Below are 55,988 nucleotides of genomic sequence, written 5' to 3'. Positions count from 1 at the left end.
GAGGTGCTGCCGTCGTGGAACGACGGGCCCTCCAGGCAGGCCATCGTGAAGTTCGTCGAGGCGGTGAGCACCGAGGGCGGCAAGGACTACGTGAAGCCCGCCGAACGCATCGCCGTGTTCGACAACGACGGCACCCTGTGGAGCGAGCAGCCGCTGTACTTCCAGGTGCTGTTCGCCCTGGCCGAGGTGAAGCGCATGGCGCCGCAGCACCCGGAGTGGAAGGAGCAGATGCCGTTCAAGGCGGTGCTGGAGAACGACCAGAAGGCCCTGGAGGCGGCCGGCATGCGCGGCCTGCTGGAGATCGTCATGGCCACCCACACCAACATGAGCACCGAGGCCTTCACCGACAACGCCCGGCGCTGGCTGGCCAGCGCCACGCACCCGCGCAGCCACAAGCCCTACACCGAGATGGTCTACCAGCCGATGCTGGAACTGCTGGGCTACCTGCGCGAGCACGGCTTCAAGACCTACATCGTCTCCGGCGGCGAAGTGGCCTTCATGCGCGCCTTCGCCGAGGAGGTCTACGGCATCCCGCCGGAGCAGGTGATCGGCACCACCTTCGCCACCCGCTTCCAGGACGACGAGGGCGCGCTGTCGATCCAGCGCCTGCCCAAGCTCACCCACAACGACGACGGCGCCGGCAAGCCCGAGAGCATCGACGCCATCATCGGCCGCCGGCCGATCCTCGCCTTCGGCAACTCCGACGGCGACCTGCAGATGCTGCAATGGACCACCGCGGGCGAAGGCCTGCGCTTCGCCGGCCTGGTGCACCACACCGACGGCGAGCGCGAATGGGCCTACGACCGCCAGAGCAAGGTCGGGCGCCTGGACAAGGCGCTCGACGAGGCCACGGAGAAGGGCTGGACGGTAGTGGACATGGCGAAGGAGTGGAAGCGGATCTATCCGTTCGAACAGCAAGCGGGAAACAACTGAACCGCAGGATCGCAGCGGGGCGCCAGCCGGCCGGTCGGCGCCCCCGGTGAACGTAGTCGTGGCTCACGACAAGCAAACTGGAAAGGAGTAACACCCACATGAAACGCACGGGAAGATGGTTGTCGCGCTTCGCCCTGGCGGCGACGGCGATAGTCGGATGCTCGGTCGCCAGCGCCGCTGACAAGCCGAACATCCTGGTGATCTTCGGCGACGACGTCGGCCAGACCAACATCAGTGCCTACGCCTTCGGCGTGGTCGGCTACAAGACGCCGAACATCGACCGCATCGCCCACGAAGGCATGATGTTCACCGACTACTACGCGGAGAACAGCTGCACCGCCGGCCGTTCCACCTTCATCACCGGCCAGTCGGCGTTGCGCACCGGCCTGTCCAAGGTCGGCATGCCTGGCGTGCCGGTGGGCCTGCAGGCGCGCGACATCACCATCGCCCAGGCGCTCAAGGCCCAGGGCTACGCCACCGGGCAGTTCGGCAAGAACCACCTGGGCGACCGCGACGAGTACCTGCCGACCAATCACGGCTTCGACGAGTTCTTCGGCAACCTGTACCACCTCAACGCCGAGGAAGAGCCCGAACGCCCGTACTGGCCGAAGGACGACGAGGCCTTCACCAAGGCCGCCACGCCGCGCGGGGTGATCCACTCCACCGCCGACGGCAAGATCGAGGACACCGGCCCGCTGAACAGCAAGCGCATGGAGACCATCGACGACGACACTACCCAGGCCGCCATCAACTTCATGGACAAGCAGGTGAAGGCCGACAAGCCGTTCTTCGTGTGGATGAACACCACGCGCATGCACGCCTTCACCCACGTGCGCGACTCGATGAAAGGGCAGAGCGGCATGCTGGGCAACGAATACGCCGACGGCATGATCGAGCACGACGGCGACGTCGGCAAACTGCTCAAGGCGGTGGATGACCTGAAGATCGCCGACAACACCATCGTCATCTACACCACCGACAACGGCCCGAACCAGTGGTCCTGGCCGGATGCGGCGACCACCCCGTTCCGCAACGAGAAGAACTCCAACTGGGAAGGCGCCTACCGGGTGCCGGCGATGATCCGCTGGCCGGGCCACATCAAGGCCGGCGAAGTCTCCACCCAGATGGTCTCCGGGCTGGACTGGTTCCCGACGCTGCTCGCCGCGGTGGGCGACACCGACATCAAGGACCGCCTGCTCAAGGGCGCCAACGTCGGCGGCAAGAACTTCAAGGTGCACCTGGACGGCTTCAACCAGCTGGACTACCTGACCGGCAAGGCCGACAAGAGTGCGCGCAACGAGTTCTACTACTTCAACGACGACGGCGAGCTGGTGGGCATGCGCTTCGGCGACTGGAAGATCGTCTGGTGCGAACAGCGCGCGCCCGGCGGCCTGCAGGTGTGGAGCGAGCCCTTCACCTGCCTGCGGGTGCCCAAGCTGTTCAACCTGCGCATGGACCCGTACGAGCGGGCGGACGTGGTCTCCGACCAGTACTACGACTGGCTGACCAAGAACGACTACCTGCTGTTCCAGGGGACGCAGAAGGCCGCGAAGTTCCTGCAGACCTTCGTCGAGTACCCGCCGAGCCAGCGCCCGGCCAGCTTCAGCATCGACCAGATCCGCGAGAACGTGGACAAGCAGATCGAAGCGAAGATGAAGCAGCAGGGCACTGCGAAGTAAGCTGTGCCGCATAGGAAGCCCGCGAGCCGGGCTTCCGGACCGATGCCTGCGACGGCTTTGCCGTCGCAGGCTTTTCCATTTTCCGACAAGGCCGTCCGATGCCCTCAGCTGCCAGCCCGTCCCCCATGCGATCCCGTCGTGCCGTTGGCGCGGAAGTCCCTTCCCGGGCCCACCTGCAGATGCTGCTCCCGGCCCTGCTGATGTTTGCCTCCGGGGGCGCGGCGCTGGTGTTCCAGGTGCTGTGGGTGAAACAGCTTTCCCTGGTGGTGGGGGTGGAGGTGTATGCCGTCACCACCGCCATCAGCGCCTTCTTCGCCGGCCTGGCCCTGGGCGGCCTGGCCTTCGGCCGCTGGGCCGACCGCCTGCGCCGGCCGGTGCGCCTGTACGCCGGCCTGGAGCTGCTGGTGGCGGCGCTCGGTGTCGCCGCCACCGTCGCCCTGGCCCACGCCGCCGGGCCCTTCGCCCGCCTGGAGGCCGGCACTGGCCTGGCGGCCTGGCTATTGCCCTTCGCCCTGGTCGGCCTGCCGGCCTTCTTCATGGGCGGCACGCTGCCGGTGCTGGTGCGGGCGCTGAAACCGGCGAACGACCAACTGGGCCGCGCCGGCGGTGGGCTGTATGCGGCCAATACCGCCGGCGCCATCGCCGGTACGCTGCTGGCGGCCTTCGTGCTGCTGCCGGCCCTGGGCGTGCTCGGCAGCGCCTGCGCCGCCGCCGGCCTCAACCTGCTGGCCGCCGCCGGCGCGCTGCTGGCCCGCCGCGAGGCCGTGGAGCCCGCCGCGTCCGCCGGGCAGCCGGTGGCGCCGCGCAGCCCCGCGGCGCGCCTGGCCATCGCCCTGTACTGCGTGGCCGGCGGCGTGGCCCTGGGCTACGAAGTGGTGTGGACGCAGTCCATCGTGCAGTTCATGAGCACCCGCGCCTTCGCCTTCGCCATGGTGCTGGCCACCTACCTCTGCGGCCTGGTGCTGGGCAGCGCGCTGTACGCCCGGCGCGCCGACCGCATCCGCGATCCCTGGGGCCTGTTCGGCCTGCTGATCGCCGCCGCCGGGCTGCTGGCCATCCTCCAGGTCGCCGGCCTCGGCCACTGGCTGGTGGGCGCGCAGACCCGCGCCGAAGCACTGGTGCTGGGGCTGGGCGGCAGCGAGCTGGCCGGCATGTGCGCGCGCTTCGCCGTGGCCGCGCTGTGCGTGGTGTTCCTGCCCACCACGCTGCTGGGCGCCGCCTTTCCCCTGGCCCTGCGCCTGGTGGTGGACAGCGCCCACGTGGGCCGCGACGTCGGCCTGGTGGTGGCGCTCAACACCCTCGGCGGCATCCTCGGGGTGATGCTCACCGGCTTCCTGCTGGTGCCCGGCCTGGGCCTGGTGCGCAGCCTGGCGCTGCTCGCGGCGCTGGCCGCGGCCGTCGGGCTGCTGGCGGTATGCCGCGGCCAGCAGGTGGGCAAGCGCATGCGCCTGGGCGTGGCGCTGGTCGCCGTCGCCACCCTGGCGGCCGGCGCGCTTACCTCGCCGCGGCACCTGGCCGAACTGCTGCCGGCCGCGCGCAACGGGCAGATCACCTTCTACGAAGAGGGCCGCGGCGGCACCGTGGCGGTGGTGGAGCAGGGCAGGGGGCAGAACCGCTTCAGCCGCCTGTACATCCAGGGCGTGTCCAACACCGGCGACGCCATGCCCTCGTTGCGCTACATGCGTCTGCAGGCGCTGCTGCCGCTGCTGGTGCACGACGGCGAACCGCGCTCGGCGCTGGTGATCGGCTTCGGCACCGGCATCACCGCTGGCGCCATGCTGCGCTACCCGGCCCTGCAGCACCCGGTGGTGGCCGAGCTGCTGCCCGAGGTGCTGGCCGCGGCGCCGCACTTCAAGGGCAACTTCGACGCCCGCCACGACCCGCGCCTGGACATCCGCCTGCGCGACGGCCGCCGCGAGCTGCTGCGCAGCGCCGAGCGCTACGACATGATCACCCTGGAACCGCCGCCGCCTTCGGCCGCCGGCGTGGTCAACCTGTACTCGCGGGACTTCTACCAGCTGGCCGCCAGCCGCCTGGAGCAGGGCGGCATCGTCGCCCAGTGGCTGCCGCTGCCGACGCAGAACGAGGAGGACAGCCGCGCGCTGGTGCGCAGCTTCATCGACGTCTTCCCCCATGCCTGGCTGTGGACCACCGAGTTCCACGAGATGCTCCTGGTGGGCTCGCTGCAGCCGCTGCGCCTGGACGTGCCGCGCATCCGCGAGCGTTTCGCGCAGCCGGCGGTGGCCGCGGCCCTGGGCGAGGTGGGCGTGGACTCGCCCGAGGCGCTGCTGGCCACCTGGGTGACCGACCGCGCGGGGCTGGAAAGCTTCGCCGGCGACGCGCAGCCGGTCACCGACGACCAGCCGCGCATCGAGTACGCGCCCTGGGTGCGCGCCAGGGAGATCACCCGCGTGCTGCCGGCGCTGCTGGCGCTGCGCCGTGCACCGCCGCTGGAGGGCGCCGAGCCGTCCTTCCGCGCCGCGGTGGACGAGCACTGGGCGCGCCTGCGGCGCTTCTACGACCTGAGCCTGCACGCCTACCGCGGCGACCGCCAGGCCTGGGCCCGCGACGCCCGCCAGGTGGTCCGCGACGACGGCGACAACCCCTACTACCGCTGGTTCCTGGGCGGCGAATAACGCCTCCGAGGTCGACCTTGGCGTGGGTTGTGGCACGGGTGTATCGGCGTATAACCGTGAACGGTTATACGCCCTACGCCACGGCCGAACCCGTAGGGCGTATAACGCCTCCGGCGTTATCCGCCGTTTGGCCTGGGCCCCAGGCGGCTTCGAGGCCGACCTTGGCGTGGGTTGTGACATGGGTGTATCGGCGTATAACCGCGAACGGTTATACGCCCTACGCCACGGCCGAACCCGTAGGGCGAATAACGCCTCCGGCGTTATCCGCCGTTTGGCCTGGGCCCCAGGTGCCTCCGAGGCCGACCTTGGCGTGGGACGTGGCCGGGGTGTATCTACGCGCGCGGCGCCAGCAACTGGCGGCGGCGCGCGCCGGGGGTGAGGTCGAACCAGCGCCGGCAGGCGCGGTTGAACACCGCCTGTTCGCTGTAGCCGAGCATGTTGGCGATCTGCGCCAGGGGGATGTCCCGCGCCGCCAGGTAGGTTTCCGCGCGCTCGCGGCGGACGCTGTCGACCACCTCGTCGAAGGTCAGCCCCAGTTCACCCAGGCGGCGCTGCAGGGTGCGCTCGTGCAGGCCCATCTGCTCGGCCACCAGCGGCAGGCGGCAGCGCTGGGTGGGCAGCATGCGCGTGACCCAGCGCCGCACCAGCTCGCCCAGGTCGGCGCCTTCCTGTTCGAACTGGCTGAGGTACTGCACCAGGGTGCGGTGCAGCGCCGGGTCCTGCTGCTCGATGCGCTGGTCGAGCTGGGCGCGGGTCAGCAGCATGGCGTAGCCGGCCTGGCCGCTGCGCACCTCGGTATGGAAATAGCGCCGGTAGCGCAGCAGCGGCACCGGGCTTGCGCCGTGCAGCTCCACTGCCTGGGCCTTGAAGCCGGGGCCGCAGAGCAGCTTCATGGTGTTGTGTGCCACGCCCATGGCCAGCTCGGCCATCTGCCGCTGCTGCGTCACCCCGGGGATGCGCAGGGCGATGCACAGGCGCGGGGCCTGGCCGGGCGCTTGGTCGAGTTCCAGCTGGATGCCCGGGCTGTGGTAGCCGATGAACCGCACCACGTCGCCCAGGGCGTGGGCCACGGTCACCGAGTGGCGGGCGATGGCGGCGATGGGGCCGAGCACGTGCAGGTTCTGGTGCTCGGCCATGCGCAGGCCGAAGTCCGGGCAGCCCAGTTCGGCGGCGGCGTATTCCAGCAGCCCCACCAGCGAGCGGAAGGGCACCCGGGCGTCCTCGTCGTCGAGCAACTGCGGCTTGATGCGGAAGCGCCGCAGGTACGCGGCCGGGTCCTGGCCGTGCTGGGCGACCAGCTCGCGGAAGCCGGTGAAGGAGGTGGTGCGGATGAAGGGTTCCATGTCGTGAAGAATCAATTATCTGTCATCAAAGATCAATCAATCGGACGACGGCCAGCGAAGAATCCGAGGCGTTCCCTTCCCACTCACCGGAGCACCTCATGGAATTCGACTACATCATCGTTGGCGCCGGCTCGTCCGGTTGCGTCCTGGCCAACCGCCTGAGCGCCGACCCCGGCGTTTCCGTGTGCCTGCTCGAGGCGGGGCCGGAGGACCGTTCGCCGCTGGTGCACGCGCCGGCCGGCATCGCCGCCATCCTGCCCACGCACCACGTCAACTGGGCCTTCGATACCGTGCCCCAGGCCGGCCTGGGCGGGCGCGTCGGCTACCAGCCGCGGGGCAAGGTGCTCGGCGGCAGCAGCTCGATCAACGGCATGATCTACATCCGCGGCCACCACAGCGACTTCGACGACTGGGCAGCCCTGGGCAACCCCGGCTGGTCCTTCGCCGAGGTGCTGCCGTACTTCCGCAAGAGCGAGCGCCACCACGGCGGCGGCTGCGAGTACCACGGCGGCCAGGGCGAGCTGTACGTCGGCCAGGTGAACGCCCATGTGGCCTCCCATGCCTTCATCGAGGCCGGGCTGCACGCCGGCCATCGCTACAACGAGGATTTCAACGGCGCCGAGCAGGAAGGCGTGGGCCACTACGAGGTGACCATCCGCGACGGCCGCCGCTGGAGCGCCGCCACCGCCTTCCTCAAGCCGATCCGCCAGGCGCGCGGCAACCTCACGGTGCTGACCGGCGCCCGCGCCGAGCGCATCCTGCTGCAGGGCAAGCAGGCCTGCGGCGTGCGGGTGACGCACAAGGGCCAGCACCTGGAGCTGAAGGCGCGCCGCGAGGTGTTGCTCAGCGCCGGGGTGTTCGGCAGCCCGCAGTTGCTGCTGCTCTCGGGCATCGGCCCGGAGGCCGAGTTGAAGCCCCATGGCATCCGCGTGCAGCACGAGCTGCCGGGGGTGGGGCAGAACCTGCGCGACCACCCGGACGTGGTGCTCTGCTACCGCAGCCACGACACCTCGCTGCCCGGCTACTCGGTGCGCGGCGGTGCGCGCATGAGCGCGGCCCTGGCGCAGTACCTGGCCAGCCACAGCGGCCCGCTGGCGAGCAACTTCGCCGAGGCCGGCGCCTTCCTGCGCACCGGCCCCGAGCAGAGCCGCCCGGACGTGCAGCTGCATTCGGTGGTGAGCCTGCTGGACAACCACAACCGCACCCTGCACTGGGGCCACGGCTTCAGTTGCCACGTCTGCGTGCTGCGGCCCAAGAGCGCCGGCAGCCTGGGCCTGCAGTCCGCCGACCCGGCCGCGGCGCCGCGCATCGACCCGAACATCCTCGGCCACGACGACGACGTGCAGACGCTGCTCAAGGGCTACCGCATGGCGCGGGAAATCTGCGAGCAGCGGCCCATGGCGCGCTTCGGCCTGAAGGACCTGTACAGCGCCGGCCTGCACAGCGACGAGCAACTGGTGGAGGTGCTGCGCCGCCGCACCGACACCATCTACCACCCGGTGGGCACCTGCCGCATGGGCCCCGACGAGGACGCTGTGGTGGACAGCCGCCTGAAGGTCCGTGGCATCGAGGGCCTGCGCGTGGTCGACGCGTCGATCATGCCGACCCTGGTGGGCGGCAACACCAACGCCGCGGCGATCATGATCGCCGAGCGCGCGGCGGGGTGGATCGGCGGGGCCTGAGGCGGGCCGGCTGTCGCGCAAAGAGCAGGGTGCGGCGGCCGCGCCGCCATCTTCGGCTAGGCTTGCCAGGCATGGTCGGGCGCGCCGTCATTCGCGCGGCGCCCCGGCCCCGCTTCCCACTGCCCAGAGCCCCGCATGCCCCAGGCCCGCGACCTGATCATCTGCGAATACTGCGACGCCGTGTATGAGCGCGCGCCGCTGCAACGCCACCAGCGCGCATTGTGCGTGCGTTGTGGCGGCGTGCTGCAGCGGCACACCGCGCTGACGGTGCAGCAGCGCCTGGCGCTGAGCCTGACCGGCGCCGTGCTGCTGGCCTTCGCCAACGCCTACCCGGTGATGACCATCAGCATGAAGGGCCTGAGCAACTCGGCGACGCTCTGGGACTCGGTGCTGGTCCTCAGCAGCGGCAGCATCACCTTCATCGCCCTGGTGGTGGCCCTGGCCATCATCATCGCCCCGGTGCTGCAGGTGACGCTGCTCACCTGGGTGCTGGGCTTCGCGCTGGGCCGCCGCCGCGCGCCGGCCTTCGCCCTGTGCATGCGCGCCCTGGAGGGGCTGCGGCCGTGGAGCATGCTGGAGGTGTGCCTGCTCGGCGCCATGGTGGCGGTGATCAAGCTGGCCGGGCTGCTGGAGGTGATCCCCGGCATCGGCCTGGTGGCCCTGGCGGCGCTGAGCGTGCTGCTGATCGCCATCGCCGGGCGCGACATCCGCGACCTCTGGGAGCAGGTATGAGCACGCCGCCGCTGGCCCCGCAGCTGAACCTGTGCCTGTGCCACGGTTGCGGCCATACCTGCGACCTGGGCCGCAACGCCCATGAGTGCGAACGCTGCGGCGCGCCGCTGCACGCGCGCAAGGCCGACGCCATCAACCGCGGCTGGGCCTTCCTGGTGGCGGCGCTGGTGTTCTACGTGCCGGCCAACCTGTTGCCGGTGATGCGCACCGAAATGCTCGGCCAGGGCGTGGACAGCACCATCGGCGGCGGCGTGCTGGAGTTCTGGGAGGCGGGCGCCTGGGACATCGCGCTGATCATCTTCATCGCCAGCATCGGCGTGCCGGCGATCAAGTTCGGTTCCCTCGGCCTGCTGCTGTTCACCGCCCAGCGCCGCAGCGCCTGGGCGCGCCGGCAGCGCTCGCAGCTGTACCGCTTCGTCGAGCTGATCGGCTACTGGTCGATGCTCGACGTGATGGTGGTGGCGCTGGTGGCGGCGCTGGTGCAGATGCGCGGGCTGGGCACCATCGAGCCGCGCCCGGGCATCCTCTTCTTCGGCCTGGTGGTGGTACTCACCATGCTTTCGGCGATGAGTTTCGACCCTCGCCTGATCTGGGACGACGATCCGCACAAGGGAGACCGAATCGATGGCGCAGGACACACATGACCCGGCGCCGCCGGGGCGGGCCGAGGTGCGCACGCGGCGCTGGAACCTGTCGCTGGTCTGGATAGTGCCGATCATCGCGCTGCTGGTCGGCGCCTCGCTGGTGGTGCGCAACTGGATGCAGCAGGGGCCGGTGATTTCCATTTCCTTCGCCACCGGCGAGGGGCTGGAGGCGCACAAGACCCAGGTGAAGTACCGCAGCGTGGTGATAGGCGAAGTGACCTCGGTGGAACTGGCCAGGGACCGCAAGGGCGTCGTCACCAAGGTGCAGTTGTCCAAGGACGCCGAGCCCTTCGCCAGCCGCGGCGCCAAGTTCTGGGTGGTGCGGCCGCGCATCGGCGCCGGCGGCGTGTCCGGGGTGGACACCCTGCTGTCGGGGGCCTTCATCGGTGCCGACGCCGGCGAGGCCAGCGCCCCGGAGAAGAACTTCACCGGCCTGGAGTCGCCGCCGCCGATCACCTATGGCGAGAAGGGCAAGCGCTTCATGCTCGGCGCCGACGACCTGGGCTCGCTGGATATCGGCTCGTCGATCTACTACCGGCGCATCCCGGTGGGGCAGGTGGTGTCCTATGCCTTGCGCCAGGACGGCAAGGGCGTGGACATCGGCGTGTTCGTCAATGCGCCCTACGACGCCTTCGTCACCCAGGACACGCGCTTCTGGAACGCCAGCGGGGTGGACCTGTCGGTGGACGCCAACGGCTTGAAGGTCAACACCGAGTCGCTGTCCTCGCTGCTGGTCGGCGGCCTGGCCTTCGGCACCCCGGACTTCGCCGCAGACGCCAAGCCGGCGGCGGACGAGCAACGCTTCCAGCTGTTCGCCGACCGCGACACGGCGCTGGCCCCGCCCACCGGCAAGCCGCTGTACCTGAGCCTGCGCTTCGACCAGTCGATGCGCGGCCTGTCGGTGGGCGCGCCGGTGGAGTTCATGGGCGTGCCCTTCGGCAAGGTCACCTCGGTGAAGCTGGACTACGACGAGGTGAAGCAGAGCTTCCCGGTGATGGTCGACGCGGTGGTCTACCCGCAGCGCCTGGGACCGGTGCACCAGAAGATGCTGCAGGCCTTCCACCATTCGCCGGAGGACGAGGCGGGCACCCGCCAGCTGCTCGCCAGCTTCGTCGAGCACGGCCTGCGCGCCCAGGCCCGCAGCGGCAACCTGATCACCGGGCAGATGTACATCTCCCTGGACTTCTACCCCGACGCGAAGAAGGTGGCCTTCGACACCAGCGCCCAGCCGTTCGCCATCCCCACCGTGCCCGGCAGCCTGGACAAGCTGCAGGAGCAGTTGCAGGAAATGGTGGAGCGCATCCGCAAGCTGCCGCTGGAGCGCATCGCCAACAACCTGGACGGCAACCTGCGCGAGCTGCAGAACAGCCTGAAGCAGTTCAACGGCCAGACCCTGCCCGGTGTGAAGGGCACCCTCGACGAGGTGCGCAAGACGCTGCAGACGGCCAACGCCGCGCTGGCGGAGGACTCGCCGCAGCGCCAGAAGCTGGGCGACACACTGGAGGAACTGGACCGCATGTCGCGCTCGCTGCGCGACCTCTCGGACTACCTCGGCCGGCACCCCGAATCGCTGATCCGCGGGCGCCCGAAGGCCGCGGGCGTCAACGACCTGCAGCCCTGACAGGGCAATGCCAAAGGAGTGAACGAGATGCCCAAGCTGCCGAAGCTGCTCATGGCCGGGCTGCTGCCGTTGTTCTGGGGCTGCAGCAGCGCGCCCATCCACTACCACACGCTGGTGCCCGCGCAGCCGGGGCAGGGCGCGGCGAGCGGGGTGCGCGTGGAACGCGTGAGCCTGCCGCCGCAGGTGGACCGCTCGCAGATCGTGGTGCGCCAGGGCGGCAGCGGCCTGGCCATCCTGGAAACCGAATGGTGGGGCGCCAACCTGGTGGACGAGTTCCAGAATGCCCTGCAGGACCAGCTCGGCGGCCCGCCCGGCGCCGCGCCCAGGGCGGTGCTGCGGGTGGAGGTGCAGCGCTTCGACTCGGTGCCGGGGCGCTACGCGCTGCTGGACGCCACCTGGCGCCTGAAGCGCGCGGGCGGCCAGGGCGAGCTGAGCTGCCACACCACGGTGCAGACGCCGGCGCAGAACAGCGTGGAAAGCCTGGTCAGCGCGCACCAGGCCAACCTGCGCCAGCTGGCCACAGCCATCGCCCAGGCCTCGGCCGGCCAGGGGCGTTGCCCGGTGCCGTAGGGTTCATCCGCGATAGCGGTGCCCGGGATCGGCAGATCGCGGACGGAGTCCGCTCCTACGGGGGAATGCGATGCCTCACGGGTATCCGCCATTGCCCGAGCACCGGCGTTCCGGCCGGCGGCGGATAACCGCGAACGGTTATACGCCCTACGCGTCCGCGCCTCCCAGCCCGTAGGGCGCATAACGCCTACGGCGTTATCCGCCATTGCCCGGGCACCGGCGTTCCGGCCGGCGGCGGATAACCGCGAACGGTTATGCGCCCTACGCATCCGCGCCTCCCAGCCCGTAGGGCGCATAACGCCTACGGCGTTATCCGCCATTGCCCGGGGCACCGGTGTGTCGGCCGGCGGCGGATAACCGCGAACGGTTATACGCCCTACGCGTCCGTGCCACCCGGCAACCTGTAGGAGCGGACTCTGTCCGCGATTTCGCGCGCAGGGCGCGCTCCTGCATGGGGGCGTCAGTGGAAGGGATAGATGTAGTTCAACCAGGACGCCATGCGCAGCAGGATCTTGCGCATCACCGCCAACTCGTGGGCGTGCTCGCTGTACACCGCGGCCTGGCCGAAGGCGCCGCCGGGCAGGGTGGCGCGGTATTGCTCGAAGGCCGGGTCGGTGATGTCGAGGAGCACCGGCACGCGGCCCGGCGGCGGCGAGCCGCTGAAGCTGATCAGGTTGCCGCCGGGCTGGATCTGGCCTTCGCCGATCACCGGCAGCACGCGCCGCACCTTGGCCTGGAACACCTGGCCGGGCAGGCCGTCGAAGGCGATCTCGGCGGCGTCGCCGGCGTTCAGGCGCAGCTGGCTGTTCTGCCGCATCCAGGCCACGTAGAAGTAGTCCTCGTTGGGGATGAAGACCATCGACGGCCGGGTGGCAAAGCGCGTGGCGCGCACGCCGGGGCGCAGGATCAGCTGGGACACGATGCCGTCGGCCGGGGCGTGCACCGTGGTGCTTTCCAGGTCGTAGCGGGCGCCGATCAGCTGCGCCTCGATGGCGTTGACCTGGGCGGTGGCCTGGTCGAGGTCGCGGCGGTTGCCGACATTGCGCTGCACCAGGGTGGAAGCGCGATAGAGGTCGGCCTTGGCCGACACCAACTGGGCCTCCAGCGCCTTCACCTTGCTCTCGAAGGGCGTCGGGTCCAGGCGGAACAGCACGTCGCCTTTCTTCACCGCGCGGTCGCGCTCCACCGGCACCTCGATCACCTGGCCGCTGACGTTGGGCGAGATGGGCGTGCTGATGAAGTAGCTGCGGGCCACCTCGGAGTAGGGGTGGTTGTAGTTCATGAAGAACACCAGGCAGCCCACCAGGACCACGCCGCCGAGGGCGGCGGTGGGCACGGTCCACTTGTTCCTGGGAATGCGGAACAGCTTGAAGACGGCGACGCAGAGGGCGGCGTAGGTCAGCAGGAGCAACGTTTCCATCTCAGTGGCTCCCTTCGTCGTGCGGCGCGTGGGGCGCGGCGAGGGTGCGCTTGAGTTCCACCAGCTCGGCCTTCAGCTCGGCCAGCTCGCGCTCGGTGGCCGGCGCGTTCGGGTTGCCCATGCCCCAGCCGCGGTCCTCGCGGTAGAGCGTCGCCCAGATCCACAGCAGCGGCCAGATGACGTGCAGGGTGAACAGGCTCACCCAGCCGGCCACGTGGATGGAGTCCTGGTGCGGGTGGTTGCGTTCCTTGGCGATCTCGTAGGGGATGTCGTGGAGGGCGATGATGCCGTAGAAGAGAATCAGGGCGACGGCGATGAGGATTCCTAGGGCCACGTAGTTCAGCATGGGCGTTCTGTTCCTTGAGCGGGGCCGGCGGGGGCGCTGCCTTTGAATCTAGTTTCGATTCGCGCTGGCGCAAAGCCGGGCCGGCGATGGGCGGGCGGGAGCGGGATGCTCATTTGGCGACAGCGGCCATGGGCGAAGGGCTGCCCGGCGGGCGGGGAGGGCCCGCGCCATGCGCCTTGCCCGCCGCGGCGACACTGTAGCAACGCCGTGCCTCGAATTATTACGAGATGCCGATGAGCTACCCTTGCAGGCGAACGCAGGTTCAGGGCGCCGCCGGCGCCTTCGCTTCACAAGGAGAAACCGTCCCCGATGTCCGACCCTTCCAAACCAAGGAGCACGCTCAACCCCCCGGTCTTCTACAGCAGCGCACTGCTCATCGTGCTGCTGGTGTTCTACGCGGTGGCCTTCCAGGACCAGGCGCAGGCCCGGTTCGACCGCATCCAGCAATGGATCGTCGGCAACGCCAGCTGGTTCTACATCCTGGCGGTGGCGCTGGTGCTCATCAGCGTGGTGTTCCTGGCCATCAGCCGCTACGGTGACATCAAGCTGGGGCCCGACCACAGCGAGCCCGAGTACCGCAACAGCAGCTGGTTCGCCATGCTGTTCTCCGCCGGCATGGGCATCGGCCTGATGTTCTTCGGCGTCGCCGAGCCGGTCATGCACTTCACCACGCCGCCGGTGGGCGAGGCGGGCACCGTGGCCGCCGCGCGCGAGGCGATGAAGATCACCTTCTTCCACTGGGGCCTGCACGCCTGGGCGATCTACGCCATCGTCGGGCTGATCCTTGCCTACTTCAGCTTCCGCAAGGGCCTGCCGCTGACGCTGCGCTCGGCGCTCTACCCGCTGATCGGCGAACGCATCCACGGCCCCATCGGCCATGCCGTGGACGTGTTCGCCATCCTCGGCACCGTGTTCGGCGTGGCCACTTCCCTGGGCTACGGCGTGCTGCAGATCAACAGCGGCTTCCACCACGTGTTCGGCCTGCCGGTGAACGCCACCGTGCAGGTCATCCTGATCGCCGCCACCTGCGCCCTGGCGACCCTCTCGGTGGCCAGCGGCCTGGACCGCGGCATCCGCATCCTCTCCGAGCTGAACCTGGGCCTGGCGGTGCTGCTGATGCTCTTCGTGCTGCTGCTGGGGCCCACGGTCTTCCTGCTGCAGGCCTACGTGCAGAACACCGGCGCCTACCTCTCGGAGATCGTCAACAAGACCTTCAACCTCTACGCCTACCAGCCCACCGACTGGATCGGCGGCTGGACCTTGCTGTACTGGGGCTGGTGGTTGTCCTGGTCGCCCTTCGTCGGCCTGTTCATCGCGCGCATCTCCCGCGGGCGGACCATCCGCCAGTTCGTCTGCGGCGTGCTCTTCGTGCCGGCCGGCTTCACCCTGCTGTGGATGACGGTGTTCGGCGACTCGGCGCTGCACATGATCCTCAACGAAGGGGTGACCGACCTGGCGACGGTGGTCGGCCAGGACAGCTCCCTGGCGCTGTTCGCCTTCCTCGAGCACTTCCCGTTGTCCCGGGTGGTGTCGCTGGTGGCGGTGCTGATGGTGGTGGTGTTCTTCGTCACCTCCGCCGACTCCGGCGCGCTGGTGGTGGACATGCTGGCCTCGTCCGGGCACGACCACTCGCCGCTGTGGCAGCGCATCTTCTGGTCGGTGAGCATCGGCGTGGTGGCGGTGGCGCTGCTGCTGGCCAACGGCCTGAAGGCACTGCAGACGGCGACCATCGCCAGTGCGCTGCCGTTCGCCATCATCCTCCTGGCGTCGATCTGGGGCCTGTTCAAGGCGCTGCACCTGGACGCCACCCGCCGCGGCCTGCGCCACCAGGCGCTGCCCTCGCCACGCCATGCGCCCCACGCGCAGGGCGGCTGGCAGCGGCGCCTGCGCAACATCGCCATGCGCCCGCGGCGGGCCCACGTGGCGCGCTTCATCGCCGAGGTGGTGCGCCCGGCCTGCGAGCAGGTGGCCGGCGAGCTGCGCAAGCAAGGCTACGAGGTGGCGGTTGAGGAGCGCGACGACGGCCGCGTGAGCCTGGCGCTGGACCACGCCGGCGAAGGCCGCTTCCTCTACGAGGTGCGCCCACGGGCCTTCGCCCAGCCCAGCTTCGTGGTGCAGGACAGCGACGAGGGCAACGACGCCCGCAAGTACTTCCGCGCCGAGGTGCACCTGCGCGAGGGCGGCCAGGACTACGACATCATGGGCTGGAGCCGCGAGGATGTGATCGGCGACATCCTCGACCAGTACGAACGCCACCTGCACTACCTGCACCTGGTGCGCTGAAGCCCCCGCTGCGAGCGGCCCCCAGGCCGCTCGCGAGGCGCTCAGCGCAGGTCGAGGCGGCGCGCCAGCTTGCGCAGGTTGCTCGGGTCCATCTTCAGCGCACGGGCGGCGGCGGCCCACTTGCCGTCGTGGCGTTGCAGGGCGCGCTGCAGCAGGTGGCGCTGGAAGTCGTCGACCGCCTCTTGCAACGAATGAGCGTCCTCGGCCGCGGGGGCGCTGGCCGCTCTGGCGTCATCGGCCGCCGGCAGGTCCAGGCCGAGCCCCGCCGCGTCTATGCTCAGCAGCTCGCGGCGGGAGCCGGCCAGGCTCAGTGTCTTGAGCGCCGCGCGGCTGATGAGGTGTTCCAGTTCGCGCACGTTCCCCGGCCAGGCGTAGTCCAGCAGGGCCTGCTCGGCGTCCGGCGCCAGGCGCAGGCAGCGCAGGCCCAGGCGGGTGCGGTTGAGTTCGAGGAAATGCCCGGCCAGCACCAGCACGTCCTGGCCGCGCTCGCGCAGCGGCGGGATGTGCACCGGGTACACCGACAGCCGGTGGTAGAGGTCGGCGCGGAAGCGCCCGCCGCGCACTTCGTCGGCCAGGTGGCGGTTGGTGGCGGCGATGATGCGCACGTCGACGTGCCGGGGCCGGTCCGCCCCCAGGCGCTGGATCTCGCCGCCCTGCAGGGCGCGCAGCAGCTTGGCCTGGATCGACAGCGGCAGCTCGCCGATCTCGTCGAGGAACAGCGTGCCGCCATTGGCCGCCTCGAAGCGGCCCTGGCGGTCCCGGGCGGCGCCGGAGAAGGCGCCGCGCACGTGGCCGAACAGCTCGCTTTCGGCGAGGGTTTCCGGCAGCGCCGCGCAGTTCACGTACACCAGCGGCTTGCGCGAGCGTGGCGAGCTGGCGTGCAGGGCGCGGGCGAACAGTTCCTTGCCGACGCCGGTCTCGCCCTGCAGCAGCACCGGCAGCTCGGAGTCGGCGACTATCTTCAGCTCGTCCAGCAGCCGGTGCAGCACCGGGCTTTCGCCGAGGATGCCGGCGCCGGGCTCCAGGGCGGGCTCGGCCAGGGCGCTGCGGGTCAGGCGCAGGCGGCGCACTTCGCTTTCCAGGCGGCCGACGCGCACGGCGGCCTCGATCAGCGGCGCGCAGTGCTCCAGGCGCCGGACCAGGACCGGCGAGAAGCTGCCGGGGCGGAGGGCGTCCAGGGTCAGCACGCCCCAGGGGCGGCCCTCCAGGTAGAGGCTCATGCCCATGCAGTCGTGCACCGGCAGGGGCTTGTCGGGGCTGTCCTGGAGCAGGCCGTCGTAAGGGTCGGGCAGCTCGCTGTCGGCGCTGAACTGCAGCGGCTCGCGCCGTTCGAGGATGCGCGCCAGGCGTGGGTGGCTGGCCACGGCGAAGCGCCGGCCGAGCACTTCGCGGTCCAGGCCCACGGCGGCCTGGGGCTGCAGGCTGTCGCCGTCCAGCTGCAGCAGCACCACGGCGCTGCAGGCGAACTCGTCGCGCAGCGCCGCCACCAGCCGTTGCAGGCGCACGGCGATGGGCAGGTCGTCGGCCAGGTCCGCCAGGAGGGTATCCAGTAGTGGGGTATTTTTTACCTTTTCGAGGTCATTAAAACCCTTTCCGGGCGAAGTCATTTTGACTCGTGAATTTCGCAAGTTATTGATCCTGAGCGGTTTATGAGATGGCACAGCGCTTGCGATAGCGCAAGCAGTGCCTGACCAAGGAGCCATCCCATGCACGTCCCGCTCAGCAACATCCCAGGCCATCGCGCCTACGTCAAATCCTCCGGCGCCCAGCGCTGCCCGGTCCGTCCCGCCACCTGCCCGGTCGCCGGCGAGGAGAGCCACCATGGGTGAATACCGCAAGCTCTGGTGGGCGCTGATCGCCGTACTCGGCGTCACCTTCTGCATCCTCGGCTGGTTCGGCCGCGAGGTCTACCGCCAGGCCCCGCCGATTCCCGAGCAGGTGCGCAGCGAGACCGGCGAGACGCTGTTCGGCGGCAACGACATCCTCGACGGCCAGACCGCCTGGCAGAGCGTGGGCGGCATGCAGCTCGGCTCCATCTGGGGCCATGGCGCCTACCAGGCTCCGGACTGGACCGCGGACTGGCTGCACCGCGAGCTGAGCGCCTGGCTCGACATCGGCGCCCACCAGCAGTACGGCAAGGCCTTCGCCGAACTGGACGGCGACCAGCAGGCCGTGCTGCTCGCGCAGCTGAAGCGCGAGTACCGCGGCAACCGCGCCGAGAATGGCGTGCTGACCCTGAGCGCCCGCCGCGTCGAGGCCATCCGCCACACCGCCGACTACTACATCGCGCTGTTCGGCGACGACCCGGCGCTGCAGCACAGCCGCAAGAGCTTCGCCATGAAGGAGGGCACCCTGCCGGACCTCGAACGGCGCCAGGAGCTGACGCACTTCTTCTTCTGGACCGCCTGGGCCGCCGCCACCGAGCGCCCCGGCTCGGCGGCCACCTACACCAACAACTGGCCCCACGAGCCGCTGATCGGCAACCAGCCGACCGCCGAGAACGTCATGTGGTCCATCGTCAGCGTGGTGCTGCTGATCGCCGGCGTCGGCTTCCTGGTCTGGGCCTGGGCCTTCCTGCGCGGGCATGACGAGGAAGAGCCCGAGCCGCCGCTGCAGGACCCGCTCAGCCTGGTGGCGCTCACCCCGTCGCAGCGGGCGCTGGGCAAGTACCTGCTGCTGGTGGTCGGGTTGTTCGGCTTCCAGGTGCTGTTGGGCGGCGCCACCGCGCACTACACGGTGGAAGGGCAGGACTTCTACGGCATCCCGCTGTCGCAGTGGTTCCCCTATTCGCTGCTGCGCACCTGGCACATCCAGAGCGCGCTGTTCTGGATCGCCACGGGCTTCCTCGCCGCGGGGCTGTTCCTGGCGCCAATCATCAACGGCGGCAAGGACCCGAAATACCAGAAGCTCGGCGTCGACGTGCTGTTCTGGGCGCTGGTCGTGGTGGTGGCCGGCTCGTTCATCGGCAACTACCTGGCCATCGCCCAGCTGATGCCGCCGGAGTGGAACTTCTGGCTGGGCCACCAGGGCTACGAGTACGTCGACCTGGGGCGCCTGTGGCAGATCGGCAAATTCCTCGGCATCGCCTTCTGGCTGCTGCTGATGCTGCGCGGCATCCTGCCGGCCTTCGGCAAGCCGGGTGACAAGAACCTGCTGGCGCTGCTGTCGGCCTCGGTGATCGCCATCGGCCTGTTCTACGGCGCGGGCCTGGCCTACGGCGAGCGCACCAACCTGTCGGTGATGGAGTACTGGCGCTGGTGGGTGGTGCACCTGTGGGTGGAGGGCTTCTTCGAGGTCTTCGCCACCACCGCGCTGGCCTTCATCTTCTCCAACATGGGCCTGGTGTCCGGCCGCGCCGCCACCACCGCCAGCCTGGCCTCGGCCTCGCTGTTCATGCTCGGCGGCGTGCCCGGCACCTTCCACCACCTGTACTTCGCCGGCACCACCACGCCGGTGATGGCGGTGGGCGCCACCTTCAGCGCCCTGGAAGTGGTGCCGCTGGTGGTGCTGGGCTACGAGGCCTGGGAGAACTGGCGCCTGAAGAACCGCGCGGCCTGGATGCAGCGGGTGAAATGGCCGCTGGCCTGCTTCGTCGCCGTGGCCTTCTGGAACATGCTCGGCGCCGGCGTCTTCGGCTTCATGATCAACCCGCCGGTGGCGCTGTACTACATCCAGGGCCTGAACACCACGCCGACCCACGCCCACGCCGCGCTGTTCGGTGTCTACGGCTTCCTCGCCCTGGGCTTCACCCTGCTGGTGCTGCGCTACATCCGCCCGCAGCTGCACTTCAACGAGCGGCTGATGAAGACCGCCTTCTGGTGCCTCAACGGCGGCCTGGTGCTGATGCTCGCCACCAGCCTGCTGCCCATCGGCATCATCCAGTTCCACGCCAGTGCCAGCGTCGGCCTGTGGTACGCGCGCAGCGAGGAGTTCATGCAGCAACCGCTGCTGCAGACCCTGCGCTGGGTGCGCACCTTCGGCGACCTGGTGTTCATCGTCGGGGCGCTGTCGATGGCCTGGCAGGTGGTGACCGGCGTGCTTTCACCCCGTGGCAGGACCGTGGATATCTACGCGGAAGGAGGTGTGCAGGAACAGGTCTGACGATTCGATAGGAACAAGCGTTGGTAACGCACGCGGCCTGCCAGGGAGGTGGGGCGCGTGCGTTTTTGCATGTGTCCGTCGGCCCTGCAAAGGCTGGCCTCAGAAGCCCTCGGCTGCGCGCCCCGCCCTGAAGGGAGAGGGGGCTAGTCCGTGCCGAGAGAGGATTTAATATCAGCCGGCAATTCTGGAGCTGCCGGCTGACTCTGGAAAACCCAATCGCTCCGAACGGTCCCCTCTCCCTTCAGGGAGAGGGTTAGGGAGAGGGGCTCTTGTTCGCTAGCAAGCTCGCGCAGGATCGTAGGGCGGATAACCGTTCGCGGTTATCCGCCGTCTGACCTTGCCCGAATCCCCCTCGGAGATGAACTGGAAAACGCCAACGCATCATGCGCCATGAAAAAAAGGGCCCACCTCACGGAACAACGAGGTGGGCCCCGGAAAGTGCCAGACAGGCACAAGGGAGGGATCCGTCCCTGGATCGGGGTAAATCAGGCCCGCAGGCGGCACTCGCGGCGCGGGTCGAACAGCCGTTCGCAGTGCTGGCCGGTGGCGGCGCTCATTCGTGCGGCGGCCTCGGGGTCGTCGGCGAAGGGCAGCAGCGCCGCCTGTTGCAGGTCGTGGCGGCTGGCGCGGCGCAGGTGCAGGTAGAGGGCGATGGCCAGGGCCAGCAGCGTGGCCAGGGCGAGCAGCAGTTGCATGGCGGGGCTCCTCAGGCGGCGCTGGCGATGGGCATGCGGTCGATGCGCTGGCCGGCGCGCACGGTCAGCCAGGTGTTGCCGGCCATGAGGAACATGCCGCTGGCGAACAGGGCGCCGCCGAACAGGCGCACCATGTAGCCGGGGTGGCTGGCCTGCAGGGCCTCGACGAAGGAGTAGGTGAGGGTGCCGTCGGCGTTCACCGCGCGCCACATCAGGCCCTGGGTGATGCCGTTGACCCACATCGAGGCGATGTAGAGCACGGTGCCGATGGTGGCCAGCCAGAAGTGCGCATTGATCAGCCCCACGCTGTACATCCGCTCGCGGCCGTAGAGCTTGGGGATCATGTGGTACAGCGCGCCGATGGAGATCATCGCCACCCAGCCCAGGGCGCCGGCGTGCACGTGGCCGATGGTCCAGTCGGTGTAGTGGGACAGCGAGTTCACCGTCTTGATGGCCATCATCGGGCCTTCGAAGGTGGACATGCCGTAGAAGGCCAGGGACACCACCAGGAAGCGCAGGATGGGGTCGGTGCGCAGCTTATGCCAGGCGCCGGAGAGGGTCATCATGCCGTTGATCATGCCGCCCCAGGACGGCGCCAGCAGCACCAGCGACATGACCATGCCCAGGGACTGGGCCCAGTCGGGCAGGGCGGTGTAGTGCAGGTGGTGCGGGCCGGCCCAGATGTACAGGGTGATGATCGCCCAGAAGTGCACGATGGACAGGCGGTAGGAGTAGATCGGCCGCTCGGCCTGGCGCGGCACGTAGTAGTACATCATGCCGAGGAAGCCCACCGAGAGGATGAAGCCGACCACGCTGTGGCCGTACCACCACTGGATCATCGCGTCGGTGGCGCCGGAATACAGCGGGTAGGACTTCAGCAGGCTGACCGGGCGCGCCAGGTGGTTGACCACGTGGACCATGCCGGTGACCACGATGAAGGCGCCGTAGAACCAGTTGCCCACGTAGATGTGCTGCACCGTGCGGCGGGCGATGGTGCCGAAGAACAGGTAGGCGTAGGCGATCCATACCACCGTGACCCAGAGCGCGATGGGCCACTCCATCTCGGCGTATTCCTTCGAGGTGGTGATGCCCAGCGGGTAGCTCACCAGCATCGCCAGGATGCTCGCCTGCCAGCCCCAGAACACGAAGTTGGCCAAGCTGTCGGAGACCAGGCGCACCCGGCAGGTGCGCTGCACCACGTAGAAGGAGGTGGCGAACAGCGCGCTGCCGCCGAAGGCGAAGATCACCAGGTTGGTGTGGATCGGGCGGATGCGCCCGAAGCTGGTCCAGGGCAGGCCGAGGTTGAGTTCCGGCCACACCAGCTGGGCGGCGATCACCACGCCCATGCTCATGCCCAGCACGCCCCAGAACAGGGTGGTGAGGGTGAAGCGGCGGACGATCTCGTAGTTGTAGGTGTCGTTCTTGTCGAGGGCTTGCACGCTGGCCATCTTGGATTCCGTCGAAATGCGCGGTGACTGGCAGCTCCCTCCCGCTGCACGGGGAACGTGGCAGCGGGTGAGGGGCCCTGACCGGAGTGGGGGGCCAGGACCCTTGCAGGGAGCCGATACAGTCTGCGGAACGCCAGGGCATGCAACAAATTCATAATAATGAAGGCTGAATAAACTTATTTTGATATGAAGGCCAGCGGCGTAGGCCGCGCGACCCTTTGCCGCAGGCTGGCCTGGGCAAGGGGAGCGTGGCTTGCGGGGGGCGGGTCCGTTCAGCGGGGCGCCGTCCATGTATTCATTCCAGTGCACTAATCGGCCATTAAAATTCATTTAAATTCAGTTAAGACCAGGGCCTACCATTGACCTGTCGCCGCTCTGCCTTGCGGCTTCAGGAGTACCGCCATGCTTCATCCCGCGCTGAATACCCCTCTGGTCGAACTGCTGGGTTGCCGGGTACCCATCATCTGCGCCGGCATGGGCGGCGTGGCGCGCCACGAGCTGGCCGCGGCGGTGAGTAATGCCGGCGGTTTCGGCTGCCTGGGCATGGTGCGCGAGCCGGTGGCGCTGATCCGCCGCGAGGTGGCGGCCTATCGCGAGCTCAGCCACGAACCCTTCGCCGTCAACCTGATCCCCGCGGCCACCCCCGCCGAGCTGCTGGCGGCGCAGGTGGCCGCCTGCCTGGACCTGCGGGTGCCGGCGGTGGCGCTGTTCTGGGACGTGCAGGCCGAGGTCGTCCGCCGCTTCAAGGACGCCGGCGTGCTGGTGTTGCACCAGGTGGGCCACCGCGCCGATGCCGAGGCCGCGCTGCGCGCCGGCGTGGACGTGCTGATCGCCCAGGGCGTGGAGGCCGGCGGGCACGTCCGCGGCCAGGTCTCGAGCCTGGCGCTGGTGCCGGAACTGGTGGCCCTGGGCGAGGTGCCGGTGGTGGCCTGCGGCGGCATCGCCAGCGGCGCCGCGCTGGTCGCCGCCCTGGCCCTGGGCGCCCAGGGCGTCGCCTGCGGTTCGGCCTTCCTCGCCACCGATGAGTCTTACGCCCACGATTACCACAAGCGCTGCCTGGTGGAGGCCGAGGCGGAGCAGACGCTGCTCACCGAGGCCTTCTTCCGCAACTGGCCGATGCCGGCGCCGGTGCGCGTGCTGCCCAACGCCGTGACCCGCGGCGACTACGCGAACCTGCACGCCCGCCGCGAGACGCCGGTGATCGGCGAGCAGGACGGCGGCCCCATCTACCTGTTCTCCACCGACTCGCCGTTGCGCGGCGCCTATGGCCGCCTGGAGGACATGCCCATCTACGCCGGCCAGTCCTGCGCCCAGCTGCGTGACATCCGCCCGGCGGCCGAACGCCTGCTGCAACTGGTGACCGAGGCCGAGGCCTGCCTGGCCCGGCTGCAGGGCGGCGACGACGAAGCCGACCTGGTCGACTGGCTGCAGGAACTGCTGCGCGCCGAGCGCGCCGGCGCCCGGGTGATGCTCGACAGCGCCCGGCAGACCGAAGACGAGCCACTGCTGCAGCGCCTGCACGCGCTGCACCTGGGCGAGGCGGAAAGCTGCCGCCGCCTGCGCCGCAGCCTGCAGCGCCTGGGCGCCGAGCCCGACCGCGCGCTGGGCGCCTTCCATGCCAAGGCCATGGCCATCGACGATCTGGCCGAGCGCCTGCGCTTCATCGCCCGCGGCCAGCGCTGGGTGGCACGGCGCCTCGCCGAGCGCCTGCCGCGCATCCGCCAGGCCTGGCTGCGCGAGGAACTGCGCGCGGTCCTGCGCCTGCACCGCGACGACGCCTGAGCGCCGACGGATATCTAGAAAACACAAGGGAAACACCATGCCTTCCGAGCTTTCCACCACCCGCCCGACCCCGGCGGCGGCCGACGGCCGCGCCCATCGTTTCGCCCGCTCGCTGCTCCAGCAGGCCGGCCTCGGCCTCGACGGCCGCCAGCCCTGGGACATGCGCCTGAACCACCCCGGCGTGCCGCAACGCGCCCTAGCCCAGGGCAACCTCGGCCTCGGCGAGGCCTACATGGACGGCGACTGGGACTGCGACCAGCTCGACGAGTTCTTCGCCCGCCTGCTGCGCAGCGGGGTGGTCGACCAGGTCAGCCCGGCCACGCTGATCCTCCACGCCCTGCAGGCGCGCCTGTGCAACCTGCAGACGGCGCAGCGCGCCTGGGCGGTGGGCGAGCGCCACTACGACCTGGGCAACGACTTCTACGCCGCCATGCTCGACCCACGCATGACCTACACCTGCGGCTACTGGAAGGACGCCGACGACCTGGCCCAGGCCCAGGAGGCCAAGCTCGACCTGGTGTGCCGCAAGCTCGACCTGCGCCCGGGCATGCGCGTGCTGGACATCGGCTGCGGCTGGGGCAGCTTCATGGCCTTCGCCGCCGAGCGCTACGGCGTGGAGTGCGTGGGCGTGACCATCTCCCGCGAGCAGTGCGAATGGGCGCGCAAGCGCTACGCCGGGCTGCCGCTGGAGTTCCGCCTGCAGGACTACCGCGACCTCGGCGAGCGCTTCGAACGCATCGTCAGCATCGGCATGTTCGAGCACGTCGGGCGCAAGAACCACCGCACCTTCATGGAGGTGGCGGCGCGCTGCCTGGACGACGACGGCCTGTTCCTGCTGCACACCATCGGCAAGAACCAGCGCCGCAGCGTGCCGGACCGCTGGATCGACAAATACATCTTCCCCAACGGCGACCTGCCCTCCATCGGCCAGATCGGCGACGCCGCCGACGGCCTGCTGGTGGTGGAGGACCTGCACAACTTCGGCGCCGACTACGACCGCACCCTGATGGCCTGGGCACGCAACTTCGAGGCGAGCTGGCCGCGCTTCGCCGAGGAGCTGGGCGAGCGCTTCTACCGCATGTGGCGGTACTACCTGCTGTCCTGCGCAGGGGCCTTCCGCGCGCGGGACATCCAGCTGTGGCAGTGGGTGATGTCGCGCCGCGGGGTGGTGGGTGGGTACCGGCGGGTGAGCTGACAGCCTGTAGGAGCGAGCTTGCTCGCGAACGGGGTTTGCCGGTGGCTGCGGTGTTGGGGTTGAGAGCGCCCTCTCCCTAACCCTCTCCCTGAAGGGAGAGGGGACCGTTGGGCAGAGTCGGATGCTCTGGAGTTAGCCGGCAACACCGAAAGTTTCCGGCTGAAACCATTCCTCCTCTCGGCACGGACAAGCCCCCTCTCCCTTCAGGGAGAGGGCGGGGGGAGAGGGTTGCGGACTACCGCCCACCACCACACCTCCCCGGAAAAACACCCCTCCACCGTCATTCCCCCAGCAGTCTCCCCAACCCTGGTTTAGAATCCCGCCTCCCGCCCCTCCGCCAGCCAAGCAGCATGGACATCGACCTGACCCGCACCTTCCTGGAGATCGCCCGCCACGGCAGCTTCGTCGCCGCCGCCGAGCGCATGCATGTCACCCAGACGGCGATCACCGCGCGCATCCAGAAGCTGGAAAGCCACCTCAACTGCAAGCTGTTCGTGCGCAACCGCGCCGGCGCGCGGCTGACCGCCGACGGCGAGGCGTTCATCATCTACGCCAACCAGATGCTGCAGACCTGGGAGGCGGCGCAGCGCGACCTGCCGCTGCCCGAGGGCGTGGACAACGTGCTGCACATCGGCGGCGAGGTGAGCCTGTGCAACCCGCTGATGCTGCGCTGGGTCGCCCGCATCCGGCAGGCCATCGACAGCTATGCGGTGCGCGCCGAGATCGGCAGCGGCGACGCCCTGCTGCGCCAGCTGGAGCTGGGCGTGCTGGACGCCGCCCTGGTGTACCAGCCGCACTACTGGCCGGGGATGCAGGTGGAGCAGTTGCTGGAGGAGAAGCTCATCCTGGTGCGCGCCAGGGACCCCGAGCCCTACGTGTACATCGACTGGGGCGAGGGCTTCCGCCAGCAGCACGACAGCGCGCTGCCGGACAAGGCCCGCGCGCCGGTGGCCTTCAACCTCGGCCCGCTGGCACTGCAGTACATCCTGGAGAACGGCGGTTCGGGCTACTTCCGCACGCGGGTGGTGCAGAGCTACCTCGACAAGGGCGTGCTGCGCCGCGTGCCGCGGGCCCCGGAGTTCAGCTACCCGACCTACCTGGTGTACTCCCGCGAGCGCGACTCGGTGCCGTTGCAGCAGGCCTTCGCGCTGCTGCGCGAGCTGGTGCGCGAGGACCCGGACTGGTCGCAGCGCTGGGACCCGACGCTCTGAAGGCGCCTGTGCAGGCCTTCCGCCGCCGGCTAACCGGGAGGCCTTCCCTGGCCCGCCGGGTGGCCTAGCTTTTGCCGCCGTGGCTGCGCTGGCCGCCCTTGCGGCCGGCCTCGGCAGCCCGTTCACGATCGTTGGCGAAGTTGCCGCCGCTGCGCGAGCCGCCTTTCCTGCCGGCTTCCGAAGCCTTCTGGCGGTCGTTGGCGAAGTTGCCGGGGTTGCTGTTGTTCGAAGCCATGCTGAAACCTCCGTGGGTGGATCCGCTTTCGCGGGCCGCGTATCGGCCCGCTCCTCTACTCGGAAGGCCGCAGGGCGCAATGGTTCGAAGAAGTTGCGCCAGCGGCGCCGTTCAGCGTCCGGGGGAGGCCAGCGGCGCCTGCTAGAGGTCGCCGGCCTGGTGGATGGTGGCGGCCACCCGGGCCTTGAGCCACTGGCTGAAGGCGCGCACCACCGGGCGCCCGGCCTTGAGCGCGTCGGTGACCAGGTAGTCCCGATGATCGAGGTGGCCGCAAGACCATCGCCTGCACCCTGCTCGACCTGTTCGCCCAACCGGAGCTGCTGGCCGCCGCCCGTCGCGCGACTGCAACCCGAAGGCGGCGGCGCCACTCAACCGCAGGAAGCCGCAGAGAGAGGGAGGAGCAGCCATGCCGAGCTGGATGATCAGTTACCACAAAGACGACAACACGAGCACGCTGTCGATGCCCTGCGAGCACGCGCCGGGCCTGGAGGAGGCCGAGCGCTACCTGCTGGAATGGGCCCGGCACAACCTGGAGGCCGGCGACTACGGCGCGGCCCACGAGGCCACCGACGGCAAGCCGGGCGCGCTGCTGCTGCAGCTGTACGGCATCACCATCAGCGGCATCACCCGCGAGTGAGGGGCCGCGCGGCAGGGCCGGGCACCTGTGCGGGCACCCGGCCATGCCGCGGTGCCTGCAGGGCGTTTCGAGGCAATGGTTCCCTTGGGCTGGCTGGAAATGGCTCTTTGTAGAAGGCCAATCGCCGCGCATCATGGTGGCTTTTCCCGCACCCGGAGAACGGCATGTACCTGCCCGAGCATTTCCGCGAGAGCCGCGTCGACGAGCTGCACCGCCTGATCCAGGCCCACCCGCTGGGCATGCTGGTGCACGCCAGCGGCGGTGCGCTGGACGCCGACCACATTCCCTTCGAACTGCTGCCCGAAGAGGGTTGCCTGCGCGCCCACGTGGCCCGGGCCAACCCCTTGTGGCAGCACGCCGACGGCAGCGAGGTGCTGGTGGTGTTCCGCGGCGCGGAGCACTACATCTCGCCCAACTGGTACCCCAGCAAGCACGTCGCCCATGAGCAGGTGCCCACCTGGAACTACCAGGTGGTGCACGTGCGCGGCACCCTGCGGGTGGTCGACGACGAGCGCTTCGTCCGCGGCCTGGTGGGCCGCCTCACGCGCACCCACGAAGCCGGTGAGGCGCGGCCCTGGCGCATGGCCGATTCCACCCCCGAGTTCATCGCCGGGATGCTGGCCAGGGTGGTCGGCATCGAGGTGGAGGTCCAGGCGCTGGTCGGCAAGTCCAAGCTCAGCCAGAACAAGGTGGCCGACGACGTCCGCGGCGCGGCCGCGCGCCTGGACGAGGAGGGCGCCGCCGAGCTGGCCGGGGCCATGCGCGCGCACGTGCCGTCCTGACGCGGCGCTGGCCAGCCCGCCCGCGAGCGGCTATCGTCCCGGGCGGCCTTCAATACAGTTCCAAGGACACCTCGCCATGACCGTCGCCCTGCTCATCATCGATGTCCAGCACGTCCTCTGCGGCGGCGCCGAGACCTGCTTCGACCACCAGGGCGTGGTCGAGCGCATCAACGGCCTGAGCCGCCGCGCCCGCGACCTCGGCCTGCCGGTGGTCTTCGTCCAGCACGAAGAGGCCGGGGGCGACTTCCGCCATGGCGGCCCGGGCTGGCAACTGGCCCCGGCGCTGCAGGTGGGCGAGGACGAGCCGCGGGTGCGCAAGACCACCCCGGATGCGTTCAACGGCACCGAGCTGGATGCCCTGCTGCGCCGCCTGGGCGTGACCGGCCTGGTGATCTGCGGCATGCAGACCGACTTCTGCGTGGACACCACGGTGCGCCGCGCCCTGGCCGAGGGCTACGACGTGGTGCTGGCCGGCGATGCCCACAGCACCACGGACAACGGCGTGCTGCGCGCCGAACAGATCATCGCCCACCACAACGAGGTGTTCAGCCGCATGAGCAGCTTCGCCCCGCGCCTGGAGGTGCTGCCCAGCGCCGCGGTGGCCTTCGACTAAGGCCGCGGCGCGGACAGCCGCGATTGCTTACGGCGTGTTCCTTTTAACCGCGATCCGCGCCGACATGCCCCGCTATCGCGGAAAAGTTCCGCTCCTACGGTTCCAGGGAGCACGGACGTAGGCGCAACTGTCTTGCAGGCTGCGCCGCCTCTTTCCAACCCGTAGGGTGCATAACGCCTACGGCGTTATCCGCCGCGGCCGGCGGGCACCGGCGTTCCGGCCAACGGCGGATAACCGCGAACGGTTATTCGCCCTACGGTCGAGCACGGACGTAGGAGCGGACTCCGTCCGCGATAGCCTGGGCGCCTGCAGGCGCGACCGCCGCGCGTCCGGAGCGCCGGCCATGGGCTGCCGCCGGGGGTAAGGTGAGGGGACGCGGGGGTGGTCCGGTGTGCGGGCCGGCCCGGTGCGGAGGAAGAGCCGATGGCCAGCCGAGCGACAGCCTGGCGACCGCTGCGCTGCCTGTTGCTGGCGGCGTTGCTGGCGCTTGCGGCCTGTGCCGGGCGCCAGGCCGCCGAGCCGGCCGCGGCGCCGGTGACGGCGGCCACCTGGGCGCAGGTGGACCGCGACATCGCCGATGCCTCCATGGCTGCCGCCGACAAGGCCGAGGACTATGCCCGCAACGCCATGGAGGGCTGGATGGACCTGGTCTACCAGCGCACCGACAGCGACTTCATCCCCTGGTTCTCCGGCTACTGGACGCAGCAGTGGCTGGGCCTGCGGGTGGCCTGGTACAAGCTCGGCGACAGCGAGAAGAGCCCGGCGGTCAGCCGCCTGTCCGTCTACCTGCAGGGCCAGTACCAACGCCGCGTGCTCGACCCGGTGGCGAAGCAGGTCGACCCCGCGGCGGTGATGGAAGCCGCCACCCGCTTCTACGTGCAGGCCCTGGCCGGGCAGCTGGACGCCATCCCCGAGCGCCTGGGCGTGCCGCGCGCGCAGCTGGACCAGCGCCTGCAGGCCATCCCCGCCATCGCCCTGGGCCCGCCCGCCGCCCGCGACGCCTCGCTGTACCAGCTGCTGCGGGCGAAACGCCTGGACCAGTTGCCGGCCTACCAGGCGCTGATCGCCCGGGTGCACGACGCCTCGACGCGCACCGGGGTGGACGTGGATGAGCCGGACCAGGGCGTGTCCGCCGTGGCCCGGCGTACCAGCGAGAAGCTGCTGGGCGAGGTGACCGTCAGTGGCGCCGTCGGCGCCATCGCCGCGGCGGTGGGCAAGGCGGCGGGGACGGTGCTGTCCCTGGCCAGCACCGGCTTCACCGCGCTGTCCCGTGACCGCGAGCGTCCGCAACTGGAGGCGCAACTGCGCAAGGACCTCAACGATGCCTTCGACCAGCAGTGGCTGGCACTGATGGGCAACAGCCAGAGCGGCGTGCTGGCCGGCGTGCACTACCTGTCGCTGCAGGTGGAAGCGGGCGTCGCCGCGCCCTGGACGGCGCAGCCATAGAGGGCGCCGCGCGGAACGGGTAGATTAGGCGCACTTTCCGCCCCCCGTCCCGGAGCCGCCCATGCCCACCGCCGCGCCCGCCAGGTTCCTGCCCAGCCTGGATTCGATCATCGCCGCCCATGCCGAACTGCGCGCCGCGCGGCCGCTGGTGCAGTGCCTGACCAACGTGGTGTCGGCCAACTTCATGGCCAACGTGCTGCTGGCCGCCGGGGCCTCGCCGGCGATGGTCGACAATCCCGAGGAGGCCGCCGGCTTCGCCCGCGTGGCCGGCGCCGTGCTGGTCAACCTGGGCACCCCGACCGGCGCCCTGGTGGAGGGCATGCGCCAGGCGGTGCGTTCGGCGGTGGCCCATGGCACGCCCTGGGTGCTGGACCCCATCGGCGCCGGCGGCCTGCCCTGGCGTGGCGGGGTGGCCGCCGAGCTGCTGCAGCAGCGCCCGGCGGTGGTGCGCGGCAACGCCTCGGAGATCATCGGCCTGGCTGGGCTGGGGCAGGGCGCGCCGGGCTTCGACAGTTCCGACGATCCGGCCCGCGCGGTGCCGGCGGCGGTGGAGCTGCTGCGCAACTGCCAGGCGGTGTCGGCCTCGGGGGCGGTGGACCACCTGCTGGGCTGGGTCGGCGACAGCCGCGAGAGCGCCGTGCCGCGCCTGCTGCGCATCGGCGGCGGCAGCGCGCTGTTGCCGCGGGTGACGGCCTCCGGCTGTGCCCTGGGGGCGTTGGTGGCGGCCTATGCGGCGGTGGCAGTGGACGCCTTCACCGCCCTGGCGGCGGCCCACGTGCATTTCGCCGTGGCCGCTGAAATCGCCGAGGCGGCCAGCCGCGGCCCGGGTTCCTTCGCCGTGGCCTTCGTCGACGCCCTGGACGCGGTGGACGCCAACCTGCTGCGCCAGCGCGCCAGGCTCATGTCGGTGCAGTCCACGGCCTGAGGCGAGGCGCGCTCAGTCGTCGCGGGTCAGCACTTCCAGCAGTTCGATTTCGAAGATGAGGTTGGAGTTCGGCTTGATGTGCGTGCCGATCTGCCGCTCGCCATAGGCCAGGTGGGCCGGCACGAAGAGCTTGCGCTTGCCGCCGACCTGCATGCCCATCAGCCCTATGTCCCAGCCCTTGATGACGCGTCCCGTGCCGATCACGCACTGGAAGGGGCGGCCCTTGTCGTAGGAGGAGTCGAAGACGCTGCCGTCTTCCAGGGTGCCCTTGTAGTTCGTGGTGATCAGGGCGCCCTTGACCACCGCCTTGCCGTCGCCCGGGCGGATGTCCTCGATACGCAGTTCGTCGCTCATGTCTGTGCCTCTGTCGCAGGTGGCGGCCCGGCCGGGCCGTTTCGGGGCGCCGTTTTCGCAGGAAACGCCGCGCAAGGCAACAGGCGCGCTCAGGAATCCTTGTTGAGCAACGCGGCCAGCCCGGCCAGGGCCTTGTGCGTGACCTTGGGCCCGCTGGCGCCGGCGTCGTTGCCCTGGTAATGGGCATCGACCTGGCGCTGGTGCTCGTTGTCGTGGCAGTAGAGGCACAGCAGCTCCCAGTTGGAGCCGTCCTCGGGGTTGTTGTCGTGGTTGTGGTCGCGGTGGTGCACGGTGAGTTCGCTCAGGCGCTTGCCGGAGAACTCGCGGCCACAGCGCCCGCAGATCCAGGGGTACATCTTCAGGGCCTTTTCCCGGTAGCTGCTTTCGCGGCGCTGCTGGGCCTCGGCCAGGAGCTGGTCGACCTTGCTGGTGGGTTTGGCGGGGGTTGGCATGGTGGTGGCTCGGGTGGTTGGGGGCAGGTTTTCAGCATACCTCCGCGCAGGATGGATTGTCCGTATCACCGGAGGGGGCGGCGCAGCCTGCGGGTCCAATCGCGGACGGAGTCCGCTCCTACGCGGGCCGAGCCATGCCATTCCCCTGTAGGAGCGCGCCCTGCGCGCGAATCGCGGGCAGGGCCCGCTCCTACAATGGGGCAACATGGGAGACGCGAATTTTGATCCAGTCACCCCCGCGCACGAGGGAGCCCAGAAGACAGTTGCTCCTACGAGAAGCCATGCTCGCCTGCAACGTAGGACTCTGTCCGCGATCATGGCGGATAACGCCGTAGGCGTTATGCGCCCTACGGGTCTGCGGCCGGTCGGTCGTCGGGGCGCGACCAGATCCACAGGTTGCCGATCGCCATCCCCAGCACCACCGCGTACAGCCAGTAGCCGTGGGGCAGGGTGGCCAGCATGATCGCCAGCGCCGCGAGCATCGCCAGGCTGGCGGCGACCTTGGCCCGGCGGGCGATGGCGCGGCCGTTGCGCCAGTTGGCGAGGATGGGGCCGAACAGCCGGTGGTTCTCCAGCCAGGCGCTCAGCCGGGGCGAGCTCCTGGCCGCGGCCCAGGCCGCCAGCAGGACGAACTCGGTGGTCGGCAGGCCGGGCACCACCAGGCCGACCATGCCCACGCCCAGGCTGGTGTAGGCGAGCAGGGCATAGAGCAGGCGGGCGGTGCGCGAACGGGCGGGCTGGGACATCGGGACGGCAGCGACGGGGGTGACAGGCGCATCCTGGCGGCTGCCGGGATGCGCGTCAATCACCGCGTCAGGCGCGGGCGGCGGCATGCTCGTAGGCGTGCTGCAGCAGCACGCCGAAACGCTCGAAGGCGGCCAGGGCGCCGGCTTCGGCTTCGCGCTCTTCCGCGGCGCTCAGCGCCAGGCCGTCGAGGGTGCGGGTGAAGCGCTTCCAGCCCTCGGCGCGGCCGCCGGCCGGCTCGCCCAGGTGGCGGGCGCCGAAGTTCTCGTCCAGGCCCAGGGCGGCCACGCGCTTGATCAGGAAGGCGGCGCCGAGCTTGGAGCCCTCGGAGACGAACAGCCAGCCCAGCGCTTCGGCGCGGGACGGCCTGGTGATGGCGCCGGCCACCGGCGCCGGGACTTCCGCGCCGAGGTCGGCGAGGTCGGCCTTGGCCTGCAGGGCACGGCAGCGCTCGGGCAGGTCGGGGAAGAGGGCGCCCAGCTCGGCGTCCTGGTACAGCGCCTGCAGTTCCGACTGGAACAGGTACTGGGCGACGACGAAGGGGGTGAAGTTCTCGCGGCTGGCGAAGGGCTCGTGGGCCTTCACCGCGTTGTCCAGGCGCTGGTGCGGGGCGTGGGTCGCCAGGTTCAGGCGCTGGGAGCGCAGGGCGGGGGCTTCCAGGGTGGTCATGCAACGGGTTCCTTGAAGTGGTGGATCACTGAAGACGAGACGAACGAGGGCGGGAAAAACGTAAAGAACGATGAGAGGTTTTCCTGTAGGAGCGGGCCCTGCCCGCGATTTCGCGCGCAGGGCGCGCTCCTACGGGTGAATCCGGAGGTGGGCATGGCGTAGGAGCGGATCTTATCCGCGAATCGCGCCGGTGGTTCCGGCTATCGCGGACAAGGTCCGCTCCTACACCGTCGGTACCCGCAACACCATCCTACGAAGAGCGGTTACCTCAGATATCCCACACCAGGTTGAGCGAGAAGTTGCGGCCCGGCTGGGTCAGGCGGTCGAGGTTGGCCGGGGCCAGCACCGCGGCCTCGCCGACGCTGTCGTAGCCGCGCACGTCGTCCCACAGCCAGTACTTCTTGTCGGTGAGGTTGTACACGCCGGCGTTCAGCGTCAGGTCGTCGGTCAGCTTGTAGTAGGCGGTCAGGTCGAGGATGCCGAAGCCGGGGGTCTTGAACTGGCTGCTGGTGCCGTCCGGGGCGTTGAAGGTGGTGTCGTCGACGCGGTCCTTGCGTTTGACCAGGGTCCAGTTCAGCAGGCCGCCGTAGACCTGGCCGGGGGCGTCGTAGCCCAGGCCGAACACGCCGGTCAGCGGGTTGACGCTGTTGATCGGCTCGCCGGTGTCCTTGTTGCGGCCGTAGGCGTAGGCCACCGAGCCCTTGGTGTAGAGGCCCTGGGGCGCGCCGAACGGGGCCAGTTCCAGGCGGCCCTTGAGCTCCACGCCCTTGATGATGGCGTGCTTGATGTTGTTGCTCTGGAAGGTGACCTCGTTGTAGCCGGCGGTGATGGCGTCCTCGTTGATGAAGTCGCGGTACTTGTTGTAGAACACCGAGACGTCGAAGGTGCCGACGTCGAAGGTGCCGCGCAGGCCGGTCTCGTAGCTCTGGCTGCGCTCCGGGTCGAGGTCCGGGTTGGGTTCGACGCGGTAGCCGCTGGTGGGGTTGTCGAAGCGGCCGTACAGGGCCTTGGCGGTCGGGGTGCGGAAGCCCTGGGCGTACTGGCCGTACCACAGGTAGTTGTCGTCGAAGGCGTAGGTCACGCCGAGCTTGGGCGAGAGCTGGTGCCAGGTCTTGTCCTCGCTGCTGACCTCGCCGTCGCCGCTCTGGTCCGCGGTGTTGAGGAACTCCTCGGTGATGTGCGGCTTCAGCCGGGTGTAGTCGTAGCGCAGGCCGGGCAGGAAGGTCCAGGCGTTCCAGCGGATCTCGTCCTGGGCGAACAGGCCGTAGGTGTCGATGGTCGGGTCCGGGAAGTCGCTGCTGCGCGCCAGCACGTCGCTGGCGCTGGTGGCGCCGACGGCGCTGCAACCGCGGCCCACCGCCAGGCAGGTGCCGTTGCCTTCGCGGTAGCCGGTGACCTTCTGCCGCTTGAGGTTGGTGCCGTAGGTCAGCAGGTGGTCGGTCTGGCCCAGCTCGAAGCTCTTGTCCAGCTGCAGGTCGAACACCCACAGGCGTTCCTTGTAGAGGGTGTCGCGGGTGCGCAGGACCTGGCGAGTGATGGGGTAGTAGAACTCCTCGGTGCCCTGTTCGGTCTTCGCCACCTGGTAGTTGAAGGTCCACTTGGCGTGGTCGGCCAGCGCGCTGTCGAGCAGGAACTGGTGGTCCAGGCCGAAGCGCTCGCGGGTGATGGTGTCGTTGGCCTTGCGCCACTGGTACATGCCGCCGGGCAGCACGCTGTCGGGGATGGTCGGCGCGCCGTTGAAGTAGGGGCCGCCATAGGCGCTCTTCTGGTCGGAGTCGACGTCGTCCTTGTAGTGCTCGTAGGTCAGGCCGAAGCGCGAGCCCTCGGCGTAGTTCCAGCCCAGCTTGGCCAGCACGTTGGTGGTGCGCACGTCCTCGGGGTTGGCCTCGGTGCGGGAGAGGCCGGTGCCGCCGTGGCTGCCGTAGGACTCGGTCTCGTGGCCGTTGCGCTGGCTGACGTGGAGCAGGGCGTCGAAGTCGTCGTGGCGGCCGGCGACGGTGGCGGAGGTCAGCCAGCTGTCGTCGGCCGAGCTGTAGCCGGCCTTCAGGCGCGCGCCGACGTCCTTGCCGTCCTTGATGATGTCGTCCGGGTCGAGGGTGAAGTAGCTCACCGCGCCGCCGATGGCGTTGCTGCCGTACAGCGCCGAGGCCGGGCCGCGGAGGATTTCCACGCGCTTGACGATCTCCGGGTCGACGTAGTTGCGCTCGGTCTGGGCATAGGGGCCGTTGAAGAAGGAGCCGGGGATCTCGACGCCGTCGACCTGCGTCAGCACGCGGTCGCCGTCGATGCCGCGGATGTTGTAGCCGGTGATGCCCGAGCGCTGGCCGGTGCCGCCGACGCTGACGCCCGGTTCGTCGCGCACCAGGTCCTTGATGCTGTTGACGTTGTTGCGGTCCAGGTCGGTGCGGCTGCGCACGCTGACGCTGTTCGGCACCTCGTTGACGTTCTGCGCCTGGCGGGTGGCGGTGACGGTCTGCGGCTGCAGCTCGATGGCGCGGGCGCCCGGGGTGCGGAACAGCACGACGTTGCGTTCGGAGACCTGGCGGTAGTCCAGGCCGCTGCCGGCCAGCAGGCGCTTGAGCGCCTGCTCGGCGCCCAGGCGGCCGGTGACGCCGGGGGAGGTGACGCCGCTGGCCAGTTCCGCCGGCAGGGCCACCTGCCAGCCGGTGACCGAGCTGAAGGCGTTCAGCGCGCCGGCCAGCGGCTGGCGCTCGATGGCGAAGCGGTAGCCGGCCTGGGCCTGGCTGCTGGGTTCGGCGGCCTGGGCGCTGACGGCGGGCACGGCGGCCAGGGCGATGGACAGTGCCAGCAGCGAAAGGCTGGCCGGTGCGCGCAGGCGATGCAGGGTGGAGCGTCGGGCGTGAGGGATCATCGAGGGCTCTCTTCTGAGTGTCGTCGCATTAAAAATGCGAATCAGTTGCATTGGCATCTGACGAAACGATCGAGGCCTCGGGATCGCGTAAAAATAATTTTTGGGGAATCGGGAGCCCGACCGTAGGGCGGATAACCGTTCGCGGTTATCCGCCGTTGGCCCATGCACCGAGGCCCACGAACGGCGGCGGATAACGCCGTAGGCGTTATGCGCCCTACGAGTTCGCGGGCAGGCGGGGTTCAGAACCCCAGCAACTGCCCCACCTGGTCCCCTTGCGGGTTGTCGCTGCGGCTCACCAGCGCGTAGTTGTAGTCGCCCTGGCTCCAGTAGCGCGTCAGCAGCTCGCCGTCCTGCCGCTGGCCGTGGGGCAGCAGGAGGTGGCCGGGGCCCGGCGGGCGGATGAAGAAGCTCAGGCGGTGGCCCTGGGTGTCTTCGTATATCACCAGCGCCGCCGCGCCCTGTTCGGTGGCCAGCAGGCGCGCACCGACGGTGCGCAGGCCCAGGCGGTCGAGGTCGGACGGCAGGCTGGCGTTCTCCAGGTAGCGGCCGAGCCAGTTGCGCACGTTCTCGCCGGCCCGGGTGTCCAGCGGCGCGCTGCTGCCGTTGGCGGCGAACAGGCGGTAGGCCTGCACCGCGTCCTCCATCGGCTTGCCGTGCCGGACCAGGCTCATCTCGCGGGCCTGCCAGCCGCCCAGGCTGCCCACGCCCAGGGCCACCAGCAGGCCGGCGGCGACGGCCAGGCGGGCGTGGCGGCGTTCGCGCAGGCGGCGGCGGATGTGCGCCGGGTCCAGCGCCGCGCCGGCCGGCGGCAGGGGGCGGCTGGCCAGGGCGGCGCGCAGGTGCTGGGCGTCCTGTTTCCAGCCTTCGACGCGGCGGGCGTCCTGCGGGTGGCTGGCCAGCCAGGCCTCGATCCACTGCCGGCGCTCGGCGTCCAGCTGGCCGTCGACGTAGGCGTGCAGGTCGCTTTCGGTAGGAGTCAGTTCGCTCATTTGAGTACCCGTAGGGAAGGGGCGCCGCCACTGCCTTCGCTGAGCGCGCGCAGGGCCTGGCGTGCGCGCGACAGGCGCGACATCACGGTGCCGATGGGGATCTGCAGGGCTTCGCCGACCTCGCGGTAGCTCAGCCCCTCGACGCTGACCAGGGTGAGCAGGGCGCGCTGTTCGGCCGGCAGGCGTTCGAAGGCCTCCAGGGTGGACTGGGCGCTGACGATGTCCTCGGTGGAGGGGCTGTGTTCGTCCGTGCCGCCGAACAGCGAGAGGATGCGCGCATAGCGGCGGGCGCGGCGCTGGCCGTCGACGAACAGGCGGTAGAGGATGGCGAACAGCCAGGCGCGCAGGTCGCCGTCGCCGCGCTTGCCGCCCCAGGCCGACAGGGCCTTTTCCAGGGTGGCCTGGACCAGGTCGTCGGCGCTGGCCGCGTGGCGCGTCAGGGAGAGCGCGAAGCGCCGCAGGCGCGGCAGCAGTTCGCGCAGTTGCTGGTCATCCAGTTCGTTCATCGCACCGCGGCCGTCGGCCGTCTCCGTGGTTCGTCGAGCCCGTGGGACGAACCTGCGGGCAGTTTATTCCACCGCCGATCGGCCTTGCGGCGAATTTTCCGTGTCGGGAATAACCGGGCGCCTGGGGCGTCGTACGGGCTCATCGAACGCAGCCCAACGAGGACGCCCCCATGACCCAACCCGACTCGGCGCCGCCGAACCTGCCCCTGCGCCTGGCGGCCATCGCCCTGGCGGTGGGCGGCCTGGCCGCCGCCTTCGCCTACGCCGCCGGCTGGATCGGCCCGCAGCGCCTGACCCCGGCGCGCCTGGTGGACAGCCTGGAGCGCAACGCCGGCGTCTACCCGGCCTACCGCCGCAACCACGCCAAGGGCCTGTGCGTGGTCGGCCATTTCGACAGCAACGGCGCCGGCGGCGAAGTTTCCCGCGCCGCGGTGTTCGCCCCGGGCAGCGTGCCGGTGGTGGGGCGCCTGGCCATCCCCGGCGGCAACCCGGCCTCCAGCGACGGCGCGGCGCCGATCCGCAGCCTGGCCCTGCGCTTCCTGCCCGGGCACGGCGGCGAATGGCGCACCGGCATGAACGCCATGCCGGTGTTCGTGGTGAACAGCGTGCAGGGTTTCTACGCGCTGCAACAGGCCTCGCAGCCGCAGCCGGGCAGCGGCAAGCCCGACCCGGCGAAGCTGGCCGCGTTCTTCCAGGCGCACCCGGAGACCGCCGCCTTCCGCGAATGGGTGAAGAGTTCCACACCCTCGTCCAGCTACGCCAACAGCGCCTACTACGGCCTCAATGCCTTCCTCCTGGTGGACGGGCAGGGCCGCGAGCACCCGGTGCGCTGGTCGGTGCAGCCGGAGGCGCCGTACCAGCCGATCAGCGCCGAGCAGCGCGGCGAGGCCGACTTCCTCGCTGCCGAGCTGCAGCAGCGCCTGGCCCAGGGGCCGCTCAAGTGGCGCCTGCAGCTGACCCTCGGCGAGCCCGGCGACTCCACCGCCGACGCCACCCGCGCCTGGCCGGCGCAGCGCCGCAGCATCGATGCCGGCGAGCTGGTCATCGAACGCGCGCTGCCCGAGCAGGGCGGGCCCTGCCAGGACGTCAACTACGACCCGCTGGTGCTCCCCGATGGCATCCGCGCCTCCGACGACCCGCTGCTGAGCGCGCGCTCGGCGGCCTATTCGGAGTCCTTCAACCGCCGTACCCGCGAACAGGCCGCCCTGCCGGCCAAGGAGCCGCAGCCGTGAACGCCGAACCCCGCTACTTCCCCTTGCCGTTGCGCATCCTGCACTGGCTGATGGCGCCGCTGGTGATCGCCATGCTGCTGATCGGCCTGGCCATGGTCGCCAGCGCATCGCCCGCCCACGCCACCCTGGTGGCGATCCACAAGCCCCTGGGCGCGGCCCTGCTGGTGCTGGTGCTGCTGCGCCTGGCCATCCGCCTGAGCGGCCGGGTGCCGCCGCTGCCGCGGGCGATGCCGCACTGGCAGCGACGCCTGGCCCATGCCTCGCACTACCTGCTGTACGCGCTGCTGATCCTGCAGCCGCTGGTGGGCTGGACCATGCAGTCGGCCGGCGGCTACCCGGTGGTGCTGTTCGAAGGCCACGAGCTGCCGGCCCTGGTCGATCCGTCGGTGTGGCTGCACAGCGTGCTGCGCAGCGCCCATAGCCTGATCGCCTACCTGCTGATGGCGACCATCCTGCTGCACCTGGCGGCCGCCCTGTTCCATGGCCTGGTGCGCCGCGACGCGGTGTTGCCCAGCATGACCGGCGGCCGCCTGCCGACCGCCGCCCCGGGAGAACGTCCATGAACATCCGCCCCTTCAAGCCCGTCCTGTTCGCCCTGGCCCTGGCCGCCACCCCGGCCGCCTTCGCCAGCGTGGCCGGCGACCCGCCGGCCGAGGACTACCGCTACGGCAGCCGCCCGGACATCGCCGAGGTGCTGCGCCCGGCGGACCTGGACTTCTGCGGCATCCGCGAGGTGGAGACGCTCTACCTCGACCACCACGGGCAGAAGCACCTGATGCGCTACCCGGTCTGGGGCCAGGGCTGCCCGAGCGAGAACTGACGGCAGCCCCGCGTGCCGGCCCGCGTTCACTGCCGTTGCGTGCTGCCTTCGACCACGGTGACGGTGGCGGTGGTGCCGGCGCGCAGGCGGTCGCGGCCGGCGTAGGCCGGGTCCACGGCGATGCGCACCGGGATGCGCTGGGCCAGCTTGACCCAGGTGTAGCTGGGGTTGATGTTGGCCAGCAGGCGATTGCCCGGGGCGTTCTCGCGGTCGGTGATGGCGAAGGCGATGCTCTGCACCCGGCCCTCGAAGCGCTCGCCGCTCATCAGTTCGATGCGCACCCGGTCGCCCTCGTGGATGCGCGGCAGCTTGGTTTCCTCGAAGTAGCCGCCGACGTAGAAGGAGTCGCTGTCCACCAGCGCCAGCAGCGGCGCGCCGGCGCTGGCGAAGTCGCCGGCGCGGGTCAGCAGGTTGGTCACGTAGCCGTTCACCGGGGCGTAGACGCGGGTTCGCTCCAGGTCCACCCGGGCCTGCTGCAGGGCGGTCTCGGCGAGGTGCACCTGGGCCTCGGCCAGGCCCAGGTTGGCCTGCTCGCGCACCAGCTGGGCCTGCGCCACCGAGACGTCGGTGTTGGCCTTCTCCCATTCCTCGGCGGAGATCGCCGAGCGCGCCTTGAGCGCGCGGCGGCGGTATTCCTCGCTCTGCCGCTGGCGCAGCAGCGCCTGGTTGGCGGCGATGGAGGCCCGGGACTGGCCGAGCGCGGCCCTGGCCACCGCCACCGCGCGCTCGGCGTGCTGCACCGCCAGGGCGTAGCGCTCGGGGTCGATGCGCAGCAGCAGGTCGCCCTTGTTCACGTGCTGGTTGTCCTGCACGCGCAGCTCGACGATGCGCCCGGAGACGTCCGCCGCCAGGCTCACCACGTCGGCGCGCACACGGGCGTCGCGGGTCCAGGGGGCGCAGGTGTAGTAGCTCCAGGCGTAGCTGCCCAGGACCACGGCCAGCAGCACCACGGCCAGGGTGAGGAGCGGCGGCAACAGCTTGCGTAGCGAATCCATGTCAGTGCAGCGCTCCCATCAGCAGGACCAGGCCGGCGCAGAGGCAAGCGTAGAGGGCGCCCTCGAACAGCGCCTCGTGCCACACCAGGCGCATCACGCCGATGCGCCGCAGCAGCCAGTCCAGGGCGATGAACAGGGGCAGGGCGAGGATCAGCGCCTGGGCGACGGGGGGCAGGTAGACGCCGCCGATCTCGAAGTCAGTGGGCATGCAGGTTCTCCCGCGTGGCTTGCAGGGGGGACGGGGGTTCGCCGAGCAGGTCGCGGTAGCGCTCCAGCAGGGCGGCGGCGATCAGCAGCGACACGGCGCTGGCGAACAGTGGCCGCAGGGCCAGGCCGGGGGCGGTTTCGCGTTCGGCGTGGAAGGCGTCCAGGCGCTCGCTCAGGCCGCGCAGGCGCGGCAGCAACTCGTCCAGGCCACGGCGTGGCGGCTGCGCCAGCGCCTCGGCGAGGTCGTCCAGGCACTGCGCCAGGGGCGCGCGGAAGTCCGCCGGCAGCCCCGGGGCCAGGGCCTCGCGGCGCAGTTGGTGCAGCACCACGCCGAGGGTCATGCACGCCAGGGTGCATTCGAAGCGCCGCGCCGACAGCGCCTCGCGCGCCGCCGGCAGCAGCCCGAGCATGTTCGCCAGGCGGTCCACCAGGCGGCTCTCGAAACTGAAGCGGTGCGCCTCGTCGGGCCGGGCCAGCAGCACCTGGCGTACCTCCTCGCGGCTCTGCAGGAACAGCCGGCGGATGCGCGCGTCCGGGGCGAAGGGGAAGATGCAGGCGTAGGCCAGCAGCGACAGGCCGGTGGCGAAGGCGTAGCCGCCGGCGAACTCGAACCACTGGATGGCGTCGTTGAACCAGACGCCCTGGTTCTGTGGCCCGACCATGAGGAAGCTGGTCAGCCCCAGGCCGATGGCGATGCCGGCGGTCTGCGGGCTGTACAGGCCGATGGCGACCAGGTACAGCAGCGGCGCGAGCAGCAGCGCCAGCATCTCGAAGTCGGCCACCGTCGGCAGTCCGAGGAACAGCAGCAGCGCCGAGGCCAGGAAGGCCAGCAGCAGGCCGCGCAGGTAGTTCTGGCAGGCCGCCAGCGGCCGCGGGAAGGTGGCCAGCAGGGAGCAGAGGATGGCCACCAGGATCAGCCCGCCGCGGGCGCCGTCCCAGGCCGTCTCGATCCACACCAGCGCGCCCAGGCTCAGCGCCAGGAAGGCGCGCGCCCCGTTCATCAGCGCCAGGCGGTAGTCCAGGTGCAGGGCCTGGGCGCGGCCCTGGTGCACCGCGCAGCTGCCCGGGCGGCCCTCGCGGATGGCCTCGGCCAGCTCCAGCATTTCGTCCAGCTGCTGCATCAGCCGCGCCTGCTCGTAGCGCAGGCCCCAGGCCAGCGAACGCAGGGCGGCGGGCAGGCCGTCGGCGAGCTGCTCGACTTCGCTGGCGGCGTTGTCGAAGCGCCGGCGCAGTCGGGTGATGCGCTTGCGGCTGGCGGCGGGCAGGGCGTTGCCGTGGCGCGCCAGTTCTTCCAGGCAGGCCAGCTCGTCCTCGCGCAGGCGCTGCACGGCTGGCGGCAGCGGGCCGTCCAGGCGTTGCAGGACGAGCGTGCGCTGGCGGTGCAGGATGGCCAGGCGCGAGGTCATCAGCACCAGTTGGTTGCCCAGCAGCTGCACCAGGCCGTCGACGCTGCGCAGGCGCGGGGCGTCGAAGTAGAGGTGGCGGCGCAAGCCTTCCAGGGCGCCGATCTCGCCCAGCAGCTGCATCTGCCGGCGGCGGAAGTCTTCCTCCGGCTCCTGCGCGCGCACCGCCGCGGCGGCATGCACGGCGATCAGCCGCAGCAGCACGTCGACCTTGGCGAAGTAGCCGCGCGCCACGCCTTCGGGGCGGGCGAAGAACAGGCTGACCAGGGTCACGCAGGCCACCCCCAGCAGCGTCTCGGTGACCCGCGTGATGGCCAGGCCGTAGGTGCCCTGCGGGTCGGGCTGGGCCAGCAGCGCCACTATCACCGCGGTGAAACCGGCGAGCACGAAGGCATGGGAATGGGTGTAGCGCAGCAGGGTGCCGCCGGCGGTGCACAGCCCCAGCCACAGCGCCAGGGTGAGCAGGAAGGGCAGCGGCGCCTGGGGGAACAGCGCCATGACGCCCACCGCCACCGCGCCGCCGAGGGTGGTGCCCAGCACCTGGGCGAAGCTCTTCTGCAGGGTCATGCCGGCCAGCGGCTGGCTGATGATGACCACCGTCATGCTCGCCCACTTGGGTTGGTCGAGGTCGAGCAGGAAGGCCAGGTACAGCGTCAGCAGCCCGGCCAGCACGGTGCGCAGGGCGAACAGCAGGCTGTCGGCCGTGGGCTGCAGCAGGGCGCGGAGGTAGACGAGCAGGGGTTGCATGCCGGCTCCGGGGCGGCTGGGGAACCCCCTTCAGTCTGGCCCAGGCGGCGGATTTTGCCGGCCGGCTTCAGCGCAGCCGGCTGTCGATGTGGATTTCGCCGCTGAGCAGCTTGTGCACCGGGCAGGCGTTGGCGATCTCCAGCAGGCGCTGGCGCTGGGCGTCGTCCAGCGCGCCGTTCAGGCCGATGTCGCGGGCGATGCGGCTGTTGCCGGGCTTCTCCTGGCTCAGCGCGAGTTGCACCTGGATGCCGTCCAGCGGCCACTGCTTGCGCCGCGCGTACATGGCCAGGGTGATGGCGGTGCAGGCGCCCAGGGACGACAGCAGCAGCTGGAAGGGCGCCGGCCCCTGGTTGCCGCCGCCCAGCTCGGCGGGCTCGTCGGCCAGCCATTGGTGCAGGCCGTCGGACAGGCTGACCTGGTAGGGAATGCCGGCGTGGCTGGCGGTGACGGGGGCGTCGCTCATGGGGGAAAGCTCCTTGGAGGTGAAGCCTGGGAGTCTAACCGCTTGCGCAGGGCCATGTGGCTTGTGGCGATCTCAGACCTGCAGCGGCGGCCAGTGCCTGGCCGTATGCACGAGGGCCAATATCCTGACGACCTCGTCTTCTACCTGATAGACGAGGCGGTGATGTTCGTGGGGAATCAGTTCACGGGTTCCGGGAATCCTGCCCGGCTTGCCCCTTTGGGGAAACTGCGTCAGTGCGCCGGCCATCCTGGAGAACAGTTCGTCCATACGTACGGCCGCCGACGGATTATCGACGGCGATGTAGTCCCAGATATCGCTGCGGTCTTGTTCCGCCTGCGGCGTCCAGAGAACCTTCATCCGTGGCCCATGGCCTTGGCTCGACGGGCTGCGAAGTCGGCCTCGACCTCTTCATTCGAGCGACCCTGCCCGGCCTGCACGGAAGCGCGCGCGGCTTCGACCTTGCGCTGGAGATACTCGTCATATTCGCGGGACTGGCGTTGTTCACGGATGAACTCCCGCATCAGTTCCCGCATCACTTGCGAGGCAGGACGATGGGCCGCTTCCGCAGCAGCCATGAAATCGGCCCGAAGTTCGGCCTCTAGTTTCATGGTGAAGACCGCTTCTTTGGACATGCTCGCAGCTCCTGGTAATTACAGTGTATATACCTAGTATGCACGCCTGGGCACTTTACGCCATATCGATGGGTGTTGGAATGCATCCGCGGCTTAGGACTGGTTTCCGGGCTGCGCCCCCCGCGCCTGCTGCAAGCGGATGTGCCGCCGCGCGCTGCGCGCCAGGCGGATGCCCAGCAGGATGGCCGCGCAGGTCAGGCCGACGATCAGCCCCTCCCACAGCCCGCGCGGGCCGGTGGGTGGCTGGAACCAGTCGGTGAGGCCGAGGCTGTAGCCCACCGGCAGGCCGATGCCCCAGTAGGCGAACAGGGTGATGATCATGGTCGCGCGGGTGTCCTGGTAGCCGCGCAGGGCGCCGGCGGCGGTGACCTGCAGGCCGTCGGAGAACTGGAACAGCGCCGAGTACACCAGCAGCGCGGCGGCCAGGGCCAGCACCTCGGGGTCGCGGGTGTAGAGCGCGGCGATGTGCTCGCGGAACAGCAGCATGGCGCTGGCCGAGATGGCCGCCCAGGCCAGCGCCGTGGCCATCCCGGTGCCGGCGGAGAAGCGCGCGTCGCGCGGGCGGCTGGCGCCCAGGGCCTGGCCGACGCGCACGGTCACCGCCATGGCCAGGGCGTAGGGGATCATGAAGGCCAGGGCGCTGATGTTCAGGGCGATCTGGTGGCCGGCCACGACCTTCTCGCCCAGCTCGCCGATCAGCAGGGCGATCACCGAGAAGATGCTCGACTCGGCGAAGATGGCGATGCCGATGGGCAGGCCGACGCTGACCAGGGCGCCGATCACCTTGCGGTCGGGCCGCTCCCAGTGGGCGAACAGGGCGCTGGGCTTGTACACCCGGGCGCTGTTCACCCACACCAGCATGCCCAGCAGCATGAACCACATCACCGTGCCGGTGGCCCAGCCGCAGCCGGCGCCGCCCAGGGCGGGGAAGCCCAGGTGGCCGTAGATCAGCACGTAGTTCAGCGGGATGTTCAGCAGCAGCCCGCAGATGCCCAGCACCATGCTCGGCCGGGTGCGCCCCAGGCCGTCGCTGAAGCAGCGCAGCACGTGGTACAAGGCCACCGCCGGCAGACCGCAGGCGATGCCGCGCAGGTAGAAGCGGCTGGGTTCGATCAGCGCCTGCTCGACCTTCATCGCCCGCAGGATGGGCTCGGAGAGGAACCACAGCGCGGCCGCCGCCAGCGGCCCCACCAGCAGCGCCAGCCACAGCGCCTGGCGCACCAGCGGGCCAGTGCCGGGCTGGTCGCCGGCGCCGAAGCGCTGGGCGACCTTGGCGGTGGTGGCCAGCAGGGTGCCGGTCATCAGCAGGAACACCGGAATCCAGATGGAGTTGCCCAGGGCCACTGCGGCCAGGTCGCGCGGGCCGACGCGGCCGGCCATGACGGCGTCGACGAAGCCCATGGCGGTGGTGGCCAGCTGGGCGATCATGATGGGCGCGGCGAGGGTGAGCAGCTCCCTGAGTTCGGTGGCGATGCGCCGTCCGCGCGAGACGGGCTGGGCAATGGCAGTCACGGCTGTCCTTGGCTGAGCGTACGTTGGCAAGCCGGCCAGTCTATCGCCTGACGCCATGGTCAGGAAAGCGCCGCGCACGCGGGCCGCGACCCCCGGCCGTGGCGCTGGTAAAGTGACGGGAATCATCCGTAGGCGCTTTCCTCACAGGAGCTTTGCCCATGCGCATCCTTGCCGACGAGAACATTCCCCTGGCCGAGGCTTTCTTCGGCGCCCAGGGCGACATCCGCCGCGTCCCCGGGCGCGCCATCGACCGCGCCGCCCTGGGCGACGCCGAGGTGCTGCTGGTGCGCTCGGTGACCCAGGTCGACCGCGAGCTGCTGGAAGGCAGCGCGGTGCGCTTCGTCGGCACCTGCACCATCGGCACCGACCACCTGGACCTGGCCTACTTCGCCGAGGCCGGCATCGCCTGGTCCAGCGCCCCGGGCTGCAACGCCCGCGGCGTGGTGGACTGGGTGCTGGGCAGCCTGCTGGCGCTGGCCGAGGCCCACGGCGCGGACCTGGCCAGGCGCCGCTACGGCGTGGTCGGCGCCGGCCAGGTCGGCGGGCGCCTGGTGGACGTGCTGCGCGGCCTGGGCTGGGACGTGCGGGTGTGCGACCCGCCGCGGCAGGCCGCCGAGGGCGGCGATTTCGTCAGCCTGGAGGAGATCGTCCACGAATGCGACGTGATCAGCCTGCACACGCCGCTGACCAGCATGGGCGCGCACATGACCCGCCACCTGATCGACGCCGAGCGCCTGGCCCACCTGCGCCCCGGCGCCTGGCTGCTCAACGCCAGCCGCGGCGCGGTGGTGGACAACCTGGCGCTGCGCCAGCGCCTGGAGAGCGGCGCCAACCTCGATGTGGCGCTGGACGTGTGGGAGGGCGAGCCCCAGGCCGACCCCGAGCTGGCCCAGCTGTGCCGCATCGCCACTCCGCACATCGCCGGCTACAGCCTGGACGGCAAGCTGCGCGGCACCGCGCAGATCTACGAGGCCTTCTGCACCTGGCGCGGCATCGAGCCCAGCGTGCAGCTGGACGACCTGCTGCCGGCGCAATGGCTGATGGAACTGGGCCTGGGCGAGGACTGCGCGCCGGACTGGGCGCTGGGCCTGCTGTGCCGCGCGGTGTACGACCCGCGTGGCGACGACGCGGCCTTCCGGCGTAGCCTGGTGGGCAGCGCCGAAGCGCGCCGCGAGGCCTTCGATGCGCTGCGCAAGCACTACCCGCCGCGCCGCGAGATCACCGGCCTGTGGGTGGACATCCAGGGCGAGGCGCCGGCGCTGGAACGCCTGGTGCGGGCGCTGGGCGCCAACCGGGTGGGCGAGTAGGCGAGACGGGGAAGAGGGCCCGCCGCGGGCGCGGCGGGCCGGAGGGGCTCAGCGCGCGCGCTTTTGCACGCAGCTGCCCTCCAGTTCGCGGCAGGCGCGCTGGATCATGTCTTCGGTGATGGGTATCTCGCGGCCCTGGGCGTCGATGATCGAGCCGCCCACCGGCTGGTCCGGGGTCGGCCGCGGGGGTTCGCGACGTGGGGCGTTGTCGTGGGTCGGGTGCGAGCTCATGGCCAAACTCCTCATCGAAAGCTGCTGCAGTCTAGGCAGAATCACATGAAGTCCCGGTGACAGCGCAGCGCACGCCGGGCGAAACGACCGCCATGGCCGCGGGCGCAAGCCGGGCGGCGGGGCGGTGAATGCTTGTTATGAGCCGGTCCCTCCCGGACCTGGTATCCGTGGGAAAGTCCTTTGAGGTTGAGTATGGACGGATTTCACCTGGGCCTGATCGTCAATCCGCTGGCCGGTATCGGCGGCGCCGCCGCGCTCAAGGGCAGCGATGGCGTCGCCGAACGGGCCCTGGCGCTGGGGGCCGCGCCGCGCGCGGCCGAGCGTACCCGCCAGGCCCTGGAGGTGCTGCTGCCGCTGCGCGAGCGCCTGCGCTGGCTGACCTTCCCGGGGCCGATGGGCGGCGACCTGCTGGCCGAGCTGGGCTTTCATTTCGAGGTGATTGGCGAGCTGGCGGACGAGCAGACCAGCGCCGAGGACACCCGGCGTGCCGTGACCCTGCTGCAGGACGCCGGGGTGGCGCTGATCCTCTTCGCCGGCGGCGACGGCACCGCCCGCGACGTCGCCGCGGTGGCGCGCGAGGGCCAGCCGGTGCTGGGCATCCCGGCCGGGGTGAAGATCCATTCCGGGGTCTACGCGGTCAGCCCGCGGGCGGCCGGCGAGCTGGCCCGGCGCCTGGTGGAGGGCGGCCTGGTGCGCCTGGCCCAGGGCGAGGTGCGCGACCTCGACGAGGCGGCGCTGCGCGAGGGCAGGGTGGCGGCGCGCTGGTACGCCGAGCTGACGGTGCCGGAGGAAGGCCGCTTCATGCAGCACGTGAAGCAGGCCGGGGTGGAGACCGAGGAGCTGGTGCTGGCCGACATCGCCGACTGGCTGCGCGACACCTGGGAGGACGGCGTGCGCTACGTCTTCGGCCCCGGCTCGACGCTGCACGGCCTGGCCCGCGAGCTGGGCCTGGAGACCACGCTGCTGGGCGTGGACGTGATCGAGAACGGCGAGGTGATCGCCCGCGACGTCACCGAGCAGCAATTGTTCGAACTGGTGGACGACTACCCCAGCTGGCTGCTGGTGACGGTGATCGGCGGCCAGGGCCACGTGATCGGCCGCGGCAACCAGCAGATCAGCCCGCGGGTGCTGCGCGCCATCGGCCTGGAACGCCTGCGGGTGGTGGCCACCAAGCGCAAGCTCGGCACCCTGGAGGGCCGGCCGCTGCTGGTGGACAGCGGCGACCCGCAGCTGGACGCGAGCTTCCCCGACGTGCTGCGGGTCTGGGCCGGCTACAAGGAAGAGCTACTCTACCCGTTGGCCGAGGCGCTGTAGCCGCCCAGGCCGAGGAAGCGGGCGAGCGGGGCGATGCGCGACAGCAGGCAGCGCTCCAGCAGCCAGACGAGCAGCAGCGACGCCCCCAGCAGCGGCAGGTACAGCCCCAGCAGCACCAGCACGGTGAGGGCCAGCGCCGGGTAGCGCGCCCCCGCCATGGCCGCCGGCGCGCCCAGCACGCCCCGGGGCCGGCGCCGCCACCAGAGCACCAGGGCGCTGAGCGCCAGGCAGACCAGCCCCAGGGTGGTGAACAGGCCGAGCAGTTGATTGGCCACGCCGAACAGCTGGCCCTCGTGGGCCGCCACGCCATAGCCGATGACGCGGTCCAGCAGCGGCCGCTGGGCGAAGTCCACGCGCTCGAGCACTTCACCGGTCTGCGCGTCCAGCACCAGGTTGACGCGCTGCGGGCGGTTGGCCGCGTCCGAACGCGCCGTCCACCGCGGCGCCATGGCCGAGGGCGGCGCCAGCAGCACGGGGTAGGGCAGGTCCAGCGCCTGCACGGTCGGCAGCATGCGGTCCAGGGCGGTGTAGTCCGGTGCCGGCGGCGGCATGCCGGGCATGGCGTGGTGCATCATGCCCGGCATGTTGGCGTGCTCGTCCGCCGGGGCGCTGTTCTGCGCACGGCGCTGGGCCATTTCAGAGGCGCGGCCGGTGGTCCAGTCCTGTTGCACCGTCTGCCTGGCCACCCATTGGCGGACGTCCTTGAGCGCACCGCCCCAGAAGGTCGCCCAGGGCAGGCCGCTGAGGATCAGTAGCAGGGCGAACAGCGACACCCAGAACCCGGTCACCCCGTGCAGGTCGCGCCAGAACAGCCGGCCGCGCTGGCCCAGGCGCGGGTAGAGCACCCCGCCCAGGCGCGTGCCGCGCGGCCACCAGAGGTACAGGCCGGTCACCAGCAACAGCACCGTCCAGCAGGCGGCCAGCTCCACCAGGTAGGAACCGGTGCTGCCCATCAGCAACTCGCCGTGCAGGTGGAACAGCTGGCGGCTGAAGCGCTGGTCCTCGGCCACCCGGTGCAGCACCCGGGCATCGGTCGGGTCGACGTAGACGCGGTACAGCCCCTCGCCGCTGCCGACCAGCACCTGCGCCGCATCGCGCGGGCCATCCGGCAACTGGTAGGCGTTCAGTCGCGCGCCGGGCACCGCGGCCAGGGCTGCGCGCACCTGTTCGCTGACCGGCAGCCGCGCGGCGCTGGCGTCCACCTGGTTGTAGGGGCTGTCGAGCAGGGCGTCGATCTGCGGGCGGAACAGGTAGATGGAGCCGGTGAGCGACAGGGCGAGGATGAACGGGATGCAGAACAGGCCTGCATAGAAGTGCCAGCGCCAGATCAGGCGGTACAGCGCGGCGCGGTTGGCTGGTTGCATGGCGGGCCTCAGTAGTCGTAGCTCAGGCCGAGGAAGGCCGTGCGCTGCGGGTAGGGGTGGCTGACGTAGTACTTCTCGTTGCCCAGGTTGTCGATGCCGGCCGAGGCGGTGAGGTGCTCGTCGATGCGGTAGCTGGCCTTGACGTCGAACACGCTGTAGCGGCTGATGCCGCCGTAGGTGTCGTGGTTGTCGTCGGTGTTCAGCAGGGTGCCGTAGGCGGCGCTGGAATAGCGGTAGCCCAGGGCATAGGTCAGGCGCGAATCCTGGTGGTAGACCGCGGACAGGCGCGCCCGCCAGCGCGGGATGCGCGGGTAGTCGTTGCCCTCGGCGGCGGGGGTCGGCTGGTCCTCGAGGATTTCCGCCTGGGTCCAGGTCAGGCTGGCGGACAGGTCCAGGCCGGGCAGGCCGACGTCCCTGGCGTCCAGCGCGCTCTCGATGCCGCGCAGGCGCGCGCGGTCGATGTTGGCGATGCGGGTGACGTTGGGGCTGACGCTGGTGTCGGTCTGCGAGAACAGCGCGTCGTGGCGTTCTTCCTGGAACAGCGAGACGCGCAGCAGGTAGCGGTCCCAGCCGTACTGGGTGGTCCAGTCGAAGGAACGCACGTCCTCGGGTTTCAGGTCCGGGTTGTTCTGCACCAGCTGGGTGCCGCTGCTGATCTGCTGGAACAGCTCGCCCACGGTCGGGTAGCGCACCGCGCGGCCGTAGGAGAAGCGTGTCTGCAGGGCGTCGGTGATGTCGAAGGCCAGCGCCGCCTTGGGCGAGATGTCGTTGCGCTGCTGGTCGTCGTAGTGGGCCACCTGGGGCGTGGTGGTGACGTCGCGGTTGAAGCCGTCGAAGGCTTCCCAGTGCTCGGCGCGGGCGCCCAGGGTCAGCGTCCAGCGCGGGGCGAACTTCCAGGCGTCCTGCAGGTACAGCGCCTGGGTGCGCGTCTCGCCGCCGGAGGCCGCGACCTTGGCGCCGTCGCCGCCGGACTTCCAGTCGTCCAGCTGGTAGGTGCGCTGCTTCAGCAGGTAGTCGTCGATGTGGTAGCCGAAGGTCAGCTCGTGCGCGTCGGGGCGCCAGGTGCCGCGCAGTTCGCCGGTCTGCCAGCCGGTGCCGTCCTGCACCTGGCGGGTGCCGGCCAGGCTCTGGCCGTAGTTGGAGGCGGTGCGGGTGGCCGAATCCAGGTAGCGGTAGTCGCTGACCGAGGCCTGCCAGTCGAAGGGCCCGCCGCTGTGGCTGGCCAGCGACAGGCCGTTGAGCAGGTGCAGCTCGTCGGTGCGGCTGGGGTTGAGGCCGGAGACCTTGTACGACTGCCCGTCGATGTTGACCGTGCCGTTGTACAGGGTGCGCCCGCTGGCGTCCTTGAGGTAGCTGTCGACGCCGGTGTGGGAGTCGTTGGACCACAGGCCCAGGGTGTAGACCGCGGTCACGCCCGAATCGAAGTCCCAGCCCAGCTTGAGCTTGCCCTGGTCCTGCAGGCTGTGGTCGATGGAGTAGCCACCGAACACCAGGCGCTGTTTGCCGTTCTGGTCGCTGTCCGAGTGCGCGCCGCCGGCGCTGGGCGCGCCGGCCACCGGGGCCTTGCCCGACAGGCCGGCGGTGGAATAGCTCATCGGCTGGCCCTGGCTGTCCAGGTGGTCGTAGGACACCCATACCGACAGCGGCCCGCGGCGGTCGCCGGCGGCCAGGCTGATGTCGCCGGTGCCATAGTCGTCATGGCTGCCGTAGAGGTCGAAGTCCTGCCGCGAGCCGGTGACCGAGGCGTGGAATTCCGGGCGCGTGGGCATGCGCGTCTCCAGGGTCACCACGCCGCCCAGGGAGTTGCCCGGGTAGAGCGCGCTGAACGGGCCGTAGAGCACGTCCACCCGGGAAATCTCGGCGGGCGCCACCAGGCCCCAGCGCGGCGGGAAGCCGTAGCTGTTGCCGAGCAGGTTGGAGAGCAGCAGGTCGTCGGCGTAGACCAGCGACTGCGCGCTGGAGATGGTGCCGGTGGTGCGGGTGGCGAGGATGCCGTTGCGGTCGCCGATGTAGCGCTCGCGCACCTCGAGGCTGGGCAGGTATTTCAGGGCCTGGGCGGAGGTCACCAGGTTGGTGCTCTCGCGCAGTTGTTCGGCCGTGCGGCTCTCGACCACGGCGGGGGCGCTGGCCAGCGCGGCGGGCAGCGGCTGCTGGCCTTCGGCGCTGACCACCACGTCGGCCAGGCGGGAGGGGGCGTCGCCGTCGGCGGCGGTTTCGGCGTGGGCCGGCAGCAGCAGGCTGCCGGCCAGGCCGCAGAGCAGGGTGCGGGCGGCCGGGGGCTTCAGTGCGTAGGCAACGCACCGGCGCAGGGATGTGGACATCCGGATGATCCTTGTTCAGGACGACGGGAGCGCGGCCAGGCGTGCGCGCAGGGGCACGCACGCGCGGGGCGCGGGTTCGGGGTGTCGTGGAACGGGATCAGGCCAGGGGCGGGCCGCGCGGACGGACGTCCAGCAGGTGCAGGAAGGGCGGGAGGGGCAGCGCCGGCGGCGGCGCCTGGGCGTTGACCGGCCCCAGCGCCGGGGCCATGGCGATGGCCCAGAGCAGCGCCGGGCTGTCGTGCAGCAGGGTGCAGTAGCCGCAGGCCGGGTCGAGGCTGTTGTGGACCATGCCGCCGTGGTCGTCGGCCGGGGCCTGCTGCATGGCCCCATGGTCCATGGGCATCTGCCCCATGTCATGGGCGGAGCACCAGGCACCCTGCGGCGGCGAGGTGTGCTCGACGGCCTCGAGGGTGCGCGAGAAGGTCGGGGCGAACAGCAGCAGCCCGAGGGCCATGACGGCCAGCCAGGAGGCGAGGCGGTACTGTGCTGAATGACGGCGCAAGCGGCAGCGTCCCGATCGGTGGGCCGGATTGGGGCCGATATGCTGCCATGGTTGGGGCGTGGGGGAAAGGCGGAGCGGAGCGTGCAGGGTGTCGTTGGCCAACCGTAGGGCGAATAACCGTTCGCGGTTATCCGCCGCCGGCCCGAACAGCGGTGTCCGGGGCCATTGGCGGATAACGCCGTAGGCGTTATGCGCCCTACGGGGAACCCGGGAGCTTCGCGGTCGCGCGTCGCGCCGAACGGTTGGGGAGGGTCAGGGAGCGAGTGGCGAGTCCGGAGTCATCCGGAGACGCCAGCTACCCCTCACGCCCCTCCGCCCGACAAACAGCGAGCCGAATCCGCGCCGCCTCCCTTGCGTGGCGCGGCAATACTGTCATGCTGTCATCATTGGCTTCGGCGGCCCCGGCCGCCGTGCCTTTCGGGGAAGCGAGCATAATGACGGCGCCACACCCGCCTCGTCGCCGGGCGGTGGTGGTGTCTACCAGGGCGGGGCTATGCGCGACATCGGCAGTTGGCTGTTGGCAGTGATTCTGGCGGGGCTGACGGCCCAGGCGCTGGCTCAGGACGAGCGGACCTTGCACGTGCTCGCCTGGCCCGGCTATGCCGACGCCGACGTGGTGAAGGCCTTCGAGCGGCGCGAAGGGGCCCGGGTGGCGGTGACCTTCGTGGATTCCGACGAGGCCCTGTGGGATCGCCTGCATGCCCAGGGCGGACGGCTGTTCGACGTGGTCGCCGCCAATACCGCGGAAATCCAGCGCTACCAGCGCGCCGGGCTGCTGCAGCCGCTGGACCTGGCGGCCATTCCCAACACCCGCCGGCAGCAGCCGCGCTTCCGTGACCTGGCCGGCATCGGCGGACTGGTCGCCGAGGGCCAGGTCTATGCCATTCCCTACACCTACGCCGCCATCGGGCTGATCTACGACCGCCGCCAGGTGCCCCAGCCGCCCCGCAGCATGGCCGAGCTGTGGAACCCGCGCTACCAGGGCAAGGTGCTGGCCTTCAACAGCGCCCAGCACAACTTCTCCTTCACCGCGTTGAGCCTGGGCCTGCCCGACCCCTTCCACCTCGACGCCCGGCAGACGCGGCGCGTGGCCCTGCGCCTGGTGGAGCTGCGACGCAACCTGCTGGCCTACTACAGCCTGCCCGAGGAGGCCACCGCCCTGTTCGTGCAGCACCGTGCGGCGCTGATGTTCGCCAACTATGGCGCCCAGCAACTGACACAGCTGCGCCAGGCCGGCGCCGACGTCGGCTACGCCATCCCCGAGGAGGGGGCGCTGGCCTGGCTGGACTGTTGGGCGGTGACCCGTAGCGCCGGCGACCGGGCCCTGGCCCAGGCGTGGATCGACTACATGCTGGAACCCTCGGTCAGCGCCCTGCTGACCCAGCGCCAGGGCCTGGACAACACCCTGGGCGCAGCGGCCGCGCCGGATACCGGGGCACGCCTGTACTGGCTGCAGCCGGTGGAGGACGTGGGCCGCCGCGAGGCGCTGTGGAGCCGCATCGTCTCCGGCGACCGGGCGGAGCGCTTCTGATGCGCCTGGGGATCATCGCCAAGCTCAGCATCCTCCTGGCCTGCATCGGCATCCTGTCCTCCGGCGTCACCGGCTACTACGCCTACACGGCCAACCGCCAGTTGCTGACCAACGAGGCCGAGCGCAACCTGCTGACGTCCACCCAACTGCTCGCCCAGCGCTTCAGCTCGCTGCTGGACGACATCGGCGCCGACGCCCTGACCCTGGCCAACATGCCCTCGGCGCCCAAGGTGGCCGCGCCGCCCGGCAACGTGGTGGACCTGGTGGCGCAGGAGCGCCTGGCCGGCGTGTTCGCTACCTTCATGCGCCTGCACCCGCAGTATTCCCAGGTACGCCTGATCGGCCGCCAGGAGCATGGCCTGGAAGTGCTGCGCTACGACCGCGACGGCCAGCGCGTGCTGCGCGTGGACGGCGAGCAGTTGCAGGAGAAGGGGCACTTCCCCTACGTCTTCGAGAGCCTGGCGCTGGCGCCGGGGCAGGTGTTCGTCTCGCCGATCACGGTCAACCACGAGCAGGGCGCCCACGCCGCCGACGGCGCACCGACGCTGCGCGTGGCCACCCCGGTGCCCGGTGGCGCAGGTGGCAACGAAGGCGTGGTGGTGATCAACGTCGACCTGAAGAAATTCCTCGACCAGCTGGTGGCCGACCTGCCGCAGGGCCTGGAGCTGTACCTGACCAACGAGTGGGGCGACTTCCTGGTGCACCCGGACCCGGCCATGACCTTCGGCTTCGACAAGGGCCGGCGCATCCTGGTGCAGGACAGCTTCGTCGAGACCCGCGGGCTGTTCGAGGGCGCCGGCAGCGTGCTGGTCAACGACCTGCAGGGCGCGCACCGCGAGCACGGGCGGATCATGGCCTTCGTGCGCAAGCCCTTCGGGCTGCCCGGCCAGGGGCATTTCGTGGTGCTCGGCCTGGCCCGGCCGCTGGACGAGGTGCTGGCCAGTGGCCGGCCGCTGGGCCTGAGCATCATCCAGATGGTGCTGGTGTTCAGCCTGCTGGCCACCGCCCTGGCGGTGCTCTTCGCCCGTGCGCTGACGCGCCCGCTGCAGATGCTGATCCATGCCGCGGTGCGCTTCCAGGCCGAGCACAGCCTGGCCGCCGAGCTGCCGCTGCAGCGCCAGGACGAGATCGGCCTGCTGGCACGCGGCTTCGACCAGCTGCGCAAGGAGCTCAAGGCGCGCATGGAGGCGATGAGCCGCAGCCAGCAGGAGCTGCAGCACCTGGCCAACCACGATTCGCTGACCGGCCTGCCCAACCGCATGCAGTTCTTCGCGCAGCTGGAACAGGCCATCGCCCAGGTGGCCGCCAGCCACGAGCAGCTGGCACTGCTGTTCATCGACCTGGACTACTTTAAGCGCATCAACGACGAGATGGGCCACGCCGCCGGCGACGAGGTGCTGACCATCATCGCCCGCCGCCTGCGCCACGCGGTGCGCGACCACGACCTGGTGGCGCGCCTGGGCGGCGACGAGTTCGTGGTGCTGCTGCGCGGGCCGGGCATCGCCGGCACCGCCTCGGCCGTGGCGCGCAAGATCCTCGCCACCCTCGGCGAGAAGCTGCTGCTGCAGGGCGCGGTTGTGCAGGTGGGGGCCAGCATCGGCATCGCGCTCTATCCCGATGATGGCAACAGCGCCGAGGAACTGCTGCTGCGCGCCGACGGCGCCATGTACCGGGCCAAGGTCGAGGGCCGGCGCAGCTTCGCCTGCCAGCAGGGTGGCGGCCTGGAGATCGACCGGCACCCGGAGGTCTAGTCATTCCCGCGAACGAGGGTAATCGCGGACAGAGTCCTACAATTTGCCGTGAAGCACGGGCTCTCCGTAGGAGCGGACTCTGTCCGCGATTTGGCGGATAACGCCGTAGGC

At 70.3% G+C, this 55,988-nt stretch carries 49 protein-coding genes and 1 pseudogene (1 of these 50 running past the window's edge); 25 read left to right on the top strand and 25 right to left on the bottom strand.

Annotated elements, in window-relative coordinates; genetic code table 11:
- The 3 genes from VV867_RS15200 to VV867_RS15190 all read left to right on the top strand — a co-directional run.
- Positions 1–933 carry the 3' portion of an HAD family hydrolase gene (locus tag VV867_RS15200; protein WP_275630078.1) on the top strand. The gene continues 81 nt to the left of window position 1, outside the view, so only the last 933 of its 1,014 coding nucleotides appear in the window; its start codon lies beyond the left edge, outside the window; it ends in the stop codon at positions 931–933.
- Positions 934–1,031: 98 nt separating this feature from the next.
- On the top strand, positions 1,032–2,612 hold the full coding sequence (locus VV867_RS15195; RefSeq protein ID WP_275630079.1) for an arylsulfatase: 1,581 nt from the start codon (positions 1,032–1,034) through the stop codon (positions 2,610–2,612).
- 125 nt (positions 2,613–2,737) lie between these two features.
- Positions 2,738–5,248, top strand: coding sequence for a fused MFS/spermidine synthase (locus VV867_RS15190; protein WP_442965031.1), 2,511 nt, complete (start codon positions 2,738–2,740; stop codon positions 5,246–5,248).
- Between the two features lie 332 nt (positions 5,249–5,580).
- On the opposite strand, the gene VV867_RS15185 is transcribed toward VV867_RS15190, so the two are convergent.
- Positions 5,581–6,591, bottom strand: a complete 1,011-nt coding sequence (locus VV867_RS15185; protein ID WP_109935711.1) for an AraC family transcriptional regulator — start codon at positions 6,589–6,591, stop codon at positions 5,581–5,583.
- A 98-nt stretch (positions 6,592–6,689) separates the two neighbouring features.
- Here VV867_RS15185 and VV867_RS15180 point away from each other — a divergent pair, with 98 nt between their 5' ends.
- From VV867_RS15180 to VV867_RS15160, 5 genes are all read left to right on the top strand, one after another.
- Positions 6,690–8,273 (top strand): GMC family oxidoreductase, encoded by a 1,584-nt coding sequence (locus VV867_RS15180; protein WP_328566856.1) that lies wholly within the window; start codon positions 6,690–6,692, stop codon positions 8,271–8,273.
- Positions 8,274–8,408: 135 nt separating this feature from the next.
- Positions 8,409–9,005: a paraquat-inducible protein A gene (locus tag VV867_RS15175; protein WP_328566855.1), complete on the top strand. Its 597-nt coding sequence runs from the start codon at positions 8,409–8,411 to the stop codon at positions 9,003–9,005.
- Complete coding sequence (locus VV867_RS15170; protein WP_109935708.1) at positions 9,002–9,649, top strand: paraquat-inducible protein A; 648 nt, start codon at positions 9,002–9,004, stop codon at positions 9,647–9,649. The genes VV867_RS15175 and VV867_RS15170 overlap by 4 nt, the downstream gene beginning before the upstream one ends.
- A complete protein-coding gene (locus tag VV867_RS15165) occupies positions 9,630–11,270 on the top strand; it encodes a PqiB family protein (protein WP_328566854.1) in 1,641 nt (546 codons plus the stop codon). Before VV867_RS15170 ends, VV867_RS15165 begins: the two co-directional genes overlap by 20 nt.
- A 27-nt stretch (positions 11,271–11,297) precedes the next feature.
- The gene (locus tag VV867_RS15160) at positions 11,298–11,840 is read left to right on the top strand and encodes a PqiC family protein (RefSeq protein ID WP_328566853.1); all 543 of its coding nucleotides are present in this window, start codon (positions 11,298–11,300) and stop codon (positions 11,838–11,840) included.
- Positions 11,841–12,300: 460 nt separating this feature from the next.
- Here the strand turns inward: VV867_RS15160 and VV867_RS15155 are convergent, their stop codons facing one another.
- Both VV867_RS15155 and VV867_RS15150 read right to left on the bottom strand, forming a co-directional pair.
- Entirely contained in the window at positions 12,301–13,260 is a 960-nt protein-coding gene (locus VV867_RS15155) for an HlyD family secretion protein (protein WP_109935705.1), read from the bottom strand.
- 1 nt (position 13,261) lies between these two features.
- Entirely contained in the window at positions 13,262–13,606 is a 345-nt protein-coding gene (locus tag VV867_RS15150) for a DUF3302 domain-containing protein (RefSeq protein WP_089393341.1), read from the bottom strand.
- A 309-nt stretch (positions 13,607–13,915) separates the two neighbouring features.
- Here VV867_RS15150 and VV867_RS15145 point away from each other — a divergent pair, with 309 nt between their 5' ends.
- Positions 13,916–15,889, top strand: a complete 1,974-nt coding sequence (locus tag VV867_RS15145; protein WP_328566852.1) for a BCCT family transporter — start codon at positions 13,916–13,918, stop codon at positions 15,887–15,889.
- A 41-nt stretch (positions 15,890–15,930) separates the two neighbouring features.
- Here the strand turns inward: VV867_RS15145 and norR are convergent, their stop codons facing one another.
- Complete coding sequence (norR, locus tag VV867_RS15140; RefSeq protein WP_328566851.1) at positions 15,931–17,496, bottom strand: nitric oxide reductase transcriptional regulator NorR; 1,566 nt, start codon at positions 17,494–17,496, stop codon at positions 15,931–15,933.
- A 214-nt stretch (positions 17,497–17,710) separates the two neighbouring features.
- On the opposite strand from norR, the gene VV867_RS15135 reads away from it, so the two are divergent.
- Entirely contained in the window at positions 17,711–19,990 is a 2,280-nt protein-coding gene (locus VV867_RS15135) for a nitric-oxide reductase large subunit (RefSeq protein ID WP_328566850.1), read from the top strand.
- Positions 19,991–20,475: 485 nt separating this feature from the next.
- Here VV867_RS15135 and VV867_RS15130 read toward each other — a convergent pair whose 3' ends face one another.
- Positions 20,476–20,685 (bottom strand): hypothetical protein, encoded by a 210-nt coding sequence (locus VV867_RS15130; protein ID WP_371921085.1) that lies wholly within the window; start codon positions 20,683–20,685, stop codon positions 20,476–20,478.
- Between the two features lie 11 nt (positions 20,686–20,696).
- Positions 20,697–22,133, bottom strand: coding sequence for a cytochrome-c oxidase, cbb3-type subunit I (ccoN, locus tag VV867_RS15125; RefSeq protein ID WP_275630088.1), 1,437 nt, complete (start codon positions 22,131–22,133; stop codon positions 20,697–20,699).
- Between the two features lie 402 nt (positions 22,134–22,535).
- On the opposite strand from ccoN, the gene VV867_RS15120 reads away from it, so the two are divergent.
- The 3 genes from VV867_RS15120 to VV867_RS15110 all read left to right on the top strand — a co-directional run bounded on the left by VV867_RS15120 (position 22,536) and on the right by VV867_RS15110 (position 26,321).
- Positions 22,536–23,915, top strand: a complete 1,380-nt coding sequence (locus VV867_RS15120) for a nitronate monooxygenase (RefSeq protein WP_328566849.1) — start codon at positions 22,536–22,538, stop codon at positions 23,913–23,915.
- A 37-nt stretch (positions 23,916–23,952) separates the two neighbouring features.
- Positions 23,953–25,110 carry a cyclopropane fatty acyl phospholipid synthase gene (gene cfa / locus VV867_RS15115; RefSeq protein WP_275630090.1) on the top strand — a complete coding sequence of 386 codons (1,158 nt, stop codon included), beginning with the start codon at positions 23,953–23,955 and terminating at the stop codon, positions 25,108–25,110.
- A 350-nt stretch (positions 25,111–25,460) separates the two neighbouring features.
- On the top strand, positions 25,461–26,321 hold the full coding sequence (locus VV867_RS15110; RefSeq protein WP_328566848.1) for a LysR family transcriptional regulator: 861 nt from the start codon (positions 25,461–25,463) through the stop codon (positions 26,319–26,321).
- Positions 26,322–26,385: 64 nt separating this feature from the next.
- Here VV867_RS15110 and VV867_RS15105 read toward each other — a convergent pair.
- Positions 26,386–26,532, bottom strand: a pseudogene (locus VV867_RS15105) (general stress protein); the annotation flags it as partial.
- A gap of 430 nt (positions 26,533–26,962) precedes the next feature.
- Between VV867_RS15105 and VV867_RS15100 the strand changes: the two are divergent.
- The 5 genes from VV867_RS15100 (at position 26,963) to thiM (ending at position 30,959) form a co-directional block, all read left to right on the top strand.
- On the top strand, positions 26,963–27,193 hold the full coding sequence (locus VV867_RS15100) for a hypothetical protein (RefSeq protein WP_089392078.1): 231 nt from the start codon (positions 26,963–26,965) through the stop codon (positions 27,191–27,193).
- 164 nt (positions 27,194–27,357) lie between these two features.
- Positions 27,358–27,975, top strand: a complete 618-nt coding sequence (locus VV867_RS15095) for an FMN-binding negative transcriptional regulator (RefSeq protein ID WP_328566847.1) — start codon at positions 27,358–27,360, stop codon at positions 27,973–27,975.
- Between the two features lie 76 nt (positions 27,976–28,051).
- Positions 28,052–28,588: a cysteine hydrolase family protein gene (locus VV867_RS15090; protein WP_328566846.1), complete on the top strand. Its 537-nt coding sequence runs from the start codon at positions 28,052–28,054 to the stop codon at positions 28,586–28,588.
- A 423-nt stretch (positions 28,589–29,011) separates the two neighbouring features.
- Positions 29,012–30,034, top strand: a complete 1,023-nt coding sequence (locus VV867_RS15085) for a hypothetical protein (RefSeq protein ID WP_328566845.1) — start codon at positions 29,012–29,014, stop codon at positions 30,032–30,034.
- 61 nt (positions 30,035–30,095) lie between these two features.
- Positions 30,096–30,959 (top strand): hydroxyethylthiazole kinase, encoded by an 864-nt coding sequence (thiM, locus tag VV867_RS15080; protein ID WP_328566844.1) that lies wholly within the window; start codon positions 30,096–30,098, stop codon positions 30,957–30,959.
- 12 nt (positions 30,960–30,971) lie between these two features.
- Here the strand turns inward: thiM and VV867_RS15075 are convergent, their stop codons facing one another.
- From VV867_RS15075 to VV867_RS15045, 7 genes are all read right to left on the bottom strand, one after another.
- Positions 30,972–31,313: an FKBP-type peptidyl-prolyl cis-trans isomerase gene (locus VV867_RS15075; RefSeq protein WP_109933626.1), complete on the bottom strand. Its 342-nt coding sequence runs from the start codon at positions 31,311–31,313 to the stop codon at positions 30,972–30,974.
- 89 nt (positions 31,314–31,402) lie between these two features.
- A complete protein-coding gene (locus tag VV867_RS15070) occupies positions 31,403–31,765 on the bottom strand; it encodes a YajD family HNH nuclease (RefSeq protein WP_043317887.1) in 363 nt (120 codons plus the stop codon).
- Between the two features lie 347 nt (positions 31,766–32,112).
- Positions 32,113–32,511 carry a YbaN family protein gene (locus VV867_RS15065; RefSeq protein ID WP_328566843.1) on the bottom strand — a complete coding sequence of 133 codons (399 nt, stop codon included), beginning with the start codon at positions 32,509–32,511 and terminating at the stop codon, positions 32,113–32,115.
- A gap of 67 nt (positions 32,512–32,578) precedes the next feature.
- Positions 32,579–33,178 carry a biliverdin-producing heme oxygenase gene (locus VV867_RS15060; RefSeq protein ID WP_109933628.1) on the bottom strand — a complete coding sequence of 200 codons (600 nt, stop codon included), beginning with the start codon at positions 33,176–33,178 and terminating at the stop codon, positions 32,579–32,581.
- 268 nt (positions 33,179–33,446) lie between these two features.
- Entirely contained in the window at positions 33,447–36,050 is a 2,604-nt protein-coding gene (locus VV867_RS15055) for a TonB-dependent receptor (protein WP_328566842.1), read from the bottom strand.
- Between the two features lie 239 nt (positions 36,051–36,289).
- On the bottom strand, positions 36,290–37,039 hold the full coding sequence (locus VV867_RS15050) for an anti-sigma factor family protein (protein ID WP_109935583.1): 750 nt from the start codon (positions 37,037–37,039) through the stop codon (positions 36,290–36,292).
- Positions 37,036–37,545 carry a sigma-70 family RNA polymerase sigma factor gene (locus tag VV867_RS15045; RefSeq protein WP_109935584.1) on the bottom strand — a complete coding sequence of 170 codons (510 nt, stop codon included), beginning with the start codon at positions 37,543–37,545 and terminating at the stop codon, positions 37,036–37,038. The genes VV867_RS15050 and VV867_RS15045 overlap by 4 nt, the downstream gene beginning before the upstream one ends.
- A 170-nt stretch (positions 37,546–37,715) precedes the next feature.
- On the opposite strand from VV867_RS15045, the gene VV867_RS15040 reads away from it, so the two are divergent.
- From VV867_RS15040 to VV867_RS15030, 3 genes are read left to right on the top strand one after another with little or no spacing between them, the layout of a single operon-like run.
- Positions 37,716–38,777: a catalase family peroxidase gene (locus VV867_RS15040; RefSeq protein ID WP_328566841.1), complete on the top strand. Its 1,062-nt coding sequence runs from the start codon at positions 37,716–37,718 to the stop codon at positions 38,775–38,777.
- Entirely contained in the window at positions 38,774–39,340 is a 567-nt protein-coding gene (locus tag VV867_RS15035) for a cytochrome b (RefSeq protein WP_275630102.1), read from the top strand. The genes VV867_RS15040 and VV867_RS15035 overlap by 4 nt, the downstream gene beginning before the upstream one ends.
- A complete protein-coding gene (locus VV867_RS15030; protein ID WP_328566840.1) occupies positions 39,337–39,597 on the top strand; it encodes a DUF2790 domain-containing protein in 261 nt (86 codons plus the stop codon). Before VV867_RS15035 ends, VV867_RS15030 begins: the two co-directional genes overlap by 4 nt.
- Positions 39,598–39,623: 26 nt before the next feature.
- Here VV867_RS15030 and VV867_RS15025 read toward each other — a convergent pair whose 3' ends face one another.
- The 7 genes from VV867_RS15025 to VV867_RS14995 all read right to left on the bottom strand — a co-directional run bounded on the left by VV867_RS15025 (position 39,624) and on the right by VV867_RS14995 (position 45,556).
- Positions 39,624–40,592, bottom strand: a complete 969-nt coding sequence (locus VV867_RS15025) for an HlyD family secretion protein (protein WP_328566839.1) — start codon at positions 40,590–40,592, stop codon at positions 39,624–39,626.
- A 1-nt stretch (position 40,593) separates the two neighbouring features.
- Positions 40,594–40,800 carry a DUF1656 domain-containing protein gene (locus VV867_RS15020; protein ID WP_089392092.1) on the bottom strand — a complete coding sequence of 69 codons (207 nt, stop codon included), beginning with the start codon at positions 40,798–40,800 and terminating at the stop codon, positions 40,594–40,596.
- Complete coding sequence (locus VV867_RS15015; RefSeq protein ID WP_109935589.1) at positions 40,790–42,949, bottom strand: FUSC family protein; 2,160 nt, start codon at positions 42,947–42,949, stop codon at positions 40,790–40,792. Before VV867_RS15015 ends, VV867_RS15020 begins: the two co-directional genes overlap by 11 nt.
- Positions 42,950–43,016: 67 nt before the next feature.
- Positions 43,017–43,412 carry an OsmC family protein gene (locus VV867_RS15010; protein WP_328566838.1) on the bottom strand — a complete coding sequence of 132 codons (396 nt, stop codon included), beginning with the start codon at positions 43,410–43,412 and terminating at the stop codon, positions 43,017–43,019.
- 72 nt (positions 43,413–43,484) lie between these two features.
- On the bottom strand, positions 43,485–43,769 hold the full coding sequence (locus VV867_RS15005; protein WP_328566837.1) for a type II toxin-antitoxin system RelE/ParE family toxin: 285 nt from the start codon (positions 43,767–43,769) through the stop codon (positions 43,485–43,487).
- On the bottom strand, positions 43,766–44,044 hold the full coding sequence (locus tag VV867_RS15000) for an antitoxin of toxin-antitoxin stability system (protein WP_275630103.1): 279 nt from the start codon (positions 44,042–44,044) through the stop codon (positions 43,766–43,768). The genes VV867_RS15005 and VV867_RS15000 overlap by 4 nt, the downstream gene beginning before the upstream one ends.
- Positions 44,045–44,137: 93 nt before the next feature.
- Positions 44,138–45,556, bottom strand: a complete 1,419-nt coding sequence (locus VV867_RS14995) for an MATE family efflux transporter (RefSeq protein ID WP_328566836.1) — start codon at positions 45,554–45,556, stop codon at positions 44,138–44,140.
- A gap of 158 nt (positions 45,557–45,714) precedes the next feature.
- Between VV867_RS14995 and pdxB the strand changes: the two genes are divergently transcribed.
- Positions 45,715–46,863 carry a 4-phosphoerythronate dehydrogenase PdxB gene (pdxB, locus tag VV867_RS14990; RefSeq protein WP_109935593.1) on the top strand — a complete coding sequence of 383 codons (1,149 nt, stop codon included), beginning with the start codon at positions 45,715–45,717 and terminating at the stop codon, positions 46,861–46,863.
- A gap of 48 nt (positions 46,864–46,911) precedes the next feature.
- Here the strand turns inward: pdxB and VV867_RS14985 are convergent, their stop codons facing one another.
- A complete protein-coding gene (locus VV867_RS14985; RefSeq protein WP_089392098.1) occupies positions 46,912–47,094 on the bottom strand; it encodes a PA1571 family protein in 183 nt (60 codons plus the stop codon).
- 192 nt (positions 47,095–47,286) lie between these two features.
- Here VV867_RS14985 and VV867_RS14980 point away from each other — a divergent pair, with 192 nt between their 5' ends.
- Positions 47,287–48,408, top strand: coding sequence for an ATP-NAD kinase family protein (locus VV867_RS14980; protein ID WP_109935594.1), 1,122 nt, complete (start codon positions 47,287–47,289; stop codon positions 48,406–48,408).
- Here the strand turns inward: VV867_RS14980 and VV867_RS14975 are convergent.
- The 3 genes from VV867_RS14975 to VV867_RS14965 form a co-directional block, all read right to left on the bottom strand.
- Positions 48,384–49,772: a PepSY-associated TM helix domain-containing protein gene (locus tag VV867_RS14975; protein ID WP_109935595.1), complete on the bottom strand. Its 1,389-nt coding sequence runs from the start codon at positions 49,770–49,772 to the stop codon at positions 48,384–48,386. The two genes, VV867_RS14980 and VV867_RS14975, sit on opposite strands and share 25 nt — an antisense overlap.
- An 8-nt stretch (positions 49,773–49,780) precedes the next feature.
- Positions 49,781–52,093, bottom strand: a complete 2,313-nt coding sequence (locus VV867_RS14970; RefSeq protein WP_328566835.1) for a TonB-dependent receptor — start codon at positions 52,091–52,093, stop codon at positions 49,781–49,783.
- A gap of 97 nt (positions 52,094–52,190) precedes the next feature.
- Positions 52,191–52,595 (bottom strand): DUF2946 domain-containing protein, encoded by a 405-nt coding sequence (locus VV867_RS14965; protein WP_328566834.1) that lies wholly within the window; start codon positions 52,593–52,595, stop codon positions 52,191–52,193.
- 493 nt (positions 52,596–53,088) lie between these two features.
- Between VV867_RS14965 and VV867_RS14960 the strand changes: the two genes are divergently transcribed.
- Positions 53,089–54,126: an extracellular solute-binding protein gene (locus VV867_RS14960; protein ID WP_109935598.1), complete on the top strand. Its 1,038-nt coding sequence runs from the start codon at positions 53,089–53,091 to the stop codon at positions 54,124–54,126.
- On the top strand, positions 54,126–55,877 hold the full coding sequence (locus VV867_RS14955; RefSeq protein ID WP_109935599.1) for a GGDEF domain-containing protein: 1,752 nt from the start codon (positions 54,126–54,128) through the stop codon (positions 55,875–55,877). The genes VV867_RS14960 and VV867_RS14955 overlap by 1 nt, the downstream gene beginning before the upstream one ends.
- The last annotated feature ends 111 nt before the right edge of the window (positions 55,878–55,988 follow it).

It is taken from the genome of Pseudomonas sp. JH-2 (assembly GCF_036231725.1).
Taxonomy (GTDB): Bacteria; Pseudomonadota; Gammaproteobacteria; order Pseudomonadales; family Pseudomonadaceae; genus Pseudomonas; species Pseudomonas delhiensis.
This window is presented reverse-complemented; position numbering and strand designations above follow the sequence as displayed.

Coding starts and splice junctions, on each gene's coding strand:
- VV867_RS14985 (WP_089392098.1), bottom strand. CDS start 47,094: ATGAGCTCGCACCCGACCCACGACAACGCCCCACGTCGCGAACCCCCG.
- VV867_RS15025 (WP_328566839.1), bottom strand. CDS start 40,592: ATGGATTCGCTACGCAAGCTGTTGCCGCCGCTCCTCACCCTGGCCGTG.
- thiM (WP_328566844.1), top strand. CDS start 30,096: ATGCCCACCGCCGCGCCCGCCAGGTTCCTGCCCAGCCTGGATTCGATC.
- VV867_RS15120 (WP_328566849.1), top strand. CDS start 22,536: ATGCTTCATCCCGCGCTGAATACCCCTCTGGTCGAACTGCTGGGTTGC.
- cfa (WP_275630090.1), top strand. CDS start 23,953: ATGCCTTCCGAGCTTTCCACCACCCGCCCGACCCCGGCGGCGGCCGAC.
- VV867_RS15000 (WP_275630103.1), bottom strand. CDS start 44,044: ATGTCCAAAGAAGCGGTCTTCACCATGAAACTAGAGGCCGAACTTCGG.
- VV867_RS15085 (WP_328566845.1), top strand. CDS start 29,012: ATGGCCAGCCGAGCGACAGCCTGGCGACCGCTGCGCTGCCTGTTGCTG.
- VV867_RS15135 (WP_328566850.1), top strand. CDS start 17,711: ATGGGTGAATACCGCAAGCTCTGGTGGGCGCTGATCGCCGTACTCGGC.
- VV867_RS15155 (WP_109935705.1), bottom strand. CDS start 13,260: ATGGAAACGTTGCTCCTGCTGACCTACGCCGCCCTCTGCGTCGCCGTC.
- VV867_RS15175 (WP_328566855.1), top strand. CDS start 8,409: ATGCCCCAGGCCCGCGACCTGATCATCTGCGAATACTGCGACGCCGTG.
- VV867_RS14980 (WP_109935594.1), top strand. CDS start 47,287: ATGGACGGATTTCACCTGGGCCTGATCGTCAATCCGCTGGCCGGTATC.
- VV867_RS15030 (WP_328566840.1), top strand. CDS start 39,337: ATGAACATCCGCCCCTTCAAGCCCGTCCTGTTCGCCCTGGCCCTGGCC.
- VV867_RS15065 (WP_328566843.1), bottom strand. CDS start 32,511: ATGTCCCAGCCCGCCCGTTCGCGCACCGCCCGCCTGCTCTATGCCCTG.
- VV867_RS15095 (WP_328566847.1), top strand. CDS start 27,358: ATGTACCTGCCCGAGCATTTCCGCGAGAGCCGCGTCGACGAGCTGCAC.
- ccoN (WP_275630088.1), bottom strand. CDS start 22,133: ATGGCCAGCGTGCAAGCCCTCGACAAGAACGACACCTACAACTACGAG.
- VV867_RS15015 (WP_109935589.1), bottom strand. CDS start 42,949: ATGCAACCCCTGCTCGTCTACCTCCGCGCCCTGCTGCAGCCCACGGCC.
- VV867_RS15160 (WP_328566853.1), top strand. CDS start 11,298: ATGCCCAAGCTGCCGAAGCTGCTCATGGCCGGGCTGCTGCCGTTGTTC.
- VV867_RS15150 (WP_089393341.1), bottom strand. CDS start 13,606: ATGCTGAACTACGTGGCCCTAGGAATCCTCATCGCCGTCGCCCTGATT.
- VV867_RS15185 (WP_109935711.1), bottom strand. CDS start 6,591: ATGGAACCCTTCATCCGCACCACCTCCTTCACCGGCTTCCGCGAGCTG.
- VV867_RS14970 (WP_328566835.1), bottom strand. CDS start 52,093: ATGTCCACATCCCTGCGCCGGTGCGTTGCCTACGCACTGAAGCCCCCG.
- VV867_RS15045 (WP_109935584.1), bottom strand. CDS start 37,545: ATGAACGAACTGGATGACCAGCAACTGCGCGAACTGCTGCCGCGCCTG.
- VV867_RS15145 (WP_328566852.1), top strand. CDS start 13,916: ATGTCCGACCCTTCCAAACCAAGGAGCACGCTCAACCCCCCGGTCTTC.
- VV867_RS15165 (WP_328566854.1), top strand. CDS start 9,630: ATGGCGCAGGACACACATGACCCGGCGCCGCCGGGGCGGGCCGAGGTG.
- VV867_RS14975 (WP_109935595.1), bottom strand. CDS start 49,772: ATGCAACCAGCCAACCGCGCCGCGCTGTACCGCCTGATCTGGCGCTGG.
- VV867_RS15010 (WP_328566838.1), bottom strand. CDS start 43,412: ATGAGCGACGCCCCCGTCACCGCCAGCCACGCCGGCATTCCCTACCAG.
- VV867_RS15070 (WP_043317887.1), bottom strand. CDS start 31,765: ATGCCAACCCCCGCCAAACCCACCAGCAAGGTCGACCAGCTCCTGGCC.
- VV867_RS15195 (WP_275630079.1), top strand. CDS start 1,032: ATGAAACGCACGGGAAGATGGTTGTCGCGCTTCGCCCTGGCGGCGACG.
- VV867_RS15060 (WP_109933628.1), bottom strand. CDS start 33,178: ATGACCACCCTGGAAGCCCCCGCCCTGCGCTCCCAGCGCCTGAACCTG.
- VV867_RS15050 (WP_109935583.1), bottom strand. CDS start 37,039: ATGAGCGAACTGACTCCTACCGAAAGCGACCTGCACGCCTACGTCGAC.
- VV867_RS14960 (WP_109935598.1), top strand. CDS start 53,089: ATGCGCGACATCGGCAGTTGGCTGTTGGCAGTGATTCTGGCGGGGCTG.
- VV867_RS15170 (WP_109935708.1), top strand. CDS start 9,002: ATGAGCACGCCGCCGCTGGCCCCGCAGCTGAACCTGTGCCTGTGCCAC.
- VV867_RS15020 (WP_089392092.1), bottom strand. CDS start 40,800: ATGCCCACTGACTTCGAGATCGGCGGCGTCTACCTGCCCCCCGTCGCC.
- VV867_RS15100 (WP_089392078.1), top strand. CDS start 26,963: ATGCCGAGCTGGATGATCAGTTACCACAAAGACGACAACACGAGCACG.
- pdxB (WP_109935593.1), top strand. CDS start 45,715: ATGCGCATCCTTGCCGACGAGAACATTCCCCTGGCCGAGGCTTTCTTC.
- VV867_RS14955 (WP_109935599.1), top strand. CDS start 54,126: ATGCGCCTGGGGATCATCGCCAAGCTCAGCATCCTCCTGGCCTGCATC.
- VV867_RS15090 (WP_328566846.1), top strand. CDS start 28,052: ATGACCGTCGCCCTGCTCATCATCGATGTCCAGCACGTCCTCTGCGGC.
- VV867_RS15055 (WP_328566842.1), bottom strand. CDS start 36,050: ATGATCCCTCACGCCCGACGCTCCACCCTGCATCGCCTGCGCGCACCG.
- VV867_RS15075 (WP_109933626.1), bottom strand. CDS start 31,313: ATGAGCGACGAACTGCGTATCGAGGACATCCGCCCGGGCGACGGCAAG.
- VV867_RS15180 (WP_328566856.1), top strand. CDS start 6,690: ATGGAATTCGACTACATCATCGTTGGCGCCGGCTCGTCCGGTTGCGTC.
- VV867_RS15005 (WP_328566837.1), bottom strand. CDS start 43,769: ATGAAGGTTCTCTGGACGCCGCAGGCGGAACAAGACCGCAGCGATATC.
- VV867_RS15190 (WP_442965031.1), top strand. CDS start 2,738: ATGCGATCCCGTCGTGCCGTTGGCGCGGAAGTCCCTTCCCGGGCCCAC.
- VV867_RS15040 (WP_328566841.1), top strand. CDS start 37,716: ATGACCCAACCCGACTCGGCGCCGCCGAACCTGCCCCTGCGCCTGGCG.
- norR (WP_328566851.1), bottom strand. CDS start 17,496: ATGACTTCGCCCGGAAAGGGTTTTAATGACCTCGAAAAGGTAAAAAAT.
- VV867_RS15130 (WP_371921085.1), bottom strand. CDS start 20,685: ATGCAACTGCTGCTCGCCCTGGCCACGCTGCTGGCCCTGGCCATCGCC.
- VV867_RS15110 (WP_328566848.1), top strand. CDS start 25,461: ATGGACATCGACCTGACCCGCACCTTCCTGGAGATCGCCCGCCACGGC.